This is a genomic window from Cyanobium sp. Aljojuca 7A6, assembly GCF_024346455.1.
Classification (GTDB): domain Bacteria; phylum Cyanobacteriota; class Cyanobacteriia; order PCC-6307; family Cyanobiaceae; genus Cyanobium.
Window position 1 is genome coordinate 1 of record NZ_JAGQCY010000019.1, and the last position, 45,985, is coordinate 45,985.

Annotated in this window: 61 protein-coding genes and 3 pseudogenes; 31 read left to right on the forward strand and 33 right to left on the reverse strand. The window is 65.6% G+C overall.

The annotated features are described in order from the left end of the window. The 6 genes and pseudogenes from KBY95_RS16515 to KBY95_RS14120 all read right to left on the reverse strand — a co-directional run. A partial coding sequence (locus KBY95_RS16515; RefSeq protein ID WP_396095029.1) for a HepT-like ribonuclease domain-containing protein occupies nt 1-244 on the reverse strand: 244 nt, incomplete at its 3' end. 55 nt (nt 245-299) lie between these two features. After that, nucleotides 300-626, reverse strand: coding sequence for a nucleotidyltransferase family protein (locus KBY95_RS14100; protein ID WP_254965786.1), 327 nt, complete (start codon nt 624-626; stop codon nt 300-302). A gap of 30 nt (nt 627-656) precedes the next feature. Further along, nucleotides 657-944: pseudogene (locus KBY95_RS14105) on the reverse strand (DUF3427 domain-containing protein); the annotation flags it as partial. A gap of 102 nt (nt 945-1,046) precedes the next feature. Then, nucleotides 1,047-1,433: a type II toxin-antitoxin system death-on-curing family toxin gene (locus KBY95_RS14110; RefSeq protein WP_254965842.1), complete on the reverse strand. Its 387-nt coding sequence runs from the start codon at nt 1,431-1,433 to the stop codon at nt 1,047-1,049. Then, complete coding sequence (locus tag KBY95_RS14115) at nt 1,433-1,627, reverse strand: DNA-binding protein (protein WP_254951800.1); 195 nt, start codon at nt 1,625-1,627, stop codon at nt 1,433-1,435. The genes KBY95_RS14110 and KBY95_RS14115 overlap by 1 nt, the downstream gene beginning before the upstream one ends. 53 nt (nt 1,628-1,680) lie before the next feature. Continuing rightward, nucleotides 1,681-2,022 carry a DUF3427 domain-containing protein gene (locus KBY95_RS14120; protein ID WP_254965788.1) on the reverse strand — a complete coding sequence of 114 codons (342 nt, stop codon included), beginning with the start codon at nt 2,020-2,022 and terminating at the stop codon, nt 1,681-1,683. A 132-nt stretch (nt 2,023-2,154) separates the two neighbouring features. Here KBY95_RS14120 and KBY95_RS14125 point away from each other — a divergent pair, with 132 nt between their 5' ends. Together KBY95_RS14125 and KBY95_RS16520 are read left to right on the forward strand one after the other, a co-directional pair. Further along, the gene (locus KBY95_RS14125; RefSeq protein ID WP_254965789.1) at nt 2,155-2,385 is read left to right on the forward strand and encodes a hypothetical protein; all 231 of its coding nucleotides are present in this window, start codon (nt 2,155-2,157) and stop codon (nt 2,383-2,385) included. Beyond that, complete coding sequence (locus KBY95_RS16520; protein ID WP_396095030.1) at nt 2,385-2,624, forward strand: type II toxin-antitoxin system HicA family toxin; 240 nt, start codon at nt 2,385-2,387, stop codon at nt 2,622-2,624. Before KBY95_RS14125 ends, KBY95_RS16520 begins: the two co-directional genes overlap by 1 nt. A gap of 9 nt (nt 2,625-2,633) precedes the next feature. Here KBY95_RS16520 and KBY95_RS14130 read toward each other — a convergent pair whose 3' ends face one another. Then, on the reverse strand, nt 2,634-5,807 hold the full coding sequence (locus KBY95_RS14130) for a DUF3427 domain-containing protein (RefSeq protein ID WP_254965790.1): 3,174 nt from the start codon (nt 5,805-5,807) through the stop codon (nt 2,634-2,636). A 228-nt stretch (nt 5,808-6,035) separates the two neighbouring features. On the opposite strand from KBY95_RS14130, the pseudogene KBY95_RS16525 reads away from it, so the two are divergent. Together KBY95_RS16525 and KBY95_RS16530 are read left to right on the forward strand one after the other, a co-directional pair. After that, nucleotides 6,036-6,734 (forward strand): annotated as a pseudogene (locus KBY95_RS16525) (DUF262 domain-containing protein); the annotation flags it as partial. 531 nt (nt 6,735-7,265) lie between these two features. Continuing rightward, the gene (locus KBY95_RS16530; protein WP_396095032.1) at nt 7,266-7,775 is read left to right on the forward strand and encodes a DUF1524 domain-containing protein; all 510 of its coding nucleotides are present in this window, start codon (nt 7,266-7,268) and stop codon (nt 7,773-7,775) included. A 68-nt stretch (nt 7,776-7,843) separates the two neighbouring features. Here the strand turns inward: KBY95_RS16530 and KBY95_RS16435 are convergent, their stop codons facing one another. Beyond that, the gene (locus tag KBY95_RS16435; RefSeq protein WP_315858941.1) at nt 7,844-8,803 is read right to left on the reverse strand and encodes an HIT domain-containing protein; all 960 of its coding nucleotides are present in this window, start codon (nt 8,801-8,803) and stop codon (nt 7,844-7,846) included. 117 nt (nt 8,804-8,920) lie between these two features. On the opposite strand from KBY95_RS16435, the gene KBY95_RS14150 reads away from it, so the two are divergent. Beyond that, entirely contained in the window at nt 8,921-9,151 is a 231-nt protein-coding gene (locus KBY95_RS14150; RefSeq protein WP_254965792.1) for a type II toxin-antitoxin system HicB family antitoxin, read from the forward strand. Nucleotides 9,152-9,153: 2 nt separating this feature from the next. After that, nucleotides 9,154-9,378 carry a type II toxin-antitoxin system HicA family toxin gene (locus KBY95_RS14155; RefSeq protein WP_254965843.1) on the forward strand — a complete coding sequence of 75 codons (225 nt, stop codon included), beginning with the start codon at nt 9,154-9,156 and terminating at the stop codon, nt 9,376-9,378. Here the strand turns inward: KBY95_RS14155 and KBY95_RS14160 are convergent. From KBY95_RS14160 to KBY95_RS14180, 5 genes are all read right to left on the reverse strand, one after another. Further along, nucleotides 9,369-9,527 carry an HNH endonuclease signature motif containing protein gene (locus KBY95_RS14160; RefSeq protein WP_254965793.1) on the reverse strand — a complete coding sequence of 53 codons (159 nt, stop codon included), beginning with the start codon at nt 9,525-9,527 and terminating at the stop codon, nt 9,369-9,371. The genes KBY95_RS14155 and KBY95_RS14160 overlap by 10 nt on opposite strands. Before the next feature lie 18 nt (nt 9,528-9,545). Next, nucleotides 9,546-10,352 carry a hypothetical protein gene (locus KBY95_RS14165; protein WP_254965794.1) on the reverse strand — a complete coding sequence of 269 codons (807 nt, stop codon included), beginning with the start codon at nt 10,350-10,352 and terminating at the stop codon, nt 9,546-9,548. A gap of 263 nt (nt 10,353-10,615) precedes the next feature. Further along, a complete protein-coding gene (locus tag KBY95_RS14170; protein ID WP_254965795.1) occupies nt 10,616-11,239 on the reverse strand; it encodes a Fic family protein in 624 nt (207 codons plus the stop codon). A gap of 30 nt (nt 11,240-11,269) precedes the next feature. Continuing rightward, the gene (locus tag KBY95_RS14175; protein ID WP_254965796.1) at nt 11,270-11,617 is read right to left on the reverse strand and encodes a nucleotidyltransferase domain-containing protein; all 348 of its coding nucleotides are present in this window, start codon (nt 11,615-11,617) and stop codon (nt 11,270-11,272) included. A 587-nt stretch (nt 11,618-12,204) separates the two neighbouring features. Next, nucleotides 12,205-12,585 (reverse strand): hypothetical protein, encoded by a 381-nt coding sequence (locus KBY95_RS14180; protein WP_254965797.1) that lies wholly within the window; start codon nt 12,583-12,585, stop codon nt 12,205-12,207. 77 nt (nt 12,586-12,662) lie between these two features. Here KBY95_RS14180 and KBY95_RS16535 point away from each other — a divergent pair, with 77 nt between their 5' ends. Both KBY95_RS16535 and KBY95_RS14185 read left to right on the forward strand, forming a co-directional pair. Further along, nucleotides 12,663-12,992 (forward strand): DUF6883 domain-containing protein, encoded by a 330-nt coding sequence (locus KBY95_RS16535; RefSeq protein ID WP_396095031.1) that lies wholly within the window; start codon nt 12,663-12,665, stop codon nt 12,990-12,992. Between the two features lie 3 nt (nt 12,993-12,995). Continuing rightward, on the forward strand, nt 12,996-13,229 hold the full coding sequence (locus KBY95_RS14185) for a DUF4926 domain-containing protein (RefSeq protein ID WP_254965798.1): 234 nt from the start codon (nt 12,996-12,998) through the stop codon (nt 13,227-13,229). On the opposite strand, the gene KBY95_RS14190 is transcribed toward KBY95_RS14185, so the two are convergent. Beyond that, nucleotides 13,184-13,411, reverse strand: coding sequence for a hypothetical protein (locus KBY95_RS14190; protein WP_254965799.1), 228 nt, complete (start codon nt 13,409-13,411; stop codon nt 13,184-13,186). The genes KBY95_RS14185 and KBY95_RS14190 overlap by 46 nt on opposite strands. A gap of 212 nt (nt 13,412-13,623) precedes the next feature. On the opposite strand from KBY95_RS14190, the gene KBY95_RS14195 reads away from it, so the two are divergent. From KBY95_RS14195 to dcd, 7 genes are all read left to right on the forward strand, one after another. After that, on the forward strand, nt 13,624-13,830 hold the full coding sequence (locus KBY95_RS14195; protein ID WP_254965801.1) for a 2-oxoisovalerate dehydrogenase: 207 nt from the start codon (nt 13,624-13,626) through the stop codon (nt 13,828-13,830). Continuing rightward, complete coding sequence (locus tag KBY95_RS14200) at nt 13,827-14,072, forward strand: type II toxin-antitoxin system HicA family toxin (RefSeq protein WP_254965802.1); 246 nt, start codon at nt 13,827-13,829, stop codon at nt 14,070-14,072. The genes KBY95_RS14195 and KBY95_RS14200 overlap by 4 nt, the downstream gene beginning before the upstream one ends. Before the next feature lie 200 nt (nt 14,073-14,272). Next, nucleotides 14,273-14,476: a type II toxin-antitoxin system VapB family antitoxin gene (locus KBY95_RS14205; protein WP_254965803.1), complete on the forward strand. Its 204-nt coding sequence runs from the start codon at nt 14,273-14,275 to the stop codon at nt 14,474-14,476. Beyond that, entirely contained in the window at nt 14,473-14,700 is a 228-nt protein-coding gene (locus tag KBY95_RS14210) for a PIN domain-containing protein (protein ID WP_254965804.1), read from the forward strand. Before KBY95_RS14205 ends, KBY95_RS14210 begins: the two co-directional genes overlap by 4 nt. A gap of 79 nt (nt 14,701-14,779) precedes the next feature. Then, nucleotides 14,780-16,330, forward strand: coding sequence for a class I adenylate-forming enzyme family protein (locus tag KBY95_RS14215; protein ID WP_254965805.1), 1,551 nt, complete (start codon nt 14,780-14,782; stop codon nt 16,328-16,330). Continuing rightward, nucleotides 16,320-17,627, forward strand: a complete 1,308-nt coding sequence (locus tag KBY95_RS14220) for a hypothetical protein (protein WP_254965806.1) — start codon at nt 16,320-16,322, stop codon at nt 17,625-17,627. The genes KBY95_RS14215 and KBY95_RS14220 overlap by 11 nt, the downstream gene beginning before the upstream one ends. Before the next feature lie 34 nt (nt 17,628-17,661). Beyond that, complete coding sequence (dcd, locus tag KBY95_RS14225) at nt 17,662-18,186, forward strand: dCTP deaminase (RefSeq protein ID WP_254965807.1); 525 nt, start codon at nt 17,662-17,664, stop codon at nt 18,184-18,186. A 76-nt stretch (nt 18,187-18,262) separates the two neighbouring features. Here dcd and KBY95_RS14230 read toward each other — a convergent pair whose 3' ends face one another. From KBY95_RS14230 to KBY95_RS14240, 3 genes are all read right to left on the reverse strand, one after another. After that, entirely contained in the window at nt 18,263-18,523 is a 261-nt protein-coding gene (locus KBY95_RS14230) for a hypothetical protein (RefSeq protein ID WP_254965844.1), read from the reverse strand. 138 nt (nt 18,524-18,661) lie between these two features. Continuing rightward, a complete protein-coding gene (locus KBY95_RS14235) occupies nt 18,662-19,249 on the reverse strand; it encodes a rhodanese-like domain-containing protein (protein WP_254965808.1) in 588 nt (195 codons plus the stop codon). A 19-nt stretch (nt 19,250-19,268) separates the two neighbouring features. Next, a complete protein-coding gene (locus KBY95_RS14240; RefSeq protein WP_254965809.1) occupies nt 19,269-21,128 on the reverse strand; it encodes a DUF2075 domain-containing protein in 1,860 nt (619 codons plus the stop codon). Nucleotides 21,129-21,302: 174 nt separating this feature from the next. On the opposite strand from KBY95_RS14240, the gene KBY95_RS14245 reads away from it, so the two are divergent. Then, nucleotides 21,303-22,772 carry a glycosyl hydrolase family 57 gene (locus KBY95_RS14245; protein WP_254965810.1) on the forward strand — a complete coding sequence of 490 codons (1,470 nt, stop codon included), beginning with the start codon at nt 21,303-21,305 and terminating at the stop codon, nt 22,770-22,772. Between the two features lie 9 nt (nt 22,773-22,781). On the opposite strand, the gene KBY95_RS14250 is transcribed toward KBY95_RS14245, so the two are convergent. Further along, nucleotides 22,782-23,507, reverse strand: coding sequence for a GAF domain-containing protein (locus KBY95_RS14250; protein ID WP_254965811.1), 726 nt, complete (start codon nt 23,505-23,507; stop codon nt 22,782-22,784). A 175-nt stretch (nt 23,508-23,682) separates the two neighbouring features. On the opposite strand from KBY95_RS14250, the gene KBY95_RS16440 reads away from it, so the two are divergent. Then, on the forward strand, nt 23,683-25,620 hold the full coding sequence (locus KBY95_RS16440) for an ATP-binding protein (RefSeq protein ID WP_254965812.1): 1,938 nt from the start codon (nt 23,683-23,685) through the stop codon (nt 25,618-25,620). A gap of 10 nt (nt 25,621-25,630) precedes the next feature. Here the strand turns inward: KBY95_RS16440 and KBY95_RS14260 are convergent, their stop codons facing one another. Further along, complete coding sequence (locus tag KBY95_RS14260) at nt 25,631-25,780, reverse strand: hypothetical protein (RefSeq protein ID WP_254965813.1); 150 nt, start codon at nt 25,778-25,780, stop codon at nt 25,631-25,633. Between the two features lie 59 nt (nt 25,781-25,839). Further along, nucleotides 25,840-27,177 carry a cation:proton antiporter gene (locus KBY95_RS14265; protein ID WP_254965814.1) on the reverse strand — a complete coding sequence of 446 codons (1,338 nt, stop codon included), beginning with the start codon at nt 27,175-27,177 and terminating at the stop codon, nt 25,840-25,842. A gap of 340 nt (nt 27,178-27,517) precedes the next feature. Between KBY95_RS14265 and KBY95_RS14270 the strand changes: the two genes are divergently transcribed. The 9 genes from KBY95_RS14270 (at nt 27,518) to KBY95_RS16325 (ending at nt 35,960) form a co-directional block, all read left to right on the forward strand. Beyond that, nucleotides 27,518-28,489 carry an HAD family phosphatase gene (locus KBY95_RS14270; RefSeq protein ID WP_254965815.1) on the forward strand — a complete coding sequence of 324 codons (972 nt, stop codon included), beginning with the start codon at nt 27,518-27,520 and terminating at the stop codon, nt 28,487-28,489. Nucleotides 28,490-28,540: 51 nt separating this feature from the next. After that, entirely contained in the window at nt 28,541-29,008 is a 468-nt protein-coding gene (locus KBY95_RS14275; protein ID WP_254965816.1) for a hypothetical protein, read from the forward strand. Nucleotides 29,009-29,087: 79 nt separating this feature from the next. After that, nucleotides 29,088-29,291: a hypothetical protein gene (locus KBY95_RS14280; RefSeq protein WP_254965817.1), complete on the forward strand. Its 204-nt coding sequence runs from the start codon at nt 29,088-29,090 to the stop codon at nt 29,289-29,291. Nucleotides 29,292-29,463: 172 nt separating this feature from the next. After that, a complete protein-coding gene (locus KBY95_RS16320) occupies nt 29,464-30,732 on the forward strand; it encodes an FAD-binding domain-containing protein (RefSeq protein ID WP_261353726.1) in 1,269 nt (422 codons plus the stop codon). A gap of 20 nt (nt 30,733-30,752) precedes the next feature. Further along, nucleotides 30,753-32,267: a cryptochrome/photolyase family protein gene (locus tag KBY95_RS14290; RefSeq protein WP_254965818.1), complete on the forward strand. Its 1,515-nt coding sequence runs from the start codon at nt 30,753-30,755 to the stop codon at nt 32,265-32,267. A 92-nt stretch (nt 32,268-32,359) separates the two neighbouring features. After that, nucleotides 32,360-33,037 carry a peroxiredoxin-like family protein gene (locus KBY95_RS14295; protein WP_254965847.1) on the forward strand — a complete coding sequence of 226 codons (678 nt, stop codon included), beginning with the start codon at nt 32,360-32,362 and terminating at the stop codon, nt 33,035-33,037. 38 nt (nt 33,038-33,075) lie between these two features. Then, nucleotides 33,076-33,366 (forward strand): type II toxin-antitoxin system Phd/YefM family antitoxin, encoded by a 291-nt coding sequence (locus KBY95_RS14300; RefSeq protein WP_254965819.1) that lies wholly within the window; start codon nt 33,076-33,078, stop codon nt 33,364-33,366. Then, nucleotides 33,363-33,761, forward strand: coding sequence for a type II toxin-antitoxin system VapC family toxin (locus KBY95_RS14305; RefSeq protein WP_254965820.1), 399 nt, complete (start codon nt 33,363-33,365; stop codon nt 33,759-33,761). The genes KBY95_RS14300 and KBY95_RS14305 overlap by 4 nt, the downstream gene beginning before the upstream one ends. A 6-nt stretch (nt 33,762-33,767) precedes the next feature. Further along, nucleotides 33,768-35,960 (forward strand): WYL domain-containing protein, encoded by a 2,193-nt coding sequence (locus tag KBY95_RS16325; protein ID WP_261353727.1) that lies wholly within the window; start codon nt 33,768-33,770, stop codon nt 35,958-35,960. On the opposite strand, the gene KBY95_RS14320 is transcribed toward KBY95_RS16325, so the two are convergent. From KBY95_RS14320 to KBY95_RS14330, 3 genes and pseudogenes are all read right to left on the reverse strand, one after another. Further along, nucleotides 35,930-36,319: a hypothetical protein gene (locus KBY95_RS14320; RefSeq protein WP_254965821.1), complete on the reverse strand. Its 390-nt coding sequence runs from the start codon at nt 36,317-36,319 to the stop codon at nt 35,930-35,932. The two genes, KBY95_RS16325 and KBY95_RS14320, sit on opposite strands and share 31 nt — an antisense overlap. Beyond that, complete coding sequence (locus tag KBY95_RS14325; protein WP_254965822.1) at nt 36,316-36,540, reverse strand: hypothetical protein; 225 nt, start codon at nt 36,538-36,540, stop codon at nt 36,316-36,318. The genes KBY95_RS14320 and KBY95_RS14325 overlap by 4 nt, the downstream gene beginning before the upstream one ends. Nucleotides 36,541-36,610: 70 nt before the next feature. Next, nucleotides 36,611-37,366 (reverse strand): annotated as a pseudogene (locus KBY95_RS14330) (M20/M25/M40 family metallo-hydrolase). 154 nt (nt 37,367-37,520) lie between these two features. Between KBY95_RS14330 and KBY95_RS14335 the strand changes: the two are divergent. Beyond that, nucleotides 37,521-38,156, forward strand: coding sequence for a MerR family transcriptional regulator (locus KBY95_RS14335; protein ID WP_254965823.1), 636 nt, complete (start codon nt 37,521-37,523; stop codon nt 38,154-38,156). 33 nt (nt 38,157-38,189) lie between these two features. Continuing rightward, nucleotides 38,190-39,449: a VWA domain-containing protein gene (locus KBY95_RS14340; protein WP_254965824.1), complete on the forward strand. Its 1,260-nt coding sequence runs from the start codon at nt 38,190-38,192 to the stop codon at nt 39,447-39,449. Here KBY95_RS14340 and KBY95_RS14345 read toward each other — a convergent pair. From KBY95_RS14345 to KBY95_RS14355, 3 genes are all read right to left on the reverse strand, one after another. Continuing rightward, a complete protein-coding gene (locus tag KBY95_RS14345; RefSeq protein WP_254965825.1) occupies nt 39,412-39,849 on the reverse strand; it encodes a type II toxin-antitoxin system VapC family toxin in 438 nt (145 codons plus the stop codon). The genes KBY95_RS14340 and KBY95_RS14345 overlap by 38 nt on opposite strands. Then, nucleotides 39,846-40,064: a FitA-like ribbon-helix-helix domain-containing protein gene (locus tag KBY95_RS14350; protein WP_254965826.1), complete on the reverse strand. Its 219-nt coding sequence runs from the start codon at nt 40,062-40,064 to the stop codon at nt 39,846-39,848. The genes KBY95_RS14345 and KBY95_RS14350 overlap by 4 nt, the downstream gene beginning before the upstream one ends. A gap of 87 nt (nt 40,065-40,151) precedes the next feature. After that, nucleotides 40,152-40,457: a hypothetical protein gene (locus KBY95_RS14355; RefSeq protein ID WP_254965828.1), complete on the reverse strand. Its 306-nt coding sequence runs from the start codon at nt 40,455-40,457 to the stop codon at nt 40,152-40,154. 142 nt (nt 40,458-40,599) lie between these two features. Between KBY95_RS14355 and KBY95_RS14360 the strand changes: the two genes are divergently transcribed. Beyond that, nucleotides 40,600-40,770: an addiction module component gene (locus KBY95_RS14360; protein ID WP_254965830.1), complete on the forward strand. Its 171-nt coding sequence runs from the start codon at nt 40,600-40,602 to the stop codon at nt 40,768-40,770. A 237-nt stretch (nt 40,771-41,007) separates the two neighbouring features. On the opposite strand, the gene KBY95_RS14365 is transcribed toward KBY95_RS14360, so the two are convergent. The 5 genes from KBY95_RS14365 to KBY95_RS14385 all read right to left on the reverse strand — a co-directional run bounded on the left by KBY95_RS14365 (nt 41,008) and on the right by KBY95_RS14385 (nt 42,734). Further along, nucleotides 41,008-41,496 (reverse strand): ABC transporter substrate-binding protein, encoded by a 489-nt coding sequence (locus KBY95_RS14365; protein ID WP_254965832.1) that lies wholly within the window; start codon nt 41,494-41,496, stop codon nt 41,008-41,010. A gap of 48 nt (nt 41,497-41,544) precedes the next feature. Next, nucleotides 41,545-41,889: a type II toxin-antitoxin system PemK/MazF family toxin gene (locus tag KBY95_RS14370; protein ID WP_254965833.1), complete on the reverse strand. Its 345-nt coding sequence runs from the start codon at nt 41,887-41,889 to the stop codon at nt 41,545-41,547. Then, the gene (locus KBY95_RS14375; protein WP_254965834.1) at nt 41,886-42,095 is read right to left on the reverse strand and encodes a ribbon-helix-helix domain-containing protein; all 210 of its coding nucleotides are present in this window, start codon (nt 42,093-42,095) and stop codon (nt 41,886-41,888) included. The genes KBY95_RS14370 and KBY95_RS14375 overlap by 4 nt, the downstream gene beginning before the upstream one ends. Nucleotides 42,096-42,225: 130 nt before the next feature. Then, nucleotides 42,226-42,495, reverse strand: a complete 270-nt coding sequence (locus KBY95_RS14380; RefSeq protein ID WP_254965835.1) for a Txe/YoeB family addiction module toxin — start codon at nt 42,493-42,495, stop codon at nt 42,226-42,228. Then, complete coding sequence (locus KBY95_RS14385) at nt 42,492-42,734, reverse strand: type II toxin-antitoxin system Phd/YefM family antitoxin (protein WP_254965837.1); 243 nt, start codon at nt 42,732-42,734, stop codon at nt 42,492-42,494. Before KBY95_RS14385 ends, KBY95_RS14380 begins: the two co-directional genes overlap by 4 nt. Before the next feature lie 336 nt (nt 42,735-43,070). On the opposite strand from KBY95_RS14385, the gene KBY95_RS16445 reads away from it, so the two are divergent. Both KBY95_RS16445 and KBY95_RS14395 read left to right on the forward strand, forming a co-directional pair. Continuing rightward, nucleotides 43,071-43,451 carry an MbcA/ParS/Xre antitoxin family protein gene (locus KBY95_RS16445; protein WP_254965838.1) on the forward strand — a complete coding sequence of 127 codons (381 nt, stop codon included), beginning with the start codon at nt 43,071-43,073 and terminating at the stop codon, nt 43,449-43,451. Then, nucleotides 43,448-44,194, forward strand: coding sequence for an RES family NAD+ phosphorylase (locus KBY95_RS14395; protein ID WP_254965839.1), 747 nt, complete (start codon nt 43,448-43,450; stop codon nt 44,192-44,194). Before KBY95_RS16445 ends, KBY95_RS14395 begins: the two co-directional genes overlap by 4 nt. 347 nt (nt 44,195-44,541) lie before the next feature. On the opposite strand, the gene KBY95_RS14400 is transcribed toward KBY95_RS14395, so the two are convergent. Both KBY95_RS14400 and KBY95_RS14405 read right to left on the reverse strand, forming a co-directional pair. Then, nucleotides 44,542-45,219, reverse strand: a complete 678-nt coding sequence (locus KBY95_RS14400) for an HNH endonuclease (RefSeq protein WP_254965840.1) — start codon at nt 45,217-45,219, stop codon at nt 44,542-44,544. A gap of 238 nt (nt 45,220-45,457) precedes the next feature. After that, complete coding sequence (locus KBY95_RS14405; protein WP_254965841.1) at nt 45,458-45,763, reverse strand: hypothetical protein; 306 nt, start codon at nt 45,761-45,763, stop codon at nt 45,458-45,460. Nucleotides 45,764-45,985: the final 222 nt, after the last annotated feature.

Consider the following 45,985-nt stretch of genomic DNA (forward strand, 5'->3'; position numbering starts at 1 on the left):
GAACGCACTGTTGCCGGCCTACCTGCGGATCTATAACGGCTGCAGGTGCCACATGGCCCTCGGTGGCCTCACCCCCCAGCAGCGGCTCGCTGAGCTGCAGGCATGAACAACCTGGTGGGAAAGCACAGCTAAGGAATGGCTGGATCGAATCCCAGAGAATCAGCTGATCCACGGCTTTGTACACATGGATGATTCTGTTCCGTGTACCAACGATGCGACGTAGATCGGGAATGATCGTTAGCACACTTGGATCGTCCTCAATGGCGTCAAGCAGGCGTTTCAGCGCCTCTCTTCGCCTATCAGAGTTCCAGGATTAGCCGGCGTGACGCGTCCACGTCTTTCCGGAAATAGGGATTGTGGATCATGGATTCCGTCAAGAGATCCACCGGACGGCCGAAGAGGGCTTCCAATGCATCGGCGAAGGAACAGAAGCGCCGTGCATAGCCCGGTTCCCGTTGGCCCGTCATCTGCACGATGAAGTCCAGATCACTGCTGGCGGGGTCAAACAGGCCCTTCGCCGCTGAGCCGAACACTTCCAGCCGATCCACCCCGTAGAGGGCGCACAGGTGCCTGAGCGGCTCCAACCGGTCGATCAGCAAGGGCAGTAGCGGTGCAGCCGTGTCCATGGGGTCAGGTTAATGGAGCTTTCGGGTCCCTCACACCGCCACCGCCAACTCCGGATAGAAGCCCCCCGGAATCGCCCTGTGCAACCGCCAGCGAATCGCCATCGGCCGCTCGCCCTCGTGGCTCCCATACTCCGCAAAGCCCAGGCAAAGGAACGGCAGCGTCACCCCACCGCGCCTGCTCTCCTCCCGCACCAACAGCAGCACCCGGCTGCCACGCTCAACGTGGTGGATGTAGCGCTGCCCGGTGGCGGAGGCTTCGCGGGTGTTGCTCTGGCTCTTCCAGTGGAACTCCAGCGGGGAGATGGCGTCATCGTTGGTGCGGGTGTCTTCATCGGAGCCGAAGGCTTCTGCTTAGCAGTGGGCCCGGTTAGTCCAGCCCGGGCAGACGGTCGATAAGCTCCATGATCTGGCCACCCAACCTCATCCCAAGGGCTTGATCTGTTCCTTGACCCACTCGGTCCATGCCTGCCGATCAAGCATTCCGGAGGCAACAGCAAGAACAACAGCTTCGGTGGATTCTTTGGAAGCGGTCAACTCATAGCCATTGAGCATCAGCATCACCTCCAGGGCGGCATGGCCAACACGCTTGTTGCCATCTACGAAGGGATGGTTCTTGATCAGGGAAAAGCCAAGAACGGCAGCCTTTTCGAAAAGAGTGGGATAGAGATCAACCCCCGAAAAGGTCTGGCGGAGCTGGGAGAGTGACCCTTCCAAGAGACGAAGGTCCCGCAATCCAGGGGACCCCCCTGAGGTGGCGATCAATCGGCGGTGCAGCTCCAGTACCTCACCGAGGCGGAGGTAGCGCATCACGCCAGACGACGGTAAAGCTCCTCATTTTTTGCCAGCACGTTCGATGCGGCTGCTTCGAAGTCTGCGGAGGGTCGGCTCAGGAGATCGCGTACGGCGGCTGAGGCCAGGACCTCCTGAGACACGTTGAGCAGCCCGGCCACCTCGGCCAGGGCACGGGACTGTTCTTCGTTGAGCTCAATGGCGAGGGCCATGGCAGACCTCCAGAGCCCCAAGGATAGGAGAGGTCGAAAGGGGATCGCCCCCCTCACACCGCCACCGCCAGCTCCGGATAGAAGCCCCCCGGAATCGCCCGCTGCAGCCGCCAACGGATCGCCATCGGCCGCTCACCCTCATGGCTCACGTAATCGGCAAACCCCAGGCAAAGAAACGGCAGCGTCACCCCACCGCGCCTGTTCTCCTCCCGCACAAACAGCAGCACCAGGCTGCCGCGCTCAACGTGGTGGATATAACGCTGCCCGGTGGCGGACGCTTCCGGGGTGAGGCTCTGGCTCTCCCAGTGGAACTCCAGCGGGGAGATCGCGTCGTTGTTGTAGCGGGTGGCTTCATCGAAGCCGAAGGCTTTTGCGTAGCAGTGGGCTGCGGACACCTCGGCGCGGAGGTCTGCGGCAGGCAAGAGCCGGACGAGGGGGCTTCGGGCTGGGGCACGTGCTGCAGGCCGAGGCCCCTCAGCTGGGTCATCAGTCCTAATGTGGAGGCGACACAGCAGAAACGGCCTCCGATGGCATCCCAGCGGCTGAAATTAGTTGTGGAGCGTCATGCGGATGGCTATGTGGCTTATCCGCTCGGGATCACCGGTGTGGTTGTTGGACAAGGCGATAGCTATGAAGCGGCACTTGCAGACGTGCGTTCCGCCCTTGCGTTTCATGGCCAGACGTTCGGGCTTGATTCCCTCACCCAGGAGGATCCTGTTGAAGAGGTGTTTCTGGCCGAAACCGTTCTGGCTGGTTAATGCCGAAATTTCCGGTGGATGCGCCCCGGGAGCGGGTCTTGAAGGCGTTTCAGAGTCTTGGGTTTGAGCTGGTACGGGAAGGCAATCACATCGCCCTGGCACGGGCGAACCCAGATGGCACTCGAACGCCACTCACGATGCCGAACCATCGGTTGATCAAGGGGTCCACGCTTCGACTGATCCTGAGGCAGTCAGAAATCAGCAGGGAAGACTTTCTTGCTGTCTACGAGGAAGGCTGAACCGCCCCCTCAAACCGCCAACGCCAGCTCTGGCACGAACGCCGCCGGAATCGCCCGCTGCAGCCGCCAGCGAATCGCCATCGGCCGCTCGCCCTCGTGGCTCACGTAATCGACAAATCCCAGGCAAAGAAACGGCAGCGTCACCCCGCCGCGCTTGTTCTCCTCCCGCACAAACAACAACACCCGGCTGCCGCGCTCAACGTGGTGGATGTATCTCTGCCCGGTGGATGAGGCTTCCCGCGTGTTGCTCTGGCTCTCCCAGTGGAACTCCAACGGGGAGATGGCGTAGTCGTTGTAGCGGGTGGTGGGGGAGAAAAGGCGCTCAGACTTTTTGAGGGTGATGAAGAAGACATCGCAGCGGGTGGCGTCATCAAAGAACACTCCCTCGCGGCCGGGGAAGGTACGGGTGTCGTTGAGCAGGCCAAAGGCGGCGAACACCTCGGTGCGGGAATAGCGGCCGTGCAGGCCAAGGGGCACCGGCGGGGCAGGTTCGCCATCGGCCTGGAACGGCCAGGTGAGGGGCGCCACCAGATGGGTGGTGCGCTTCAGAAGCAGCTCAAACAGCTCCACCAGCTCGGCGCGGATCGCGGACGCGGCCCAAAGCCGCACCAAAGCCTCGGCCAAGGGCAGGTGCTGGCGGCCGCTGCCCCACAGCTGGGCCATCAGCATCCGCCAGCGGCGCTCGGCCCCAGGATCGAACCCCGCCGGATCGGGCGCCACGGGCCGCTGCAGCTGATCCACCAGCCAACGCAACCGCTCGGGGTCATCCAGGTGCAGCAGGCCCCCGGCGATGCCACGCCCCAGCCGCTCTTCATCGCCGCTGAGCTCCCCGGAGGCCGCCCCGGCCACCCACCCCAGCTCCCGCTGCAGCAACGCCCACGACCCCGCCACCTTGTAAAACTCCCCCAGCTCCATCCCAAGCCCCTCCAGCAACCCCGCCAGCGAACAGCGCCCAAGGCGGCGGCATTCCGCCAGCAGCTGGGGCCGGCGGCTGGGCAGCGACTCGCGCAGATTGGCCAGCACCCGCTGGCTCGACACCCGATCGAGCTGCAGGCTGCAGCCGGCGGGCAGGAAGGGAAACCCTTCTTTGATCTGCTGCTCCAGTTGGTCGCGCGTGCCGCCGAGCAGGGCGCGGTAGCGGAGGTCGAAGCGGAAGTTGCGGTGGGCCTGGCCGATGAAATCCAACACCGTGAGGCAGCTTTTGCCCGGGCAGAGGCGCAGCCCGCGGCCGAGCTGCTGCAGGAACACCAGATGGCTCTCGGTGGGGCGCAGGAACAGCACCGTGTCGATCTCGGGGATGTCGAGGCCTTCGTTGAACAGATCCACCGCGAAGAGGATCTGCAGCTCGCCGGCGCGCAGGCGGCGGATCTGCTCGGCGCGCTCGTCGCGGGGGCTGGAGGCATCCAGCGCGGCGGCGCGCAGGCCGGCGGCAACGAACTTGCGGGCCATCCAGTGGGCGTGCTCCACGCTGACGCAGAAGCCCAGGGCCCGCATCGACGCCAGGTGGGTGACCTTGTCAGCCAGTTCGCGCAGGATCAGGCGCAGGCGGGCGTCGTCGGCGGTGTAGAGGTTGGCGAGGGCCTCGGTGACGTAGCCGTTGCGGCGCCATTCGATCTGGGAGAGATCGGTGCCGTCGTGTAGGCCGAAGTAGTGGAAGGGGCACAGCAGGCCCTGGTCGAGGGCACTCCAGAGGCGCAGTTCGGCGGCGATGCGGCCGTCAAACCAATGGAGGATGTCCTCGCCGCCCGTGCGCTCGGGGGTGGCGGTGAGGCCCAGCAGCAGGGACGGCCTCAGGTGGGCCAGCCAGCGCTCGTAGCTCGGGGCGGCGGCGTGGTGGAACTCATCGACGATCACCACGGCGAACGTGTCCGTTGCCAGGTCGGCCGGATCGATCCCCGCGAGCGACTGCACGGAGGCGAACACATGGCGCCACTGGCTGGGGCGCTGGCCATCGACCAGCAGCTCGCCGAAGGCGCCATCGCGCAGCACCTGGCGGAAGGTGGCGAGGCTCTGTTGCAGTATCTCGCGCCGGTGGGCCACGAACAGCAGGCTGGGGTGACCCGGACCGGCCTGGCGGGCGTAATCGAGGGCGGCGATTACGGTTTTGCCCGTGCCGGTGGCGGCCACCACCAGGTTGCGCCAGCGGCCATGGAGGCTGCGCTCGGCCGACAGCTTGTCGAGGATCTCCTGCTGGTAGGCGTAGGGGCGGATGTCGAAGAAGCTGAGCAGGGTGACGTTCGCCGCCGAGTCTCCCGCCGATTCCTCGCGCGCGGCCCGATCAAAGCGGCGCTGCTCCAGTTCGCTGGCGCGGTAGGGCTCGAACTCGCCCTCCTCCCAGTAGCTCTCAAAGGCCGCCTGGAACTTGGCCAGGATGCCCTCGTTGTCGTGGGCGGAGAGGCGAACGTTCCACTCCAGACCGTCGTGCAGGGCAGCGGTGGAGAGGTTGGAGGAGCCGATGTAGGCGGTGGAGGCCGGGGGTGAGCCCGCGAGGCCTGGCCGATGGAACAGCCAGGCTTTGGCGTGCAGGCGGGTGCGGCGGGTGTCGTAGCTGACGCGCACCTCGGCGCCGTGGGCCACCAGCCAATCGAGGGCGCGGCGGTCGGTGGCGCCCAGGTAGACGGTGGTGAGCACCCTCATCGGGCGGCGGGCCGGGGCCTGCAGGAATTCAGACAGCGCAGGCTGGAGCAGGCGCAGACCGCTCCACTTGATGAAGGCGCAGAGCAGGTCGATCCGCTGGGCGGAGGGGACTTCGTGGATCAGCGCCTGCCCCACCGACGGTTCGCCGCTGGCGTTCACCAGCAGGCTGCTGTCGGCCAGGGGGATGAGCGGGCGGATGGTTTCTGCCTGGCCGGGCAGGAGCGCAGTGGATCGGATCTCCGAAAGCAGCCGGGCGGAGGGGTGCAGGAGGTCTGTGGTGGAGATGGCGCGGGGTGCCTGGCTCTGGAGCAGGCCCACCAGTTGGTTCACGAGAGCGAGCTGGTGCTCAGGGGTGACGCCACCGCTCAGGTGCTCCAGGGCGATGCGGGCCAGTCCCGCCAGGTGCCGGGCCAGCAGGCGCGGGGCTTCCTGGGGGTCGAGGCCGTCTTTCTTATAGAGATCGCTCGCCAGCAGGTTCAGTTGCTGCTCCAGTCCCTCTGTAAGGAGTTGCTGATAAATGCCGGGGGGTGAAAGCTGGTCGGTCATGGGGTGTCCATGGACATGGTCTGCGATAGGTCGACAGCTTTGATGCCGATGTTATGCGGATCCCATACAATGTGCTGGGCTATCGAATGCTGATCAAATTTGTTTCTTGCAAAGGTTGAACTCATGTCTAACTTGGCGTCATCTGTAACCCATGGGGTAGAGGGGCCGACATGAGCGGCCACGCATTGTTTCGCCAATTTAGTAGTTCAGCGGAATTTGGTGAATGAAATGTCCAAATTAAATGTTGACCAAAAATCAATTTTTGACTTGTTATCGGATAAAAGATCTGACTTTCTCATTCCAGATTACCAGAGGCCTTATGCATGGGATGATGAGCAATGCCAAACCCTTTGAGACGATCTTTTCTTGTTTTCTTTTCCTAATAATGACTGCGACGCTTTTGATGATAACGAAGATTATTTCTTGGGATCAATAGTAACATTTAAGAATGAAAAGAGCAAATCTGAAGTCATTGATGGACAGCAGCGACTCACTACAATACTTCTAATTCTTCGAGCCTTTTACGACAAGTTTGCCAACATGCAGGACCGGAATTCGAAGCTCACCAGAGACCGAATTGAAAAATGTATTTGGAAAACAGACACTTTTGGCAGCGCAGACAAATCATCATTAAAGATCGACTCTGAAGTCGCAACAGACAATGACAAAGAAGAATTTCTTGAGTTGCTCAAGACAGGGGTAGTAAAGTCCACAGCAAAAAGTCAATATGTAAGAAATTATAAATTTTTTCAAGGTAAAATTGAATCATTTCTTCAGAGTTTTGCTAGTTACTTCCCGTTTTTTCCAGCTCGTATTTTAAATAATTGCATTCTCCTTCCCATTGAAGCCGAATCCCAGGATACAGCATTAAGAATTTTTTCGACGTTAAACGATCGTGGACTCCCTTTGTCTGATGCAGATATTTTCAAGGCTCAATTTTACAAACATTTTAATGACTCAAGGATGAAGGATTCCTTTATAAAGGACTGGAAAGAACTTGAAGAGTTGTCCAATGCCGTATTTCATCCAATATCGGGGACTCCAATGGATGACCTGTTTTCTCGCTATATGTATTTTCTACGAGCTAAAGAAGGAAATAGGAGTTCGACGACAGAATCTTTGAGGAAATTTTATGAACGAAATAAGTATCAGTACATGAGATCTGACAATACAATGGCTAATTTGAAGACATTGGCTCTCTTTTGGAAGAGTGTATCAGTTCAAGACAAGGGCCGGTTCACAGAATCCATTCTAAAAAAGCTATTCGTCTTGAATTTCGCGCCAAATGGCATGTGGCATAATATTACATCTGTCTACTATCTACAAAATAAGGATAGTGAGGACTTGCTTCAGGAAGACTTGTTTGGCAATTTTCTTGACCGAATTACGGCCTTTATATTCGGCTATGCAATTACTAACCCTGGAGTGAATGCACTTCGTACCCCCGTGTACGACGAAATGATCACTATCGTGAATGGTTCTGCGGCAACATTCTCTAAGTATAAGTTTATTGAATCTCAGTCTCGTTCTCAATTTGAAAACTATGCTTTCACGAACCAACGGGCAATCACGCGGTCATTGTTGACTTGGTTTGCCTATTCATTCGCCGACCAAAAGCTCCTTGACTTAAAACAAGGCTTTGATATTGAGCATATTTATTCGAGAAAGCGACAGGAGATTGATGGGGACTTAGAGAATGAGCTCAATCTCGAAAGTCTTGGAAACAAGATTCTTCTTGAGGAAAGCATTAACATTCGTGCTTCAGACTATCGATTTGATGACAAAAAGAAGATTTACAGTGGAGTTCAGCGCCGTGGCAAATATAAGGATCCAAGCCAGATCCATGAAATCTCTACAATCATTGAATTGTCAGCGTTTTCCGAAGAGCAAATCATTGATAGAACACAAGTTATTTTAGACCGGTTTTTTGAATTTTTAAAAGAACAGGAATTGATTGAATCTTCATGATTAATTTTCCAATCCCAGAAACTAAGATATTCTGCCTCACGCGTAAGTCGCACAGGTGATCGAAAGCGTTAGTAGTTCATTCTCCCTGGTATCACTCCCCGCACTCCACCCCGAGGCTCATCTGTATCCCCATTGCGCCTCGGAATCAAATGCCAGTGAGCGTGAAAGACGGTCTGCCCGGCGCTTGCTCCTGAGTTCAGTCCCACGTTGAAGCCTGTGATCGTTGAGTCGGCATCTTCGAGCACTTTCCGCCTCCATTGTAAGAGCTCGACAATCGAATTCCATTCGGGCTGATGGAGGGCAAGTCCGTCGTTCACGTGCCGACGCGGGATCACCAGGCTGTGCCCCTCGCTCACCGGGTAGGCGTCGGAGATGCACAGCGCCAGCTCGCTCTCCAGCAGCATCCGGCCGCTGCCCTTCAGCGCGCAGAACACACAGCCCGCTTCGCGGTGGCCGTAGCTGGCCTGCATGCCGCGGAAGTCCGTGCGGTCAGTGTCGCGCTTGCCGGCGTTGCAGCGGAAGCAGAGCGCCTGCAGGTTGGTGATGCTGTCGGAGCCGCCCTGGTTTTTGGGGACGATGTGGTCCACCTCCAGGGCCCGCTGGTGCTCGTGTGCCCCGCAGCACTCGCAGCGGCCCCGGGCGCATCGGTGAACCCTGTATTTCACCGAGCCGCTAATCGGGGTGCGGTGGCGGCTGCGGTGGGCAAACACCTCCTCGCCGTGCTGCTCGCGGAAGGCATCGAGGCGCTGGCGGCACAGCTGCTGCAGCGCGTCGCGCTCGGCGTCGCTCAGCTCGTCGCCGCCGATCAGGCTGTAGGCGCTGTTGCCGTAGGCGGTGATGCCGTTGAAGGTGAACCTTGCCCGCCATGCGCGTCCCAGGATCCGCCGGGCCACGTCCTGCGCGGGGGCGGGGCTGCGGCGGCCCAGCAGCTCCATGAGCATGAGGGGTTGGTCGATGGGGCTCATGCGCATCTGCTTGGCGATGGTCTCGCGCAGGCGCTGGTAGGTGCTGGAGGGGGGCGGGGGCATGGGGGGATGCTGGCGGGTGTGACAGGGGGTGGCACTGGTAGACGAGAAGACCATCACCCTCCGATGGTCGCCCCACTCCAATCGGCAAGCCCAGCCGCGGTACCTACGATGCAACTAGTGAAGGTCGGCCAGATCGTGCGTACCTACTCCGCCGTGATCGAACGCTGCAGCGAGACAGGTCTGCTTGTGGGCCATGTGCCTGGCTTCCCCGGCGCCCACAGCCAGGGGGCGACGCTCGACGAGCTGCAGGCCAATCTCCAGGAGGTGATCGCCATGCTGCTGGAAGACGGTGAGCCGAGCCTGGAGAGCGATTTCGTCGGCCTGCAGCAGATCGTTGTTCCGGCTTGAACGTGGGCTCGACACCGGTTCTCAAGCCCTCGGAAGTGGTCGGCATCCTGCGGAAACTGGGTTTTGAGCTTGTCCGTCAACGCGGATCCCATCTGCAGTTCCGCGATGCACGTGGACGCGGCACCACCGTTCCAGCCCATCAGGGCCGTGACATCGCGCCACCGCTGCTTCGTCAGATCGCCAAGGACATCGGCATGACCATGGAGGACTTCCTTGGCTACCGCTGAACGTGGCAGTTGCCCATAGCCCTGGGGGCACAGCGCTTGAAGCTCATCGCTTGGCCCTCGATCACCAGGTCGGCAACGGCGATGCAAAGCGCCTCCAGGTTGCCGATGGCGTCGGAGTCGCCGTGGTTCCTGGGCACGATGTGGTCCACCTCCAGGGCCCGCTGGTGTTAGTGCGCGCCGCAGCACTCGCAGCGGCCTCGGGCGCCGGTGAGCACCTGGTATTTCACAGAGTCGCTGATCTGGCTGCGGTGCCGGCTGCGGTGGGCAAACACCTCTTCGCCGCGCTGCTCGCGGAAGGCATCGAGGCGCTGGCGGCATAGCGGCTGCAACGCGTCGCGCTCGGCGTCGCTCAGTTCGTCGCCGCCGATCAGGCTGTAGGCGCCGTTGCCGTAGGCGGTGATGCCGTTGCGGGTGAGCACCTTGCCCACCATCCGCTTCACCCGCTCGGTGTAGTACTCGATCTGGGTCACGTCTTCGCCCAGGATCCGCCGGGCCACGTCTTGCGCCGGGGCGGGGCTGCTCCTCCCCAGCAGCTCCATGAGCATGAGGGGTTGGTCGATGTGGCTCATGCGCATCTGCTTGGCGATGTACTCGCGCAGGCGCTGGTAGGTGGTGGAGGGGGCGGGGGCATGGGGGAATCCTGGCGGCTGTCGGGCGACCGGGCCAGGTTTGGTTTTGGGCGGCCCGTCAGGAAGGAGCCCCTGCTGGGATCCCTTCTGGCGTGATCGCATGGCGGCTGCAGCCAACCCGGCTCCGGGCGTGGTTATGCCGCCCCAGCCCCCTTCCCCATCCAGCGGGGGAAAGGACAAGAGCATCCGCTCCACCCCCTTGGGCACCTGCGATGCCGAGGTCTGACAGGTGCGGTGCTGGCAGCGGATCCCAGGCGGCGGCAGTTGGAACCCACGCTGCGGGCCCATGCCGTTGAAGGCCAGAAACAACGCCGTTGTCGTGACGACGTCTCCTGAGGATCCCATCCGCTCCGATCGTCAGCGGGTGGTGGCCCATGGGATCCATCCGGAGTGGTGGGCGGGGGCGAGGTTGTGGTGGTGACAGAATGGAGTTGAAAGGCGGTATGCCATGGCCAGCTCCGATCCAGGTCTCCAGCGGCTCCGTCAGGAGGCTGGCCGAGTCCCGCTTCGGTCGCGGATCATTCGTGCAGTGGCCAGCTCCACAGCCATCGAAACGGGCCAGTCCATCGCCGTGATTGAAGGCCAGCTTGTGGCTCGGCAACCCCCTCCTAATCACCCCCACCAGGCAACACCTGCCTGAACAACTGCTGCATCGGAGCGTTGTTCAACACAGCCCCGGCACGGATGGCGCCGAAATACTGCTCACGCTGCAGATCCCAGGCTGAGTAGTCGAGAGGGCCGATGCCCGCCTGGCTCGCCATCACATCCGCCAGCAGCCGCGCGATGCGGCCATTGCCCTCGCGGAATGGATGGATGAGCACAAATTCAACGTGCACCTCAGCCAGCGCCTCAACCAGTTCGTCGACGGACTGGGGATCAAGGGGTGTGCGTTTGTTGAGCTGTTCGCGTTGAAAGGCCTCCAGAAGATCGGGCAGGAGATGGGCGCTTGCAAAGGCAAAGTTCCCTTTGCTCAGGTTGAACTGGCGCACCTTTCCTGCCCATGGATAGACAGCCTCCAGCCAGAGCCGGTGCCATTCGATCACTTCCGCGACAGTGAGACGATGAGGTTCAGCCCCGTTGATGAATATCCCCTCATAGAGCTGAAGCAGCAGATCCTGTTCCAGTGACCCCATGACCCCTGGATCTGTGATTCCCAATCGGTTACGCAGAACCAAGCCGTTCGAGCCAGGCTCACATTCAGCGGCCGATCCAACAACGGTGTAGCGGTTCATCCGCAGGCGATCCGTAGCAGGCCTTCCGGCTCAGACAGCACCATCCAGCAACCGCCCCTCCCGGTAGGCCCTGCCGATCACGTGACTGCGCCAGTGGCGGCGCTCCTCGCACTCCCGCTGGGAATAAAGCAGCAGATCCAGCGACACATCCGCCTGGGCCAGTTCGTCCCAGAGCTCGTTGAGCACCTCGAAGCGGTGGTGACGCTCCAGCCAGGCATCCGGTGCGGTGATCAACAGGTCGATGTCCGATTCCGGCCCCGCTGTGCCACGCGCCCGGGAGCCAAACAGACGCACTTCCGCGCCTGGGATTCTTTGCTGGATCACAGCCGCCATCCCCTGGAGGCGCTGGTCGATCGGTGGCGCGGCGACGCTGGTCATGCCGCCATTCTGGGCAGGGTCTTATCAAGCTGGTAGCGGGGGTGGGGATTCCTGGCTGGGGGTGTGATGGGCCATGGGTTGATCCTGGCGGCTCCCGTACGCCTCGGGCAGGGTGGTCTTTGGGCGGCCCGTCAGGAGGGCGACCCTGCTGGGATCCCTTCTGGTGTGGGCGCGTGGCGGCTGGAGGCAACCTGGTTCCGGGTGTGGCTGTGCCGCCCCAGTCCCCTTCATCCGCAGCCAGCGGGGGAACGGACAAGTGATCCGCTCCACACCCTTGGCCACCCGCACTGCCACCACCTTCACCACGACGGCGACCCCACCGGTGCGGCCTGGTGGATCGATGCCGCCGCGGGATCACCAGGCTGTGCCCCTCGCTCACGGGATAGGCGTCGGCGATGCAGAGCGCCAGCTCGTTCTCCAGCAGCACCCGGCCGCTGCCCTCCAGCGCGCAGAACACACAGCCCGCTTCGCGGTGGCCGTAGCTGGCCTGCACGCCGCGGAAGCAGAGGGCCTGCAGGTTGGTGATGGCGTCGGAGCCGCCCTGGTTTTTGGGGATGATGTGGTCCACCTCCAGGGCCCGCTGGTGCTCATGGGCCCCGCAGCACTCGCAGCGGCCCCGGGCGCGGGTGAGAACCCGGTATTTCACCGAGCCGCTGATCGGAGTGCTCGCGGAAGGCGTCGAGGCGCTGGCGGCATAGCTGCTGCAGCTGGTCGCGCTCGGCGTCGCTCAGTTCGTCGCCGCCGATCAGGCTGGTGGCGCCGTTGCCGTAGGCGGTGATGCCGTTGAAGGTGAACCTTGCCCACCATCGGCTGCCCAGGATCCGCCGGGCCACGTCCTGCGCTGGGGCGGGGCTGCTCCTCCCCAGCAGCTCCATGAGCATGAGGGGTTGGTCGATGGGGCTCTTGCGCATGCGCTCGGTGATGGTCTCGCGCAGGCGAAGGAAGGCAGCAGAGGGGGGCGGAGGCATGGGGGGCATCCTGGCTGGGGAGAGACGGGGGGTGGCACTGGTGGAGGAGAAGCCCCGGCGATCACCCTGGCCCACGAATGCTTCCCCATGCAGACCACGCGATCGTTGACGAAGCCAAGATCTGCGACTACCTGCTCTCAGACACGCATCCAGTTGGACGATTCAAGGCCAGGGTCTTTCGTTCACTCGGCTACACCGTTGAATCCTGGACACGACTTCGTGATGATCTGCTCCTCCATGGCCAGACTGGGACGGTTCAGCGGATCGAGATGAGCGTCTATGGGATGAAAGTTGTCATCAGTGCTACGTTGAAAGGCCCCAACGGCGCATCCAGACCATTCAGAACGGTCTGGCTGATCCCGGATCATTCCAGGCAGCCAAGGCTCGTCACTGCATTTCCGGAGTAAGTCATGTTCGTCTTGCACCAGACAGTTGCTCTCACCCACGACATACCTGAGGATGGTCTGCAGTTGGGCGATCTCGGTGCTGTCGTGGCTATACACGACCCTGCAAACTACGAGGTTGAGTTTGTTGCCGCTTCGGGACGCACCCAATCGCTGTTGACGCTTTCAAGCAGCAGCCTCCGGGCGATTGGTGATCAGGATCTGATCGCGGTTCGTTCGCTGGCTACGGCCAATCCCTGAGATTCGACATCGTTCAGCTCCTTGCTTCCCAGGATCCGCCGGGCCACGTCCTGCGCTGGAGCGGGGCTGCTGCGGCCGAGCAGTTCCAGGAGCATCAGCGGTTGGTCGATGGGGCTCAGGCGCATCTGCTTGGCGATGGTCTCGCGCAGGCGCTGGTAGGTGGCGGAGGGGGGCGGGGGCATGGGGCGATGGTGGCGGCTCCCAAGTGCTTGGGCCAGGTTTGTTTTGGGGCGGCCTGTCAGGCGGAACCCCCTGCTGGGATCCCTTCTGATGCGGGCGTTTTGCGGCTGCAGCCAACCAGGCTCCGGGTGTGGTTGTGCCGCCCCAGTCCCTTTGCCCAGACAGGGGCAGTATCCCGCCCGCCACTGCCAGACTGGTGCCACTGGAGGGGGCCATGCAGGAAATCCTTTTCGTGGTCGAGGAAGCGGAGGACGGCTCCTTCCGGGCCAGCGCAGCCGGCGCCGCGATCCACACCGAGGCCGACACTCTCGAGGAGCTCCACCGGGAGATCCGCGACGCGGTCGTCTGCCACTTCGATCACGGCCAGGCACCGCCCTTGATCCGCCTCCATCACGTGAGGCAGGAACTGCTGGCCCTGTGAGGATTCCGCGGGACGTCAACGGCCAGCTCCTGGCCGAGCGCCTGCGGCGCCATGGCTATGTGCTGACCCGTCAGACTGGGAGTCACATGCGGCTGAGCCGAAGCTCTGACGGCCAGCAGCAGCACCTCACCATTCCAGCCCACAAGCCCCTCAGGGTCGGCACCTTGCGGCAGATCCTCAAGGACGTGGCCAGTCAGCTGGGTTGCTCGATCGAAGAGCTGATCGGCAGCCTGGGCCTTTGAGGGCAGGGCTGTGAGGTTGAGCACGCGGCCCACCATGCGCTTCAGCGGATCCGCCGGGCGATGGTGTCGCGGAAGCTCTTGTCGGTGGGGGAGGGGTGGCACTGGTGGAGGAGCAGCCCATGCCAGGCGCCATGCCTTTGCTTGCCTCCTCAGCCAGGCCGACGCAACAATTGTGTAGGCACCTCACATGGAGGTCACACATGGCCACCAATCTCGCTCTCGATCAGGATCTGCTCGATCACGCCTTCCGCGTGAGCGGTGAGCCCACCAAAAAGGCCGCCGTGACCCGTGCCCTTCAGGAGTTCATCGCGCGCCGGGAGCAGCGCCAGGTTGCCGAGCTCTTCGGCAAGCTCGAGTGGAACCCCGGCTACGACGTCAAGGCCGAACGGGAACGCCAGCGGTGAGCCTGCTTGTCGATACCTCTGTCTGGTCGCTGGCCTTTCGCCGTGATGGCCAGCCAGGCGCGGACATCCGCAATGTCTGCCGCCGCAGAGGGATCCAGATCGGCACCATCGATGCCCTGCTCATCCAACTTTGCCAGCGCTATGAGCTGACGCTGCTGACGACGGACAAAGACTTTCAGGCAGCCTCTCAGCAGGTGGAGTTCCGGTTGTGGGGAACGGCTTGAGGGGCGCTCTTTCGCTGGGCTGTGACGGCGGCAGCGCGACACCAAACCGCTGCCAGAGTGGGCGGGCTTGCGGCATTCCATGCCCCACCACGGTCCGCCCCTGGCCCCACTGATCGACCTGAACCGCCTCCTGGAGGCCGGCCTGGGGGGCGATCCGGCGGCAGCGGCGCTGCAGGATCTGGACCACAGCCTCAGCTGGGCCGAGCTTGATCGCCAGGCGGAGCGGCTGGCCCGGGCCTACCAGCGGTTGGGTCTGCGGCGGGGCGACCGGCTCGCCTCTTTGATCCCCAACCGGTTGGAGTTGGTCGTCCACTACCTGGCGGGGCTGCGCAGCGGCCTGGTGCTCACCCCCCTCAACTACCGCTATGTGCCGCCGGAAATCGACCATGCGCTGAAGATGAGCGGCGCCGCGGCCCTGGTGTTCCACGGCGAACGGCTGGCCGATGTGCAGGCCAGCGCCGTGGCGGCCCGGCTGCCCCTTGGCTGCCACCGCATTGACGATCCCGCCGGATTCGAGCCCCTGCTGGCCTCGGTGTCCGCCGGCGGCGAGGCCCCGCCCTGGCCAGATCTGGCCGCCGACGAGCCCTGCTTCCTCTTCTTCACCTCTGGCAGCACCGGGCGGCCCAAGGGCGTGACCCACAGCCGCGCCAGCTTCGCCGCCGTGCTCACCTCCTTCATCCAGGCCAGCGAACTCCAGGCCGGCGAGGAGGTGCTGGCTGGCAGCTCCCTGGCTCACATTGCCTCCTGCGCCCTCGTCCTGGCGGCCCTGGCCGCCGGCGCCTCCGCCGCGATCGCCAGCCGCATCGATGCGGTCACCGTGGAAACCCTGCTGCGGCGCTACCGGCCCTCGCTGCTGCTGATGTTGCCCGCCGCCCTGTTCGAGCTGGTGCGGGATGAACGGCTCCAGCCGACGGATCTGGGCTCGGTGCGTCTCTGCATCAGCGGCGGCGACAAGGTGCCCCACCAGTTGCAGGAGGAGTTCCGCCGGGCCGCCGGCTTCGGCATCGACGAATGCTTCGGCATGAGCGAGATCGGCTACACCACCCTGGCGCCCCCGTCGGGCCCGAATCGGATCGGTTCGGTCGGCCAGCTCTGCCCGGGGTTCAGCGCCAGCCTGCGCCACGAGGACGGCACCGAGGTGGCCCCGGGCCAGCAGGGACGCCTCTGGATCCAGGCGCCTTCGATGATGGTGGGCTACTGGGACAACCCCGAGGCCACTGCCGACACGATCCGGCAGGGCTGGCTGGACAGCGGCGATGAGATGCGGGTCGACGCCGACGGCTTCTTCTGGTTCTGCGGCCGCCGCAAGCAGATCATCGTCCACGACAGCTCCAACATCTGCCCCCAGGAGGTGGAGGAGGCGCTCTCAGAGCATCCGGCCGTGGATCTGGTGGGGGTGATCGGCATCCAGGACCCGGTGCACGGCGAGAACGTGCGGGCCTACCTCACCCTCCGCCACGACCAGCCCGCCCCCAGCGAAGCCGAACTGATCGCCTTTGCCCGGACCCGGGTGGGCTACAAGGCGCCGGAGGAGATCCGCGTGCTCGAGGCGCTGCCCCTCACACCCGTGGGCAAGACCGACCGGCTGGCCCTGCGGCGGCTGGCGGCGGATGGGCTGCATGACGCTTGAGGCCGCCCTGCTCGCCTGGATCGGCAACCGCGGTCGCCGCTGCAGCGTTGGTGAGGTGGCCGCCGGCACCGGCCTGTCCCTGCAGGAGGTCGAGCCGGGGTTATTGGCCCTGGTGGCCGAAGTCTCCGGACGCCTGCAGGTGGCCGAGGACGGCACCCTGCTGTTCGTCTTTCCTGCCGCGCTGCGGAGGCGGCTGTTGGCCCTCAGCGGCCGCCGGCGCCTGCAGGCCCGGCTGCAGGCGGCCCTGCGCCTGGCCGCCCGGCTGATCCGGCTCAGCTTCGGGCTGGTGCTGGTGCTGGTCACCACCCTGGTGGTGCTGATCCTGCTGGTGCTGCTGATCGTGCGGCTGTTCAGCAGCGACGATGGCGACGATGCCGGCCTGGCGTTGCTGCAGGGGCTGGCCCAGGTGCCCCTGTCCATCCTGGATCTGCTCGTCTCCGGCCTCCGGGCCCCGTCGCGCCAGGGCTCCGCCTCCGTCACGCCGCAGCAGCTGTGGAGCCTGCTCTGGGACCTGCCCGGCGAGGGTGCCGATCCGGCCTCCCTGGGCTTCCTCAGCGCCGTGTTTTCGATCCTGTTCGGCGATGGCGATCCCAATGCCCGCCTGGAGCCGCTGCGCTGGCGCCGCATCGCCGCCTTCCTGCGCCAGCGCGGTGGCGTGGTGATCGCCGAGGACCTCGCCCCGCTGCTCGATCTGCCCGAGTGCCCCTCCGATCCCGACCGCCGCCGCGACCTCGCCGATGCCGCCATGCTGCCGGTGCTGCTGCGCTTCGACGGCCGCCCCGAGGTGAGTGAGGACGGGGACCTGATCTATGGCTTCCCCTCCCTGCCCGCCAGAGCGGCCCGCGTTGATGGGCCGGTGCCGCCCCTGCGCGAGCGGGCTTTTCGCTTCAGCCGGGCCGGAGCCGGGCAACGAACCGCCTATGGCCTCACCGTCGGGGCCCTGCTGGTGCTCGCGCCGTGGCTGCTGGCGATCACGCCCGCCTGGCTGCCCCCCGTGGCCTGGCTGGCGCGGTTCGCCATCGGCTACGCCCTGTTGCTGCTGCTCCTGCCCCTGGCCCGCCTGCCGCTGCAGCACTGGCGCAACCGTGCCATCGCCGCCCGCAATGGCCGCCGCCAGGCCTGGGCCCGAGCGGCCCGCACCGCCGATCCCCAGCTGAAGCGGCGCCGTGCCGCCGCCCGCCGACTGGGCGCCACCGAGGCGGGCCGGCCGGCGCCGCGCGTCGTGTACGACAGCGGCCGCGATCTGCTGGAGCAGACCATCGACGGCCTGGAGCGTGGGCCCCGGCCGACCGCCTGAGACAATCCACAACCGCCCACCCCACGGGACATCCATGGCCGTTCTCGGCAGAGAGGCGATCCTGCAGGCGATCGAAGCGGGCACGATCGGGGTCACGCCCTTCGCCCCCGAACGGCTGGGCCCCGCCTCGCTCGACCTCACCCTTGCTCCCACCTTTCGGGTGTTCCGCAAGGTGCACGAGGTGATCGAGGTGCGCGAGCACACCGACTACCGGACGCTCACCGAGAAGATCGTGGTGCCCCAGGGCGAGCACATCCTGATCATGCCGGGCGAAACGGTGCTCGGCATCACCCAGGAGCGGCTGCGCCTGGGGCCTGGCCTGTGCGGCTGGCTGGAGGGGCGCAGCCGTTTCGCGCGGCTGGGCCTGATGGTGCACATCAGCGCCCCCTTCATGGGGCCGGGCATCGACAGCCAGCAGGTGCTGGAGATGAGCAACTTCGGCCCCGCTCCCCTGGCCGTGCATCCCGGCACCGCGATCTGCCAGTTCGTGTTCCAGAAGCTGCAGGGCATCGAGAGCTATGCGGGCTGCTTTGCCGGCCAGACGGAAGACTCCTTCTGACCGACTCGGCCACCGCGGCTGCCCCGCGATCTCCCCACCCATGCGTGCGATGCGGAGGATCGTGGGCGATGCCGAATCAGAAAATCCCCAGGGTTTTCTTCTTGCAGTAGCCCGCTCCGATGTTCATCCATCCCGACAGACAGGGTTTTCCATAGGTGGGCCTGACTTGGTAGTCAATGGGTGAGACGCAATGCTGCTTCAGATCATTCACATAACCAAGCGGACATTGGTCGTTGCCCGGCAGTTTGGGAATCCGCTTCTGTGCCACGGCTGGGCCCGGGATCAGCAGCGGAAGGGCCACAAGCATGGCGGCCAGATGGAGGAGTGGTTTCTGCATCTGGAGGGTGTTCAGGTGCTCAAACCCTAGGAGTCGGTTGCCGGTGGCGCCGTTTGTCGGCACGGCGGCCTCACCGGTAAGCCGCCTGATTTGGCTCAGATCTTTCATCCCCCGCATCGGATGTGGGGCTGATCGGCTTCATGGGACATTGGGCTGCGCCTTCGAGACGACGGGCTCGTAGCCGCGGGGCAGCAGGTTCCAATCGGCGTTGAAGACGTGCACCCGGCGGGTGGCCTTGCCTTTGCTTTCGAACGGCAGGCCCGCATGGGCCCAGGCCAGCGCACTTCCCGCCAGGTTGCGCACCTCGAAACCCTGGCCCCGCAGTTCCCTGGTGTAGATCCCGCTGCGCAGGCCGATGGTGCAGTAGGGAACCACGACCCAGGAGCGGTAGCGGGCGCTGTTGCGCTCGAAGTCCTGCTGCGTGATGGCCCCCGGCAGCATCGAGACGCGCCGTTCATGCGGCTCGCGCACATCGACCAGCACCGCCGGCTGGTCCTTGGGCCGATCCAGCCACTCGGCCACGGACATCTCCGGTTGGCCGGGAAACAGCAGACGCTTCATGCCCCCGTAGCGGCGTCCCACCTCGGCCGCAAGCTCGCTGTCGGCGGCACCCGCTGCCGGCCCGCCACGGCCCACCCCGGTCCCGTGCAGCACGGCGGCGGCGGTGGCGGCGGCGGCCAGGGCGGCGGCCAGCCGCCAACGCCGGAACAGACCTGGGGGTGTCATGGCGGGGTTTCTCCTGGCTTCAGAGTTGGGACATGGTGGATCGCTTCAGCCATAGGTTCAGCTCGGGATCACACGCGAACACCCAGCACGCCTTCGTGCCCCGGCTCATCAACGTGCGGTAAGTGTTGCGGATGATCGCGTCTGCTTTCAGTCTGATCGCCTGGGGGTCGCGCCTGAGGCCCACCTTGTAGCCCTTCAGCGATTGATCCGTGCGCGCCCGTGCCGTCGGCACCGTCACCACCTCACCATCGCGGTAGACCAGATCCGGCCCGATGATCACCCCGATGGTTTCCAGCTCCAGCCCCTGGCAGGTGTGGATGCAGCCCACTTCCTCCACCGTGCCCGGCTTCATGATCCACACGCTGCCGTCCTTGCTCAGGTTCCAGCGGGCCCGGTAGCCATAGGGATCAATCGTGATGTCCCAGGCATCGGGATGAAGCTTCGACGCCCAGTTCCAGCAGTAGCCAGCCACCATCCGTGCCTGATTGGCCTGATTCGCTGCTCTGATCGCCGCGTGCAAGCGCAGCGGATCGTCGAACACCCGGATGTCATACCCGCCTGGATCCAATCGCTCATTGGCTGTGGCGCGGATCCCCAGGGTGGAATCCAGCCAGGCCAGGTAGCCATCGGAGCCGCTGCAGCGGAACTGTGACGGCAGCACCTCGCGGTGCAATTCGGCCTCAACGTACTGGCTCCATTTCTCGATTTCGGCCGTACTGCCGATGTCGTCAAAGGTGACGCGCTGGTCCTCATCGAGGAAGAACACCGTCAGCTTGCTGGCGTGGATGATCTCTTTGACCTGGTTCTCCCCCTCCTTGTCGTAGATGGTCTTGGTCATCAGCCTGTGGCTCTCATCCACAATCAGGACGTCGTAGAAGCCCTCCGGGCAGGCCACGAAACAGGCCGAACCGCAGAAGAGGTTGTCGTAGTCGCCCTTCTGCAGGGAGCCGGTGAGCTTGGCGCGGTACACCGCCCGCGGTGCCGCGTTCTTGCTCACGTAGCGGGCATTGAGGCCCATACCCATCAGTCTGGCCAGCAGGTTCACCGCCACCACCGATTTCCCCGTGCCTGGTCCGCCCTGCACCAGCAGCACCCCGTGCCGGCCCTCCCGCAGATGGCGCGCCAGGGCCAGGGCTTTCTCGAACACCACCTTCTGCTCATCGATGAGGACGAATTCCGTGTTGCCCTTCAGCATCCGCCCCACCGCGTCGGCCAGCTGCCGGCTCGGTTTGGCCTTGCCATCGCGGATCCGCTCGATCGTGCGGCCCCGATCGCCCACCTCCAGGCAGCGGCGCAGGAAGGCGGCCATCGCGGCGTTGTCGTGGCGCAGAAACAGTGGCGCCTGCTCGAGATAGTCCCGATAGCGCCCATCGCTGAGGCCGGCGCCGTCGGTGCAGTTGTGCAGGTAGGCGCAGGGCTGCAGGGCGATGTTGTCCTCCACCACGGCTGTGTTGAATCCGCGCAGCAACGCCCCGTAGCTCATCGCCTGGTACGAGGGATGGGTGGTCTCGCGCGGTCCCTTGCCGAGGAACGTGCGCACAACTCCGTCCAGCTCCGTGGCCTCCACCGTTTCCCATTGTTTGAGCTCCACGATCACGGCTGAAGGTGCGCCGTCGGCATTGCGGCCGGACAGGAGCAGGTCGATTCGCTTGGCGGTGTTGTGGATCCGGTATTCGATCGCCACCCCCAGTTCCTTCGGGATCGCCTCGAACTGCAGCACGTTGCCCACGCATTGCAGGGAGTTCTGCCAGGCCCGGAACTCGTTGGCCGCCACCTTGTGGCCGGTGCGTTCCAGATAGCAGCGGCGCACCTCTTCCTCGATGCGTTGCTCGCGTACGTGCTGCAGGAACTCCTCACGGGTCGCGAGGTAGATGATCACGGGGTGGGAGGTTTGGCGAGGTGTGGCTTGGGTGCCATGGCTGGGCGGCGTGATGGCTGATGCATGAACTCTTTCCCCTCAAGCTCGCCCAGGTCAGGGAGACCGCGGAGCGTGCCTCACCGTGGCCATGACGCACCGGCCCCGCCGTGATGATGGTGGCACGACACCCCAGCCATGACCGACCAAGCCCTGCCGCCGATCGCTGGCTCAGAAGCGGAGATCCTCGCCCTGGTGCAGCAGCCCGGCCCGGTGTTTCTGCCCCGCACCAACCTCAAGCTGGAGCAGATCCGTTCCGGGTTTGCCTGCGCCCTCCACATGCACCAGCCCACGATTCCAGCCGGTGCGCATGGCGAGCTGATCTCCCATCTGCAGTACATGTTTGAGCACCAGGGAGAGGGCGATAACCACAATGCCGAACCCTTCGCGCAGTGCTACAGGCGCCTGGCCGACCTCCTTCCTCAGCTGATGGAGGAGGGTTGCAACCCCCGGATCATGCTGGATTACTCCGGCAATCTTCTCTGGGGACTGGAGCAGATGGGCCGGCTTGATGTGCTTGATGCGCTCAGGCAGCTCGCCTGCGATCCTGCCCTCCAGCCCCATGTGGAGTGGCTCGGCACCTTCTGGAGCCATGCCGTGGCCCCCTCCACCCCCATTCCCGATCTCAAGCTGCAGATCCTGGCCTGGCAGCACCAGTTCGCGGCCCTGTTCGGGCGCGACGCCCTGGCGCGGGTGAAGGGCTTTTCGCCCCCGGAAATGCACCTGCCCAACCATCCCGACACCCTGTTTGAGTTCGTCAAGGCCCTCAAGGAGTGCGGCTATCGCTGGCTGCTGGTGCAGGAGCACAGCGTTGAAAACCTCGATGGCAGCAGCCTGCCCCAGCAGCAGAAATACCTTCCCAATCAACTCGTGGCACGCAACTCCAGCGGCGAGGAGCTATCGATCACGGTGCTGATCAAGACCCAGGGCTCTGATACCAAACTGGTGGGGCAGATGCAGCCCTGCTACGAAGCTCTGGGGCTGGGCCGGCAGCACCTGGGAGCCACCACGGTCCCGTCGCTGGTGTCGCAGATTGCCGATGGCGAAAACGGCGGCGTGATGATGAATGAGTTCCCGTCCGCCTTCCTCCAGGCCCATCACGCCATCGCCGCCAACAAGGGGAGTGAGCAAGCCACGGTGGCGATCAACGGCACGGAGTATCTCGAGTTGCTGGAGGCCGCCGGCGTGACGACCAGCGATTTCCCGACCATTCAGGCGGTGCAGCAGCACAAGCTCTGGCAGCAGCTGGACGGCTCACCCACCTCCTCAACCACCCCCGAGGCCACCACAGCGGCCATCGCCCAGCTCCAGGCCAGCGACCCCGCCTTCTCGATGGCCGGCGCCTCCTGGACCAACGACCTCAGCTGGGTGGAGGGCTACGCCAATGTGCTGGAGCCGATGAACCAGCTCAGCGCCCGCTTCCATCAGTTGTTCGACCCCCTGGTGGCCCAGGATCCCGGTGTGACCCGGACCCCCCGCTATCAACAGGCGCTGCTGCACCTGCTGCTGCTGGAAACCAGTTGCTTCCGCTACTGGGGCCAGGGCACCTGGACCGACTACGCCAGCGAGATCCACAGGCGTGGGGAAGCGGCGATGGTTGGCCGCTAGCCGGCGCGATCAGTTCTCATCGTCCTGGCCTGACGCTTCCCTGCCCAGCGCAACCACCTCCGGGAAGTACTTGGCCATGCAGGCATCGCAGACGCCGTGGGAGAACTCCACGTTGTCGTGGCTCTTGATGAAGGCCTCCACTGTCCCCCAGTAGCCCTGATCGTTGCGGATGCCCTTGCAGTAGGAGCAGATCGGGATCAGCTGCTCCATCACGTCGATACGCTGCAAGGCACCGGCGAGCTGATCCGAAATCCGCTTCAGTTCCAGCTGCAGCACCACCTGGTGGGCCAGGGTCTCCAGAGATCGGATCTGCAGGAAGCTGAGGTCCCGGGGCCGTCGATCGATGACGCAGAGAGAGCCGATCCGGGCGCCTGTCGGGGTGGTTAGTGGCACCCCGGCGTAGAAGACGATGTTGGGTTCACTGCAGACCAGCGCGTTATCCCGGAAGCGTTCATCCTCACGGGCATCTCTGACCACCAGGGTCTGGTCGCCAAGGATGGCGTGGGCACAGAAGGACACATCGCGGCTCGTTTCGCTGACATCGAGGCCAAACCTGGATTTGAACCACTGGCGATCGGCATCCACCAGGCTGATCAGGGCGATGGGCACATCGCACAGCTGGGCGGCCAGGAACGTGATGTCGTCGTAGGACTGCTCAGCCTCCGTATCGAGGATGCGGTAGTCCTTGAGAGCCTCCAGGCGTGCCGCTTCGCGGGGAGCCACTTTCGCGGGCATGGGCAGCAAAACACCTGATGAAACGTTCGCAGGGTCCCGTGATGGACCGGACGGCGGTTCACATCTCCTCATCCCGCCGGCGGCTGGCCCAGGCCCCGACGCGTTCGGGAGGTCGCCGCAGTAGAAAAAGAGATCGGCCCCGCGGTGAGGACCTCTGGCTGGCTGGTTCTCCCGCGTGCTCGGCAGCTCTGGGTCGGCCCTGAGCGTGACTGACGACGCCACGGCCGACTGGAGCCGCCAGCGCATTCGCCGCGAGAGCGTTCTGCTGGCCGCGATGATCTTCGCCGTGGCGGCGGTGGCGCTCAGCTTCAACTACTTGAGCGCCACCCGATTGCTGCGCAACCAGGTGCGCGAAAACCTGCGCCAGCTGGTGACCATCGCCGCCAGTGAGATGGATCCCGCCCTCGTCGCCGCCATCACCAGGCCCGAGCAGACGGGTGATCGGGACTATCGCCGCGCCAGCGCGCCCCTGCTGAAGCTGCGCCGGCTCGTGCCCGAGATCTACTACGCCTATGTGTTCATCGTCACGCCCGAAGGACTTCGCTACACGATCGACAGCACGTATTACATCCAGAACCAGGGTTCCCCCGCCAGCGCCGTCAGTGTTGGCGACCTCTATGTCGCACCTTCAAACGACGCGCTTGAGGCCTCCCGCTCTGGCCTCACCACCGTCAGCACCAAGCCCTACACGGACGACTTCGGATCCTTCATGAGTGGTTTTGCCGCCATCCGCAACAACGACGGGGAGCTGGTGGGCTTTGTTGGGATCGATTTCTCGCTCGCCCAACTGCAACGCAAGGAATTTCCGCTGCAGCTCACCTATCTGCTGGGCCTGGTCGGCAGTGCCGGATTTTCGGTTCTGGCGGCCAACTTCCATCGCCGCAGCCTCAAGGCCCGGGCCCGGGCCTTCCAGTCCATGGCCGCCGCCGACCGCGCCAAGAGCACCTTTCTCGCCACCCTCAGCCACGAGATCCGCACCCCGCTCAATGGGGTCCTCGGCATGACGGGGCTGCTGCTGGCCAGCGAGCTGTCCGCCCAGCAGCGGGAGTGCCTCGACATCGCCCACAGCTCGGGGGAATCCCTGCTCGCCCTGCTCAATGAAATCCTTGATTTCACCAAGATCGAGTCTGGAAGCTTGCAGCTGGAACTGGCCCCGTGCCAGCTGCATTCCCTTCTGGAAGAGTCGGTAGCTACCTGCACGAGCCTGGCCCAGGCCAAGTCTCTGGCCCTCTCCCTGGTCATCGGTCCGGAGGTTCCCCAGACCATCTGCACCGACGCCATCCGCCTGCGCCAGGTCCTGCTCAACCTGATCGGCAATGCGATCAAGTTCACCGAGGCTGGCAGCGTCGTTGTCTCCGTTCAGCCTGCGGTCCGTACGGCCAGGGAACAGGTGAGCCAACCGGAGCCAGACGCGTTGCCCCTGGCGTTCTGCGTCACCGACACCGGTGTCGGCATTGCCGCCGACCAGCTGGGCCTGCTGTTCCAACCCTTCTGCCAACTCACCAGCGCGACCAACGCGCCCAAGGCCGGCACTGGCCTGGGGCTGGCCATCAGCCAGCAGCTCGTGGCGGCCCTCGGCGGCACGATCCAGGTGGAGAGCACCCCCGGCCGCGGCAGCGTCTTCAGCTTCACCTTGCCGGTGGAAGCGGTGGCCGCCGCTCCTGCCCCGGCTACGCCGCCCTTGCTGGCGAGCCCGGCGGGCGGAGCCGCCTTCGCGGCCAGCTATCCCCTGCGCCTCCTGGTGGTGGATGACAGTGCCGTGAACCGTCGCCTCTGCGAGCTGATGCTGCGGCGTCTCGGTTACGCGCCGGAGTCCGCCGTCGATGGCCAGGAGGCCCTCGAACGGCAGCCACTGCTTGAGCCGGATCTGATCCTGATGGATGTGCAGATGCCCAGGCTCGATGGTCTGGAAGCCACCCGCCGCATCCGCGCCGCCACGGGGCGGACGCCGCGGCCCTGGATCGTGGCGATCACGGCCTTCACGTCTGCCGAAGAGCGGCAGGCGGCCCTGCAGGCGGGCATGAACGATGTCCTGGCCAAGCCGCTCAAGGCCGAGGCCCTGGAAGCCTGCCTCGTGGCCGCCCACGCCCGCTTGCACCAGCCCTCCCCCTAGGGAATCTGGCTCAGGGCAGGGTGAAACCGGAGGTGTTGAGGTGCTTGAGGTCGAGCATCACCACCGTGAGCCAGACCAGCAGGGCCAGGCCGCCGAGCGAGCCGATCACGGCCAGGAGACCCACGATCACCGACCTGGAGGAACCGCTGTCGTTCGGCACGGGCAGGGAGCAAGCTTGCGCCACTTTCCCATGGCCGGGCCAGGGCCGCGCCGGGGTTCTCATCCCATCGCCTCCGCCCCCTCGCCGGCATCAGCCAGCACCAGGCGCAGCAGCACCGGCGCCAGGAAGGTGGTGCCCATCACCATCAGCAGGATTGCCGCCTCCAGCGACGGCCCCAGCACCCCGGTCTGGGTGCCGAGCCCCAGAAAGATCAGGCCCACCTCGCCCCGGGGCATCATCCCCAGCCCCACCGCCAGGCGGTTGGTGGGCCCGCTGCTGAGGTAGCTCCAGCCGGCCGCGACCTTGCTGACCACGGCGGCCGCCAGCAGGAAGCCGGCCATCACCAGCCCCTCGTGGTTGGCGGGGTTGAAGGGATTGAGCACCGAGAGGTCCATGCCGCTGCCGATCAGCACGAAGAAGAAGGTGGCGAACAGGGCCACCAGGGGCTTCACCGCTGCCTCAATGGCGTGCCGGTGCCGCGAGGCACTCAGGATCAGGCCACCGGCGAAGGCCCCCAGGGCCGCCTCCAGGCCGAAGGCCTGGGCCGCGAAGCAGGACAGCGACAGCACCAGGAAGGCCGCCACCACCACCTCGCCGGGGGCCCGCAGGCGATCCAGCAGCCAGTCGAAGGAGGGGGCGGCGGTGCGGCTGAGGAACAGGGCCGCGCCCACGAACACCCCCGCGGCTGCGATCAGCTTCAGGATCGGGCCGAGGCTGAAGCCCTCGCCGCCCGCCAGGGCCACCACCACGGCCAGGATGACGATGCCGAGGATGTCGTCGAGCACGGCCGCGCCGATCACCGTCTGCCCTTCGCGGGTGCGCAGGAACTTCAGCTCCCCCAGCACGCTGGCGGTGATGCCGATGCTGGTGGCGGTCATGGCGGCGCCGGCGAAGATCGCCGGCAGCAGCGGCACCCCGAACAGAAACTGCAGGCCGGCGGTGCCCAGGGCGAAGGGCAGCACCACCCCGGTGAGCGCCACCGTGATCGCCTGGCCCCCCACCGCCATCAGCTCGTCGAGTTCGCTCTCCAGACCGGTGAGGAACAGCAGCGCCAGCAGGCCGATCTTCGCCACAGCCTGGAGATTGCTGAACCCGTGGTCGTAGATCTCCTGCACCTGCTCCGGGCCCACGTGGGCCAGGGCGGCGATCGCGTGCTCGGCGAAGCCGTTGAGCTGTCCGCCCAGCTCCGGGGCCAGGATCAGATGCAGCCCCGAAACGCCGATCAGCACCCCCGCCACCAGCTCGCCGAGGATCGCCGGCAGCCGGAAACGCACCATCAGCTCCGCCAGGGCCCGGGCGGCGAACAGGATCACGATGAAGCGGCCCACCTCGATCAGGGTCTCGGCCGCTTCAATCTGGTGGCCCCCGGTGGCGAGCAGCAGGGAGGACATGTCCATGGCGGGCCGGCTGGGGCGGTGGGGAATCCTTTCATCCCCTGGTGGGGATCGGGCCCGGCATCAGCGGATCGGGATCCCCGGCCCCGACAGACTCAAGGCTCAGCCGGGCCAGCAGACTGCAGCGATGGCAAGGTTCAGGCGCTCAACGCGGCAGCGGCTCCGGGGTCGGCTCCAACCGGGTGACGTTCCACCGGAGGGCCGGCCGTCGATCTCCTGGGGCGTCGTTGTGGCGGTCGGCCTGCTGCTGGCCGGGGTGCCGATGTTGCTCTTCAATCAGCAGCATTCCGGCGATCCGCTCAAGATCCGCCGCGAAATGCGCAAGTTCTGAGCCCGACGCCCCGTGACCCTGTCCCGCCGCCGCCGCTGGTTCCTGCTCCTGCTGGGGGGCCTGCTCGCCGCGACCCTGTTGGCCGGCGTGGCGGGCTGGGCCGGCGCCGCCGGTTCGGCCGATCCGCTGCCGTCCTGGAATCCGGGTGCGGCCCGGGACGGCATCCTCCGCTTCGTCCGCCAGACCACCGACCCCGCCAGCCCCGGGTTCGTGCCGCCCGGGGAGCGCATCGCCACCTTCGACCAGGACGGCACCCTCTGGGTGGAGCAGCCGGTCTACCCGCAGGTGCGCTTCATCCTCGAGCGGGTGCCCGGGGCGGTGACCACCAGGGGGGAACTTGAGCGGCTGGCGGCCACCGCCCTCAGTGGCATGCCCCTGGAGACTTTCCGCTCCGACGTGCGCCAGTGGCTGGCCACGGCCCGCCACCCCCGCTGGCAGCGCCCCTACACCGAGCTCACGTACCAGCCGATGCAGGAGCTGCTCCGCTACCTGCGGGCCCACGGCTACAAGACCTACATCGTCACCGGCGGCGGCCAGGACTTCGTGCGTGTCTATGCCGAGCAGGTGTATGGCATCCCGCCGGAGCAGGTGATCGGCAGCGCCGGCGCCACCCGTTACGGCTACGACAGCGCGGGTCGGCCCTTCCTGACCAAGGAGCCCCGGCTGTTGCTCAACGACAACGACGCCGGCAAGCCGGAAGGCATCCAGCTGATGATCGGCCGGCGGCCCATCGCCGCCTTCGGTAACTCCACCGGCGACCGGCAGATGCTGGAGTACACCAAGGCCGGCGACGGGCCGCGCCTGGCGATGCTGGTGCTGCACGATGACGCCCGCCGCGAGTATGCCTACGGTCCGGCCCTGGGGCTGCCGGACACCCGGGTGGGCCGGTTCACCCAGGAGCTTCATGACGAAGCCCGCCGGCAGGGCTGGATCGTGATCAGCATGAAGAACGATTGGCGGCGCCTCTTTCCCTTCGACCGTTGACGGTCCCGATGCCCACCGCGCTCTAGGGTCGAAACCCGTCGATGCGAAGCCGTGAAAGTCCTGGCCGTCTCTCTGCTGGGCGCCTCGCTCGCCATCGGTGGTGGTTCAGCCGCTGAGGCCCAGGAGCGCTGCACTTTCCTGCAGCCGATTGGTGGCGATGGCACCACCCCGATCGTCTCCAAGCGGGTGGGGGCCGCCAAGCTGCTGGGCAAGGAGAACTGGAACACCGACTTCATCGTCAACCAGCCCTACAGCAGCTTCAAGTTCTTCTTCACGGCCAATTCCTCCGACGCCAACGCCAAATATCCGGTGAGTGGCTTCATGAAGTTCAGCGATGGCAGCAACCTGCAGGTGATCAACGAAGTCATGAACCCGCCGATCGGCACCGGTCGCATGTTCGGCCCCTTCCCCGCCATTGCGGGCAAGCAGGCCAGCCAGATGAATTTCAAGGTGGGCGCCAGCAGCGACCCCGGCGCCCTGGGCTTCAGCTACCGGATCTCGGTGCAGGGCTGCCAGTAGGCCCCACTCCGATGCTGCTGCGCCTGCAGCGCCGCCGGCCGATCAGCGCAGCGAGGCCAACGGCTTCCTGGCCGCCTGGGTGGCCACCAAGGCGCTGGTGGGGGAGTTCGACAGCGGCTGGGAGCGGATGCTGGGCCTCTACGACCGCCGCTCCGACTGGGGGCTGACTGCCTGCGAGGCCGGCTACAACGCCAAGGGGGACTGTCGGCGGCCGGAGAAGCGCTATGCCGATTTTCCCGACGCCCTGCGGGCCTTCCTGCGCCGCACGGGCTACCTGCGGTAAGGCCCCAGCTCAGCCCAGAAAGGTCATGGTCAGGCTCACCAGGGCCAGGCCGGTGAGGCCGGTGGCGGTCAGCAGTCCGATCGATCGGTGCATGGGAATCTCCTGTTGCCCCAGAACCTAGAGCAATCCTTAAGAAGCGCAATCGCTCCGCTTGCGGCCGCAGCAATCCGTCATGGAACGGGCTTCTCGCGGCGGTGGGTCTGCCTTTGCCACCCTGGATCCTTCTCCTGCAACACCGATGGCGGCTGACGGCAGCATCGCTTTGGCCCTGGAGGGCCAGCTGCGCCTCGACGACCAGCCCGCCCTGCACCGGGCCGTGGCGTTGGCCCGCCAGCGCGGCGCGCGCCTGTTGGTGCTGGCCTGCCGGCCCGAGGCGCAGCGCCTGCGCGGACCCCACCAGCGCCGTTTGGAAACCCAGGCCCTGGCGGCGCTGCAGCAGCGCCTGGCGGCGGCGGCCATTCCCCTGCTGGTCGTTCCCCAGCTCACGACGGCGGCCGCCCTGGCCGAACTCCGCCCCCTGGTGCAGCCGCAGGCGGTGCTGCACGCCAGCGAAAGCCGCCTGTTCGACACCTGGCCGGTGGCGGCCGAGCGCTTCCCGCAGGTGTTCAGCCAGTTCCGGCGCGGCCTGGAGCGCGACCCGGAACCGCCGCTGCCCCCACCGGATCTCGCCGGCCTGGGGGGCACCTGGGACGACCTCCCCCGCACCTGGCTGGCGTCACCGGCGGCGCCCGGGGCCGGGAGCGATTCCCGCAGCGCCTTCCCCTTTTCAGGGGATGAGCCCACGGCCCTGGCCCGGCTGCAGCACTACCTGTTCGACTCCAGCGGCCTGCGCGATTACAAGGCCAGCCGCAACGGGCTGGTGGGCACGGAGTTCTCCGCCAAGTTCTCCCCCTTCCTGGGCGTGGGCTCCCTCTCGGTACGGCGGATCTGGCAGGAGGTACTCCGCTACCAGGAGCTGCACGGCGCCGACGAGGGCTCGACGTGGATGCAACAGGAACTGCTCTGGCGCGAGTTCTTCCTCTGGTCGGAGCAGCAGCACGGCGCGGCCTTCCACGCCCCCGGCGGGATTCAGAACCGCCCGCCCGAATGGCAGGCGGACCGCCAGCGCTTCGCCCGCTGGACCCGCGGGGATTCCGGCCATCCCCTGATCGATGCCCAGCTGAATGAGCTGCTGAGCACCGGCTACCTCTCCAACCGCGGCCGCCAGTGGGTGGCCTCCCACTTCGTCAATGAGCTCAAGCTGCCCTGGATCTGGGGGGCGCGTTTCTTTGAGTGGACCCTGATCGATGCCCAGCCGGCCCTGAACACGGGCAACTGGGCCTATCTGGCCGGGGTCGGCTCCGACCCGCGCAGCTTCGGCGGTGTCCCCCGCCGCTTCGATCTGGAACGCCAGGTGCGCCTCTACGACCCCCAGCAGACCCACCGCCAGCGCTGGAGCTGAACCCCCATGCCCGTGACCCTGTGACCCTCACCCTGATCCTCGGCGACCAGCTCCACCCCGACTGGCTCACCCCTTCGCCCCTTCAGCTCGCCCCCGGCCAGCGGGTGCTGATGGTCGAGGACCTGGCCGTGGCCTCCACCTGGCGGTACCACCGGCTGCGGCTGTTGCACACCTTCGTGGCCATGCGCAGCTTCCGCGATGCGCTGGTCGCCCACGGGGTGGCGGTGACCTACGGCGAGCTGCAGGAGTCGCTGGCGGTGCCGTTCTGGCAGCGGCTGGCGGCGGAGCTGGAGGGCGGCCGCGAGCTCCGGGTGGCCGAGGTGGCCGATCGGGGCTTCGAGGCCCGGCTGCAGCGGTTCTGCACCGAGCAGGGGGTGCGGCTCAGCGTGCTGCCTTCGCCGGCGTTTCTGGAATCGGTGGCCGAGAGCCGGAGCTGGTTCGAGGGCCGTCGCCGCCCGTTCATGAAGACCTTCTACGAGCGCCAGCGGCGCCGCCTCGGCCTGCTGCTGGAGGCCGATGGCGCCCCCACCGGCGGCCGCTGGAGCTTCGATGTGGAGAACCGCCGCAAGCTGCCCAAGGGCTACGTGGAGCCCACCCTGCCGGCGCTGGCGGCCAGCCCCCATGAGCCGGCGGTGAGGGCCCTGATCGACACCCACTTCGCCGATCACCCCGGCGTGCTGGGGCCCCTGTGGATCCCCTTCGATCAGGCCGGCGCCGAGGACTGGCTGGAGCGGTTCCTGGCGGAGCGCCTCGACGGTTTCGGGCCCTTTGAGGACGCCCTCAGCCAGCAGCACGCCACCCTGCACCACTCCCTGCTCTCGCCCCTGCTCAACATCGGTCTGCTCACCCCCGCGGCGGTGATCGCGGCCACCCTGGAGCACGCCGCGGCACGGGAGGAGCGCGGCCAGCCGGTGCCGATCGCCTCGCTGGAGGGTTTCCTGCGCCAGGTGATCGGCTGGCGGGAGTTCGTGCGCGGCATCGACCGGGTGCATGGCGAGCGCCAGGCGGCGGCCAACTTCTGGAACCACCAGCGCCGCCTCGCCCCCTGCTGGGACGACGGCAGCAGCGGCCTGCCGCCCCTGGATGCGGCGATCGAGCGCGTCAACCGGCTCGGCTACAACCACCACATCGAGCGGCTGATGGTGATCAGCAACCTGATGCTGCTCTGCGAGATCCACCCCGGCGAGGTGCACCGCTGGTTCATGGAGCGCTACCTGGATTCCTACGAATGGGTGATGGGCCCGAACGTGTACGGCATGGGCCTGATGAGCGACGGCGGCCTGTTCGCCACCAAGCCCTACATCGGCGGCTCCAACTACATCCTCAAGATGGGCGACTACAAGAAGGGCCCCTGGTGCGAGATCTGGGACGGCCTCTACTGGCGCTTCATCGACCGCCACCGGGCCTTCTTCCAGGCCAATCCCCGTCTCTCGATGATGGTGCGGATGCTGGAGAAGATGGACCCCAAGCGGCGCGAGGCGCTGGAGTTGGCCGCCGAGGGGTTCCTGGCGCGGGCCACCATGGTCGGACCCTGACCCGCCCCCTGCCCGTGACCGCCTCCGCCGAAGCCGCCGCCAGGCCGCCCGCCCCCATCGTGCTGCTGGAGCGGCTGGCGGGGGTGGAGGGCATGGGCCGCGGCCGGCGGCGACTGGTGCTGCTGCTCAGCCAGCTGGGCGACTTCGACAGCCTCGAGTACGCCCAGGCCCTGGTGCCGGCGTTGCCACAGCTGGAGGCCGCCGGCATCGCCATGCTGGCGATCGGCATCGGCGACGCGGCGGGCCGTGAGCGCTTCTGCGCCTTCACCGGCTTCCCGAGCGAGCGGCTGCTGGTGGACGCCGAGCCGGATCTGCACCGCGACCTGGGGCTCTACCAGGGGCTGACGCAGGCCGGCGGGCCCTGGCCCAACCTGCTGCTGATGTGCGCCGGCCTCGGTTCCCCCGGCACCCTGGCCGAGGTGCTGCGCGGCTACACCGGTGACCGCAGCGCCCCCCAGCGCATCGCCGACGACGAGACGATCCAGGCGGGGCCCCTGCCGCCGATCAAAGGTTCGTTCTTCGCGCGGGCCGGCGGCCGCGGCTTCCAGCGGCCCTTTGAGCTGGCCACCGTGCGGCTGCGCAACATGGCCGAGGTGCTGGGCCACTGGCGCACCTACGTCCCCCGCGACGACTTCCTGACCCAGCGGGGCGGCACGTTCCTGCTGGAGGCCGACGACACCCTTCTTTACAGCTACCGCGACCCCGGCATCCTCGGCTTCTCGGCCACCATGGCCAGGCCGCTGAGTTTCCTGGATCCGTATCTGGCTTAGTCCATGACTAAACTAGGCGAGACCCCCGACCCGGTCTTGTGGAAGGTCCAGCGCCGGCCCATCGCCTGGTGAATGTGCACCAGGCAAAAACCCAGCTCTCGCGGTTGATCGATGAAGCCCACGCCGGTGAGACCATCGTGCTGGCGAAGGCCGGCAAGCCCTGGGCCAGGCTGATGCCCCTGGAGGCGCCGCCTCCCCAGCGTCTCCCCGGTCGTCTGCGCCGCCTGGGCCCGCTCAGCGAGCCCGACGCCCTACTGGAGCCCTTGCCGCCCGATCAGCTCGCTGACTGGGAAGCCAGTTCCTTGATTCCGGCGTCAGCCCTGCCGTGAGCGGCCCCTCCTCTTACCTGCTCGACAGCCACGCCCTGCTCTGGTGGTGGTTCGTTCCTGAGCGGCTTTCGGGTGCCGTCCAGGCGCTTCTGGTCGACCCCACCAGCCGGATCCTGGTGAGTGCCGCTTCGGTCTGGGAACTCAGCCTCAAGCACCATCAGGGCCAACTCCCCGAGCTGGCTACAGCCATGGCTGATCTCCCTGGCCTGCTCCAGGCCGATGGCTTCCATCCCCTGCCGATCTCCCTGGCCCATGGCCTGAGGGCTGGCGGCTACAGCCAGCCCCACCGCGACCCCTTTGATCGGATGCTGGCGGCCCAGGCCGAGCTGGAGCGGCTGGTGCTGCTCACCGCCGATCCCCAGCTGTCCACCTTCCCGTGCCAGATCCTCTGGTGAGATCCCATGCCGGACAACGGATTGCGCTGCCACCTCCTGATCGGCCCGCCGGCCAGCGGCAAGACCACCCTGGCCCGGGCCCTGGCGCCCCTGCTCACGGGGCCTGGTGAGCCACCGGCGGTGGTGCTCTCCACCGACGCGATCCGCGCCGAGGTGTTCGGCGATGCGGCGGTGCAGGGACCCTGGAGCACGATCGAGCAGCTGCTGCATGGGCGCCTGCGGGCGGCCGTGGCTGAGGGCATTCCGGTGATCGTCGATGCCACCCATGCCCGGCGGCCCTGGCGGCTGGCCCTCACCCAGGCGCTGGCGTTGCCGGCGCCGGTGGAGTGGGTCGGCTGGTGGCTGTTCACCCCCCTGGCCACCTGCCTGGAGTGGAACCAGCGCCGCCATCGCCTGGTGCCCGAGCCGGTGATCAAGGAGCTGGCGGCGGCCCTGGCCGATCCGCATTTCGGCCCCAGCCGCGCCGAGGGCTTCGCCGCCGTGGTGGCGCTGGTGCCCAGCCACCACGCGTCCCTGGAGCCGGTGCTGGCCGAGGAGCTGGCCCGGCTTGACCAGCGCATCCGCTCGGCCACCAACCGGGAGCGGCAGGTGCAGCGCCATGGCCATTCCCGCCTGCTGGATCTCGAACGGCTGCTCTATCTGCTGCGCCTGCTGAGCCGCTATCCGGACCTGGCCGCCAACGATCCCGTCACCGCCGCCGAGCTGGAGGCGATCGTCTCGCCCTTGCCCGAGGGGGATCTGGCCGATCGGGCGGCGGCCCTGCTGCGGCGGCTGCATGGCGACTGCTACGGCGATGCGGCAGCCCTGCGGGCCGACCTGGCCTGGCTGGAGCAGCAGGGGTTCAGCTCTGCCCAGCCCGTCGTCGCGCCGATCCAGCCGGCCCCTGTGCTGGCCGCGGCGGCGGGGTTGAACGCAGGTCTGCCTCCCCTGGGGGACGGCCAGGTGTTCGTGCGGGTGTTCACCCTGCTGCGCCACGTGCTGCAGCACCCCTTTGATCGGGAGGGCGGCAGCGACCTGCCCGGTCACCTGATCGAGGCGATGGAGGAGATCCCCGGCGCCTACCTGCCGGGGGAGGCGGCCACCCTGCGCAAGGACCTGGAGAAGCTGCTGACGCCCTACGGCTTCCGGGTGCGCAACGACAACGTGCGCCACGGCTACGCCCTGGGCACGGCGCTGCTGTCGGCGCCGCGGCTGCGGGAGATCCATGGGGTGGTGAGCCAGGCGGCTGGCCGCCTCGGGGATCCCTCGGCCCAGGACCTGCTGATCGAACTGGAAAAGCGGCTGCGGTGGGGCGGGATCAGCCCCGAGGCGACGCCGCCGGTGCGCACCTACGCCAACCATTCGGTGGTGGATGCCGCCCTGGTGCGCCCGGATTCGCTCGCCGCCGACCGCCACGGCTACCGGCAGGCGGAGGCGATCGAGACGGCGATCCTCGAGCACCGGCGGGTGGTGCTGGAGCGCTACGCCTCGGGGGCCAGCTTCCCCGACAGCCCGGTGGGGGAGCTGCGGGTCTGGCCGCTGCAGTTGATCTTCCACACCATCGGCTGGTACCTGCTCTATGAGGAAGATGCCGTCGCCCAGCCCCACGGCCTGATCCGCACCGAGCGGCTGGATCGCCTGGCGCTGCGCCGCAGCGAGAGCCGCAACCGCCGCAGCGACGGGGCCCACCAGCAGGCCGTGGAGCGGGCCGGGCGGCTGCTGCACCTCAGCGGCGGCATCTACTGCGGCGACGACCTCAGCGAGCAGCTGGCCGTTGCCGGTGCCTCGCCAAAGACCCGGGCCCGGCACCTGGTGACCCTGCGCTTTTCGTGTGAGGACTGGGCCTTCGCCTTCATCCGCGAAGGCGTGCTGCGCTTCCCGATCGAGCACACCCGCTTCTCCAAACCCCTGCCGGGCGACAGCTGGTGGCGCCACCCCAAAGCGCCCCATCGGCTGGCGCCCAACCCTCCCGGCGACAGCCACCCCTACCCGGTGGAACTCGACCTGCCCCCCTGGACGCTCAGGCGGGACGTGGACCTGCGCACCTGGTTGCTGGGCTTCGCCGGCGGCGTCCGCATCGAGGCGCCGGCGGCCCTGCGCGAGGAGCACCAGGAGCGGGCCAGGGCTGTCCTGGCCGCCTATGGATCGGCTGGGGCGGTGCCCCAGGGCGATCCGGAGCCACCTGTGCGTTACTTCCCCAACCGGCTGCGGCGCCCCTGAAGACCCTGCCTGGGCACCCCTCCGGGCCCCGCGAGCAGGGGCCCCAGGGCCTCCGCCGGCCCGCGTTCGTGTTCAAACAGGGGCCCATCCCCCTCGATCACTTGGCCGTCGTGCAGGCAGATCCGGTAGAGGGCGTCACCCATGGAATCCACCACGATGCAGTGGCGGGCCTGCTCGCTGACGATCGGCAGAAAGCCTGCGAACCACTCCATGGTGGCCCGGATCTGGCGGGCGGCCCGCTCGTTGTCGTCGTAGAAGCCGCCGTAGGCCAGCCGCAGGAACAGGCTGCACCAGGGCTCGCGGCGCTGGTAGTAGAAGGCGTGACTGTTGAGGCCATGGCCCCAGAAGCCCACGCTCAAAAAGCCCAGGGGGCCTCACTCAGAAAGGAATCGATCGTGCTCTGCAGCAGGTAGGGCGGCTCCGTGTCCCGGGCCGTGCCGAACAGGGTCTGCCCCTGCCAGTGCAGCGGCTGATCGGCAGGCAGCAGGCTGAGGGGGAAGGGGCCACCGATCCGCTCGGCGTAGAAGGTCAGAAGGCTGTCGAGCGTGGGCTCCATCGACGGGTCTGCGGCGGGATCCATCTTCCCCAGCACGGCCGGATTGGTGCGGTTTTCCCTGCGAAGGACCAGAGGTGGTTGAGGGCCGCTGGCGTCACAGCACCCCCAACCCCGCCTTCAACCCCTTGGTGACAGCCGCCAGAAAGGGCAGATCGAGCGTGTCGATCGTGTCGCTCATCTGGTGGTAGTGCGGGTTGCGCATGAAGGAGGTGTCGGTGACCATCACCGCGTCGTAGCTCGCATCCCAGAAGGGGCTGTGGTCGCTCAGGCGCACATCGGGAAGTGAGCGGCCGGCATCGGGCACCTGCAGCACCTTGGTGATCACGTGCTTCCCCATGCGGCTGGCCAGGCCAGGCAACATGCCGCTGGCACCCAGGTTGCCCACCACGGCGATGAAGTCGCCCCGATCGCCATAGATCGCCCGCATCGCCGGGTGGGGGTAGTTCTGGGTTTCGCAGGTGTAGGCGAGCATCTCCAGGCTCACCATCAGTTTCAGCTTTTGGCCGCTGGCCTTGAGTTCAGTGGCCAGGGCCGTGCTGCCGAGCATGCCCCACTCCTCCTGGTCGAAGGCCACGATCCACACCGGCCGCTTGGGCGGGTGAGCCTTTCAGTGCACCGCCAGCTCGATCAGGGCCGCCAGCCCGGAGGCGTTGTCGTCGGCGCCGATCGAGTGCAGGGGGCCGTCGTAGTGGGCCGCCACCAGCAAGGGGGCGAGCTCTGGGCGCTGGCCGGGGAGCCGCAGGATCAGGTTGGTGCCCGCATCCGTGCCCTCGCGAAAGTGGTGCTCCTCCACCGGCCCCAGGGCGCCGAGCTGTTCGGTGAGGTAGGCGCGCACGGCCATCAGGCCCATGGGATCCCAGCGGGCATGGCGTGGGCGGGCCAGGTGCTGCAGGTGTTCCAGCAGGGGCGCGGGGTCGCGGGAGGGGTGATCGATGCTGAGGCCGTCAACGGGGCACGAAGCCTACTCGCTTGACACCTGCACTGCAAGTGTGGATAATTAGGGGATGGTCAAGGTCTTCACTCCAGCTGACGCCCTCTACGGCCTCGAGGACCTCCTCCTCGTCGCCGGCAAGCTGCTTGACGAGGAGATCTCGCCGCGCACGGTGCGTCTCTATGCCACCCAGGGGTTGATCGATCGCCCCGGCAAGGAGGGGCGCAGCGCGGTGTACGGCCACCGGCACCTGTTGCAACTGGTGCTGGTGCGCGCCCTGGCCCGGCGCGGGTTGAGTCTCTCCGCCATCGCTCCCTTCTGCGTTCTGGCCGACGCTGATCTGGAGCAGCAGCTGGAGCAGCTCGATGGGGAAGGGGCGGCGGCCACCGCTCCCTCCGCCAACGAGGCCCTTCAGTACCTGCGGGATCTGCCGTCCACGGCCGACGCCGTCGGTGCTGCGGCAGAGGAGTCTTCGTCCTTCGCACGAAAAGCTGCCGCGATGGGCTCCGTTCTTGGGATGCTCAACAAACCCCTCTCCTCCCGCACCAGCGACAACGGCAGCCGCTGGCTGCGTTTCACCCTCGCCCCCGGCATCGAAGTGCACGTCCGCGACTCCGTGTTGCCTCCTCCCGCCGGCCCCCGGCGCCAGCAATGGCTCCAGCACCTCCTGGACCGGCTCAACGCCCTGCTCGACGACGCCGACCGTTGAATCCGTTCCCCCGTCCCACCGCTAACCCCCCCCATGACCCGTCCCACCCTGCGTTTCCGGCCCCTGCGGCCGGCGGTGGCCTCCGATCGCCCGTCGATCCTGGATCTGCTGCTCACGATCACCCCACCGCCGGCGGCCGCTGAGGCCAACCGGCGCGAGCGGCCGCCGCTCAACCTGGCCCTGGTGATCGACCGCTCCGGCTCGATGGGCGGCACCAAGCTCAGCTACGCCCGCAAGGCGGCTCGCTTCCTGGCCGGGGAACTCACCAGCCGTGATCGGCTCGCCATCGTCAGCTTCGACGACGAGGTGCAGATCGTCGTGGCCTCTCGGCCCGTGGCCGATCCCCAGCCCTTCATCGCCGCCATTAACACGATCGACAGCGGCGGCTGCACGGCCCTCTTCGATGGCTGGCGGGCCGGAGCCACCCAGGTGGCGGAACACCTCGACCCCGCGGCGATGAACCGGGTGCTGCTGCTCTCCGATGGCCAGGCCAACGAGGGCCTCACAAACCAGGACCAGATCGCCGCCAAGGTGGCGGGCCTCACTCAGCGCGGCATCAGCACCAGTGCCTTCGGCCTGGGGGACGACTTCGACGAAGACCTGATGGGGGCGATGGCGGCTGCGGGCGACGGCACCCTGGCCCACATTGAAACCCCCAGCCAGCTGGCTGACCTCTATGCCTCCGAGCTCCGGGGGCTGGCGAGCACCTTCGGGCGGCGGGTGAGCCTTGGCCTGCGGGGCAAGCACGGCGCCGAGGTGGTCGATCTGCTCAACGACCTCAAGCGCACAGGTGCCGGCAACTACCAGCTCCCCAACCTGCGCGCCGGCCAGGAGCTCAACGTGGGCCTGCGGCTGGAGCTGCCCGCCTGGATCCCCAACCAGGAGATCCTCAGCGTGCGCCTGGCCTGGGAGGCCCCCGGCAGCGGCGACCGCCAGAGCCTGATCGAACACCTGCAGTTGCCGGTGATGGCCCATGGGGAGCTCGATCAACTGGATGGCGATGAGGCGGTGGCGGAACAGCTGGCCCTCTTCAAAGCCAACCGGGAACGCAAACGCGTGATCACCGAACTGGATCGCGGCGATGTCATCAGCGCCAGCGCCAGCTTGGGCAAGCTGTTCGGCGACCTGTCGGCGATGCCCGCCACCCCGAGGCTCACCCGGGAGCTCGACCTGCTCAGCGAGAAGCTGGCCCTGCTCAAGAGCGATCCGAAGCGCAGCCGCAAGAATCTGCGCCGCGAATCGCAGCGCTCCAGCCTCAACGTGTGGGAGAGCGAGGGTGGGCCCAGGGATTGATCAGATCAAGGCCCAGCCCTGTGAAGTCGCTCACGTTGCGGGTGGCCAGTTGGGCGCCCTGGGCCAGGGCGGTGGCGGCGATCACCGCATCGGCCGTGGCGATCGGCCGTCCGAGCTGCTCCCGTCGCACCAGCAGCTCGCCATACCAATGGGCGGCCTTCCGGTGGAAGGCCAGCACGCGATCTCCCAGCAGGGCCGTCACCAACGCTTGCCAGCAATCCAGCAGGGCCTGCTTGCGGCGACCCTCCGGCAGCCGGGTGAGGCCGTGCAGGATCTCGGCTTCGTTCATGGCCGTGATGCCCACCTCCGCTGGATCGAGACCATCCGCCCAGGCCAATACCGCCGGCTCCGGCTGGGGCCGCATCAGTTCGGCGATCACGTTCGTGTCGAGAACGATCACCTCGGCAGATCCAGCTCCACCCCGCCGAGGGCGGCGAAATGGGCGTGGATGCGACTCCCCAGACCTGGGGTGTCAGTGCCAGCGGATTGCGGGAGCACGGCTTCGCGCAGGATCCTGCGGGCTTCCTCCTCCATGGAGTGGCCATGGCGCGCGGCCTGCAGTCGCAGCTGGGCCTTGGTGGCGTCGTCGAGGTTGCGGATCGTGAGGCTGGCCATAGCGATTTCTGCGCAGGCAATGCTGTCAGTGCTTGCAACGCTAGCGCTGGAGGTTGAGTTCGAGCGTTGGGCCCTGGCACGCCCAGATCACGCCTCGCTCAGCGCAGCAGGAACAGCGCCAGCAGGCCCCAAACCAAGCCGAGCCCATGCATGGCGCGTGCGGCAGAGCTCCTGCTGGGCCAGGAACAGGGCACAGACCAGGGCCAGCAGGTAGACCAGCAGAACCACGAGGTGTTCGAGGGTTTCCGCGATGGCGTCCGGCCCCGGCCCGATCAGGTGCTGGGCGAGGTGGAAGATCTGGCCGGGCAGCTCGGCGCTGAGCATGAACACGAAGAACAGGGCCACCCCTTGGCGCCCCAGGCGGGCGATCTGCGCGGCAGACGGGTGCGCCATCGTTCCGGAGCAGGGGCCAGGAGAAGTCTGAGCCTCGATGTGGGTGGGATGCGTGAGCTGGGTCTGGGTGATCGCCCTAGAGTCTGGCGATGATGGGCCTGGAGCTTTATTCAGGATGGCTGTCGATCTCCCCTTGGCCGAGATGAGCCTGGCCGACAAGCTCCAGGCCATGGAACTCCTCTGGGCCGAACTGTCCAAGACGCCTGAGCAGCAGCGTCGCGATCGGGTGCGGCAAGGCACCGCCAGCTTCCAGAGTTGGCATGCTGCCATGGGTGAGTTGAGGGCAGAACTGCGTGGACATCAGGCTCCTTGAGAGCGCCAAGGAGGATCTCCGCAGTGGTTGGTTCTTCTACGAGCGACAGAGCCCAGGCCTCGGTGATCGCTTTCTCGATGCGATCGAAGCTGATGTCTACGCGATCCTGGATTGCCGGCGAGATCCGAACTGGATTCGTGATCGACGCGGTGTGGCGCCCTCCGGGCCCTTGAGCTAGGTCATCCCAACCCCAGTTGGCTGTGCGCCTTATCCCAGGGCACGGTCACCGCGGAGCGATCAGGGCTGGGGTGCCAGCAGCTCAGCCAGGGAGCCGGAAAGGCGGAACCCAGCCGGATGGGCATAGACGATGTCGGCAATCTTCCAGCTTCCCGCAGGGCCGCGCACCAGCTGATAGCGCAGTTTCTGCGGCGCCTCCAAGGGGCGGTTGCGCAGGCCCGCCTGTACGGCCACCAGGGCTTCCAACCCTCCGCCGGGGGCGGCGGTGCAGCCCAGCACCTTGGCGCCGAAGGTCGACACCTGGGTGGCGCTGAACAGATCGAAGTCGACAAAACGGCCGCTGTTTGGATCGAGCGCGTAGGCACGCCTCAGCTTCTGGTACAGCCCATCGGTGAAGCGGCTTTGCTGGCTCTTGAGCTCGATCGGACCGCGCAGGTCCTGCCCAGCCACATGCCAGCGGTAGAGGCCATCCAGCTGGGCCTTCACCGGCGCTGGGCAGGGGGCGAGCGCCACGGCCGCCAACAGCGGCATCAGCTGGGGCAGGGGCATGACGGCGTGCTGGCGTTGCTGTGAATCCTGGCAGCGGGGGCTGCCCTTTCAGGGCAGTTCCAGCCAACCCCGCAGGGCCAGATCCAGCTCGATCAGCAGCTGGGACTCCAGTTGGCCCAACACCTTGCCCAGGGAGCTGAGCGGCACCGTGAACAGCTTGTCGACCATCAGCTCGGACGGCTTCTTCAGGCCATTGCGTGTTGTTGGCTGGACGGGAAGCCTGACCAGTGGAGCGTCCACCAGGGTGCTGGTGAGCGGACAGATGGTGACGCTCGGATGGGCCTGCAACCAGCGATCCGCTTGGACCACCACGGCGGGGCGTGGTTTGCTGGCGTACGCGCCCGGGCTGGCCACGGTCACCACGGTGCCGCAGCGGAGCGCAGGCAGGCTCATGCGGTCCAATCGCTCCAGTCAGGGAGTTGTTCGCTCCAGTGCTGTTGCGGTTCCCGTGCGGCCAGCCGTTGCGACTGCCGGCGGGCCTCCTCGCCATCGCCATGGCGCAGGAGGTACTGGGTGATGGCGTCTCGCACACAGTCACTGCGGCTCTTGCCGAGCTTGCGGGCCAGCTGATCGAGCTGCCGCTCGAGTTCCGGCTCCACCCGCACCCCGATCGCCGTGACCCCGGCTGTTCAACGATTCGTTCTACAACGTAGGGGGGGATGGGTGCTCTAGGTGCCACTAGGCGTTCAAACGATCCCCTGCTGCAGGCTCTCCTGCCAGAAGAGAGCCTCATTCGTAGTGGGTCCACAGCCGCAGCACCTTCACGATCCTCTCGTCGGGCAGCACCTGGTAGACGAGCCGGTGCTGGATGTTGAGCCGTCGGGAAAGGGCTCCGCGCAGATCGCCCACCAGCACCTCGTAAGGCGGTGGCTGCCGAAAGGGATCCTCTGCCAGGAGCTGAAGAAGCTGTTCGGCCTTCGTCTTGAGGGCTGGGGATGCGGTGGCGAGCTTGCGGGCGTCCTTCTGGGCCTGCTTGGTGAAGCGAACGCTCCAGCTCACCAGCCCGGCTGATCACTGAGATCCTCTGGCGGCGTCGCCAGACCTTCCAGGATCGACTCACGCATCCCCGGGATCGAGACCAGATGGAGCGTCTCCTGGATCGCGTTCCAGTCGGCCTCCGACAGCAGCACGGCATTGCCTCGCTTGCCGTTGATCTGCACTGGCTCGTGGGACTGGCCGACCTCATCGATCAGGGAGTACAGCCGCCTGCGGGCTTCCGTGGCGGAAATGCTGGCCATCGAAGCAATGCAGCAATCGCGTACGTCAAAGCGTACCGCTTCTGGCCCTGGCAGGCGGCGGCCACGGGTGGCCTCGATCCCCTGCCGGTCAAACCCGGCGTCTCCTGGCTGCTCGTCAACGACCGCGACCAGGGCATGGAGGCTTTTGGCCACACCGGCACGTTCTCAACGAAGATGCCCTGCCTGGCGCGGGGCCAGGGGGTGGCAGGCGGTCCAAAGATCGCTGTGGCGCTGCGGAGCAATCAGCTCGAGCTGCTCCAAGGGCCGCCTCATTCGAGGCAAGTGGTTCCGATTTGCCGCGGCTGAGGCAGAATGGGAGGACGAAGGAGAGGATGGGTGGCCTTTCAGATCAGGCCCAGCGAGGCCGCCAGCGGCGTCAACGAGAACGTTCTGCTGCGCAAGGCGTTGCAGCGAGCCGGTGAGGAGCTGGGCCTGACGGCCCAGGAAACAGCGCAGGCGATCGGCAAGAGCCGCACGTTCTTCGAGCAAGGCCGTGCGCAGGCTCGCATCGATCTCCACACCCGGCAGATGATCGCTCTGGTGCTGCGTCTGTATCGCAGCCTGTCGGCCCTGGTGGGCGATGACACGGCCTTGATGCGCCATTGGCTGGAGACAGCCAACCGCCACACCGGCGGGATCCCCCGGCAGCAACTGCAGCATCCGGAGCAGCTGGTGGAACTGGTGCAGTATCTCGATGCGATGCGCGGTCGGCCGTGAGCCCGGCTCCACAGGTTGATCTCACGGCCACCACCCGGCTGGATGGGGTGGTGATGCGGCTGGTGGAGCAGCAGGGTGCTCAGGCCACGCGGCGCATCACCGACAGCCTGGAGGAGCAGGCCTGGCTGGAGGACTTTCTTGAGACCAGCAAACCCGATCTGCCGGATGCACAGGAATGCCCGGTGCGGCATCGGTTGCTGCTGACGCCTTTCCGCTATCCGAAGCGTTATGGGTCGCGCTTTTCCAGGCCGTGGGAACGGGGCCTGTTCTATGGCTCACGATTACGCCTAGGTTGCCTCCTGGAGGGGGCCTACTACGAGCTGGTGTTTCAAGCCGGACCGGAAAAGCCCTTTCCGCGCAGTGCGGCGATGCGCAAAACCCTGTTCCACGTGAACGTGCATACGGAGCTTGGACTGCAGCTGCAGCAGCAACGCTCCAAAGCCCTGCAGCGTGGCTTGCGTGATCCAGTCGATACGCGTTTCGCCCAGGACACGGGCCAGCGGATGCGCGAAGCCGGCATCGAAGCGTTCGAGTACCACTCAGCCCGCAGCGATGACGCGGTGGTGCAGTTCGGCGCGATCAGCTGCTGCGTGTTTCAGGGCACCCCCTTCGATCAGGTGGATGTGCAGGTGGAGAGCCATGCCTTGGATGTGGTCTTCCGATGCCTGGATGACAACAGCGTGTGGCACTTCCAGCGGGGGCAGTTTGAGGTGGATGGCGTGTTGCCGGAGCCTTCGGCCTGAATCCAAGGGCCTCGTCAGGCCGGTTGCAGCTTCACCGCCCAGTGATCAGGATCGTGCTGACGCTTACCAGCTAATGAATGAATTCCAGGGCGACTCCGATGACATGATCGAGAAGTTGCCATCGCCGCCATCCCCCCGCTGAGCGGATGACAGGAGGAAAACCATCGCGCCCAGTCCCGACTCTCCAAAACCATCTCATCCAATCTGTATCTTTCATCGGTGAAGTGCATTGGTGGTGGAAGTGCGGGCTTCTGGCCGTTCCCGCGGGCGGATGCATTGGGACTCGTTGATGCCAAACTTGCGAACATTAACTAATCTTGCAAGGCGATAGCCCATGATCAAGCCAGTCAGTCTTTGTAGCAATTGCTTTGATGCCACTCCAAGAACATTGGGTCAGGCTGGTTGGCTGAGTTGCCGGGGAGTGAGACAAGCCGTTTCCCATGCATAGCGTAATACTCGCGCCCATTCGAAAATTCCTCTCTGATACGCCTGCTGACTTCTACATGAAACTCTTTGGTCAAAGTCAGGTATCCATTGTCAAAAAGTGTATGCAGATCAGATCTCATCAGGATTCCGTTGGAAATCTGGTGAGGTCCATTTTCTGAATATGGCTTGATATGTGCAGCTTCCAGGACCGGCAATGTCTTCTCTCCTGTGATGGCGCATCTGCGCGAATACTCATCCATTACCACGACCCGGAAGCCACCCTGGCCCAGTCTTGGCTTGATGAGCTGTTCTTTGCCAAACCGCACTGTGGGTCCGCTATTTTCGCCTTCTTCAACCTTTGGCTCTAATGAGAAAAAAGTCTGTGCGGCCTCAAAGAGCCTTAACCCCTCGCTCCCCGGCAAGATCTCATAGCTTTTCCCTGTAACGATATTGGACGACCAGTCAGAAGGTGGATCTATCTTGTTTTCATTATCTAAGTAAAATGGTTGAGTCAGGACTGTGCATCCAATCGCTGGGTTGTATTCGCTGTCACGTCGCAGCTCTTGAATCTTGCGGCGAAAATGGAGAAGGTCGGGCATGCCATTCTTGTCACCAAAAGCTTTCCAGGCAAGTTCAAGTGGAAGGGTTGTATGTCGAACAAAAAAGCCCCGCCAATAATCTTGTTTTCTGGGTACTTCGATTTAAACAAGAAAAGCTCGTTCGGCTCAAGCACCCTGAATTGACTTGTCGCCCGGGGTCGCCAGAAATTCATCTCCTCAGCTTTACAGGATCTAAGGTATCGGAACCAGTCCGTATCGGTAATGCCGACGTAGACCTTCATGGCTTAACTTTTCTGGGATTGGTCTTGAATGGGCTCGATAGCTCCACGCCAGCCTGTTCGTAGATAGTTCGGCCTAGGGGCATAGTCTGCAGTTCCACTTTGGCCTTATGAAAGTTCTGCCATCGGACAGAACTGATAGCTTGCCGGTCCCCCAAAGGCAACCACAATGGGTTGATTGGTTCGGAGCTTTTCCACGACTCCACGATGGTCTTTGAGGAGACGTCCACCGCCAGCTTGCAGTGGAGTGCCTGGATCTCATCAGGGGGAATGAGGGGCAGGTCGTAGAAGAAGCCGTTGCTCATCTGGCACCCGTCTCCGGTTCGCAAAGGCCAAATTCCGGCTGCATGAGGTAGCAAGCGGCACTCAACAGCCATGAGATGCTGTTTCGGACTGCTAAGGAGACCCTGGAAAAGCCGGCGCACTCACGCGAAAATTGCCCTGTGATCGCAGGTAAGGGCTGGGTTCATGGGTGGTAAGCAGCTTGGGTTTGGTGATTACGAGCAGACCACGGCCAAGAAACGGAC

Coding starts and splice junctions, on each gene's coding strand:
- KBY95_RS14115 (WP_254951800.1), bottom strand. CDS start 1,627: ATGGCCCTCGCCATTGAGCTCAACGAAGAACAGTCCCGTGCCCTGGCC.
- KBY95_RS14335 (WP_254965823.1), top strand. CDS start 37,521: ATGGTCAAGGTCTTCACTCCAGCTGACGCCCTCTACGGCCTCGAGGAC.
- KBY95_RS14100 (WP_254965786.1), bottom strand. CDS start 626: ATGGACACGGCTGCACCGCTACTGCCCTTGCTGATCGACCGGTTGGAG.
- KBY95_RS14205 (WP_254965803.1), top strand. CDS start 14,273: ATGGCCACCAATCTCGCTCTCGATCAGGATCTGCTCGATCACGCCTTC.
- KBY95_RS16325 (WP_261353727.1), top strand. CDS start 33,768: ATGCCGGACAACGGATTGCGCTGCCACCTCCTGATCGGCCCGCCGGCC.
- KBY95_RS14295 (WP_254965847.1), top strand. CDS start 32,360: ATGGGCCGCGGCCGGCGGCGACTGGTGCTGCTGCTCAGCCAGCTGGGC.
- KBY95_RS14340 (WP_254965824.1), top strand. CDS start 38,190: ATGACCCGTCCCACCCTGCGTTTCCGGCCCCTGCGGCCGGCGGTGGCC.
- KBY95_RS16435 (WP_315858941.1), bottom strand. CDS start 8,803: ATGCCCCCGCCCCCCTCCAGCACCTACCAGCGCCTGCGCGAGACCATC.
- KBY95_RS14190 (WP_254965799.1), bottom strand. CDS start 13,411: ATGCCCCCGCCCCCCTCCGCCACCTACCAGCGCCTGCGCGAGACCATC.
- KBY95_RS14165 (WP_254965794.1), bottom strand. CDS start 10,352: ATGGGATCCTCAGGAGACGTCGTCACGACAACGGCGTTGTTTCTGGCC.
- KBY95_RS14370 (WP_254965833.1), bottom strand. CDS start 41,889: ATGAGCCTGCCTGCGCTCCGCTGCGGCACCGTGGTGACCGTGGCCAGC.
- KBY95_RS14360 (WP_254965830.1), top strand. CDS start 40,600: ATGAGCCTGGCCGACAAGCTCCAGGCCATGGAACTCCTCTGGGCCGAA.
- KBY95_RS14125 (WP_254965789.1), top strand. CDS start 2,155: ATGGCATCCCAGCGGCTGAAATTAGTTGTGGAGCGTCATGCGGATGGC.
- KBY95_RS14250 (WP_254965811.1), bottom strand. CDS start 23,507: ATGCCCGCGAAAGTGGCTCCCCGCGAAGCGGCACGCCTGGAGGCTCTC.
- KBY95_RS14385 (WP_254965837.1), bottom strand. CDS start 42,734: ATGGCCAGCATTTCCGCCACGGAAGCCCGCAGGCGGCTGTACTCCCTG.
- KBY95_RS14400 (WP_254965840.1), bottom strand. CDS start 45,219: ATGCCCGACCTTCTCCATTTTCGCCGCAAGATTCAAGAGCTGCGACGT.
- KBY95_RS14175 (WP_254965796.1), bottom strand. CDS start 11,617: ATGACCAGCGTCGCCGCGCCACCGATCGACCAGCGCCTCCAGGGGATG.
- KBY95_RS14405 (WP_254965841.1), bottom strand. CDS start 45,763: ATGAGCAACGGCTTCTTCTACGACCTGCCCCTCATTCCCCCTGATGAG.
- KBY95_RS14180 (WP_254965797.1), bottom strand. CDS start 12,585: ATGCCTCCGCCCCCCTCTGCTGCCTTCCTTCGCCTGCGCGAGACCATC.
- KBY95_RS14130 (WP_254965790.1), bottom strand. CDS start 5,807: ATGACCGACCAGCTTTCACCCCCCGGCATTTATCAGCAACTCCTTACA.
- KBY95_RS14185 (WP_254965798.1), top strand. CDS start 12,996: ATGTTCGTCTTGCACCAGACAGTTGCTCTCACCCACGACATACCTGAG.
- KBY95_RS16320 (WP_261353726.1), top strand. CDS start 29,464: ATGGAACGGGCTTCTCGCGGCGGTGGGTCTGCCTTTGCCACCCTGGAT.
- KBY95_RS14325 (WP_254965822.1), bottom strand. CDS start 36,540: ATGGATCCCGCCGCAGACCCGTCGATGGAGCCCACGCTCGACAGCCTT.
- KBY95_RS16530 (WP_396095032.1), top strand. CDS start 7,266: ATGATCACTATCGTGAATGGTTCTGCGGCAACATTCTCTAAGTATAAG.
- KBY95_RS14170 (WP_254965795.1), bottom strand. CDS start 11,239: ATGAACCGCTACACCGTTGTTGGATCGGCCGCTGAATGTGAGCCTGGC.
- KBY95_RS14245 (WP_254965810.1), top strand. CDS start 21,303: ATGACCGACCAAGCCCTGCCGCCGATCGCTGGCTCAGAAGCGGAGATC.
- KBY95_RS14355 (WP_254965828.1), bottom strand. CDS start 40,457: ATGGCGCACCCGTCTGCCGCGCAGATCGCCCGCCTGGGGCGCCAAGGG.
- KBY95_RS14350 (WP_254965826.1), bottom strand. CDS start 40,064: ATGGCCAGCCTCACGATCCGCAACCTCGACGACGCCACCAAGGCCCAG.
- KBY95_RS14265 (WP_254965814.1), bottom strand. CDS start 27,177: ATGGACATGTCCTCCCTGCTGCTCGCCACCGGGGGCCACCAGATTGAA.
- KBY95_RS14195 (WP_254965801.1), top strand. CDS start 13,624: ATGCAGGAAATCCTTTTCGTGGTCGAGGAAGCGGAGGACGGCTCCTTC.
- KBY95_RS16535 (WP_396095031.1), top strand. CDS start 12,663: ATGCTTCCCCATGCAGACCACGCGATCGTTGACGAAGCCAAGATCTGC.
- KBY95_RS14215 (WP_254965805.1), top strand. CDS start 14,780: ATGCCCCACCACGGTCCGCCCCTGGCCCCACTGATCGACCTGAACCGC.
- dcd (WP_254965807.1), top strand. CDS start 17,662: ATGGCCGTTCTCGGCAGAGAGGCGATCCTGCAGGCGATCGAAGCGGGC.
- KBY95_RS14230 (WP_254965844.1), bottom strand. CDS start 18,523: ATGCAGAAACCACTCCTCCATCTGGCCGCCATGCTTGTGGCCCTTCCG.
- KBY95_RS14235 (WP_254965808.1), bottom strand. CDS start 19,249: ATGACACCCCCAGGTCTGTTCCGGCGTTGGCGGCTGGCCGCCGCCCTG.
- KBY95_RS14220 (WP_254965806.1), top strand. CDS start 16,320: ATGACGCTTGAGGCCGCCCTGCTCGCCTGGATCGGCAACCGCGGTCGC.
- KBY95_RS14365 (WP_254965832.1), bottom strand. CDS start 41,496: ATGCCCCTGCCCCAGCTGATGCCGCTGTTGGCGGCCGTGGCGCTCGCC.
- KBY95_RS14110 (WP_254965842.1), bottom strand. CDS start 1,433: ATGCGCTACCTCCGCCTCGGTGAGGTACTGGAGCTGCACCGCCGATTG.
- KBY95_RS16520 (WP_396095030.1), top strand. CDS start 2,385: ATGCCGAAATTTCCGGTGGATGCGCCCCGGGAGCGGGTCTTGAAGGCG.